The following is a 57671-nucleotide window of genomic DNA, read 5'->3' on the forward strand; positions in this document are numbered from 1 at the left end:
CGGTATCCTCGCGGTATTCGGTTATTCGATCAACACTTTGACATTGTTCGGGTTGGTGCTCTCGATCGGCCTGCTGGTCGACGATGCGATCGTGGTGGTCGAAAATGTCGAGCGCGTGATGGAGGAGGAACCGGGCATCAGTCCGCACGATGCCACCGTCAAATCGATGTCCGAAATCCAGACCGCGCTCATCGCGATCGCGCTGGTGCTGTCGGCGGTGTTCCTGCCGATGGCGTTCTTCGGCGGCTCGACCGGCGTGATCTACCGGCAATTCTCGATCACGATCGTCTCCTCGATGATCCTGTCCGTGGTGGTGGCACTGGTGCTGACCCCCGCCCTGACCGCCAGTCTGCTGAAGCCGCCCGTGCACGACCATGATGGTGCACCGCCGCGCAACCGCGTTGCCGCCTGGTTCGCGCGGGGCAGTGACTGGTTCAACGATCGCTTCGAACGCGGCCAGCGTCGCTACGTGTCCGGCGTGCGCCACGTCCTCGGACGGGCGGTGCCCTGGCTGATCGGTTACGCCGTGATCGTCGCGGTGCTGGCGCTCGTCTTCTTCCGGCTTCCGACCAGCTTCTTGCCGACCGAGGATCAGGGGATTGCGCAGATCCAGTACACGCTTCCCCCCGGCGCAACCCAGGCGCGAACGATCGCGGCCGCCAAGCAGATCGAGAATTACTTTCTCGGCCCGCAAAGCGGGAACGTCGCCGCGGTCTATACGGTGTCGGGTCAGAGCCAGGGCGGATCCGGCCAAAATGCCGGTCAGGGCTTTATCGCGCTCGCGCCTTGGGATCAGCGCAAGGGCGTGGAGAATAACTCCACCTCGATCACGCAGAACGCCACCCGCGCCCTCAGCACGTTGCGCGACGTCCAGTTCTTCGCGCTCAATCCGCCCACGGTGCGCGGGCTTGGCCAGTCGAACGGTTTCACCCTGGAACTGCTCAACAGCGGCGGCTTGTCGCGGCAAGAGTTCAAGGCGCGCCGGGATCAGTTGCTCGCCGCTGCGCAGTCTGACACGTCGCTGTCCGCCGTCCGCCTGAACGGGCTGGAGGACACGCCGACGCTCACAGTCAATGTCGATCAGGAAAAGGTCGGCGCTCTCGGCATCAGCCAGGCCAGCGTCGATGCCACGCTGTCCGCGGCGTGGGGCGGAAATTATGTCAACGATTTCGTTGATCGGGGCCGCGTCAAGCGCGTCTATGTGCAGGGCGACGCCCCGTACCGCTCGCGGCCGGAGGATCTGGACAGCTGGTTCGTCCGCACGGACAGCGGACAGATGGCGCCCTTCTCCGCCTTCGCGACCACTGCCTGGGGTCAGGCGCCGGCCACGCTCACGCGTTTCAGCGGCCTCCCTTCCTATGAGATCCAGGGCCAGGCCGCACCCGGCAACAGTTCGGGCGATGCCATGAACCGGATGATGGAACTTGCCTCCAAACTGCCGGGCACGTCGGTCGCTTGGAGCGGACTGTCGTTCCAGGAACAGCTGTCCGGCGGGCAGGCGCCGTTGCTGTACGGCCTGTCGCTGCTCGTCGTCTTCCTGTGCCTTGCGGCATTGTACGAAAGCTGGTCGATCCCGTTTTCGGTCATGCTCGTCATTCCGCTGGGCCTCATCGGCGCGGTGCTGGCGGTGGCGCTGCGCGGGCTCTCGAACGACGTCTATCTCCAGGTCGGACTGCTCACCACCATGGGCCTGTCCGCCAAGAACGCGATCCTGATCGTCGAGTTTGCGGAACAGGCCGAACGAGGTGGCAAATCGCCCTATGACGCGGTGATCGAAGCCGCCCGACTCCGCCTCCGCCCGATCCTGATGACCAGTTTGGCGTTCATCTTCGGCGTGCTGCCGCTCGCCATTTCCACCGGCGCCGGTGCGCAGAGCCGGATCGCGATCGGCACCGCCGTGATCGGCGGCATGCTGACCGCCACCGTGCTCGCCATCTTCTTCGTACCGCTGTTCTTCGTGCTGGTCCGCCGCCTGTTCCGGCGCGGTCATCTTGCCGACCACCGCCCCGATCCGCAGCCGGAGGGCGCACCCGCATGATCCGTATCGTCTCCGCCGTCTCGCTCGCTGCGCTGCTTCTGGCCGGATGCAGCCTTGAACCCCGCTATGAACGCACGCCGGCACCGGTCACCGTCGGCTGGCCGGTCGGCGATGCCTATCTGCGCCGGAGCGAAGCGACGCTGCCGACGCTCTCCTACCGCGACATCTTCCGTGATCCGCGGCTGCAGACCATCATCGGCCAGGCGCTGGCCAACAACCGCGATCTGCGGATTGCCGCGGCAAATGTCGCGTCGGCGCGCGCACTCTACCGCGTGGAACGATCATCGCTCCTGCCCCAGATCGCCGCGACCGGACGGGCGCAGCTTGGCGACAACGGCACCAGCGGCATCAGCAATAATCTTGGCAATGGCACGGTCGGAAACGGAAACGGCGGCGTGGGAACCGGGACCGGCGTTGGAACCGGGACTGGCGTGGTCACCACCGGCAGCAATGGCGGCTTCACCGATCAATATTCCATCAACGCCGGCATCAGCGCGTTTGAAATCGACCTGTTCGGCCGGATCCGCTCGCTCAGCCGTGCCGCGCTCGCCACCTATTTCGGTACGGAGGCCGGCGCCCGCGCCAGCCGCCTGACCTTGGTTGGCGAGGTCGCCAGCGCCTATCTCACCTACGCTTCGGACCGCAGCCTGCTCGCGATCGCGCAGGCAACCGAAGCGAGCGCGGCGCGCTCCGTGGCGCTCACCCGTGCCCGGCTGCAGGGCGGCATCGCCCCGCGCACCGATCTCCGCCAGGCGGAAACCGTGCTGTTCACCGCGCGCGCCGATACCGCATCGATCACCACGGCTCTGGCGCAGGATGTCAACGCGTTGACGCTGCTGGTCGGTGCGCCGGTCGATCCCGCCCTGCTGCCTGCTTCGATCGAACGTGTCGACGGACTGTTGGGCGAAGTTCCCGCCGGTCTCAATTCCGACATCCTGCTTCGTCGCCCGGACGTGGTGCAGTCCGAATTCACGTTGCGGTCCGCGAACGCCCGAATCGGCGCGGCGCGCGCGGCCTTCTTCCCGACCATCAGCCTGACCAGCCTTGCCGGGTTGGCCAGCGGAGCGCTGTCCTCGCTCTTCTCCGGCGGCGCCTTCAACTGGAGCGTGTCACCGACCGTGTCGCTCCCGATCTTCGACGGCGGCGCCAATCGCGGTAATCTCGCTTATGCCCGCGCCCAACAGCAACTGGCGCTGGCCACCTACGAACAGACGATCCAGACCGCGTTTCAGGAGGTGTCGGACGCGCTTGCCCGCCGCGGCACGATCGATCGCGAACTCGCCGCGCGGCGGGATCTTACCAATGCGGCGCAGGACAATTATTTTCTCGCGGAGCGCGCCTATCGGGGCGGAATCGGGGCTTTTCTCGATACGCTGGATGCACAGCGCACGCTGTACAGCGCGCAACAGCAGCTGGTGACCACCCGCCTCACGCGCGCGACCAACCTGGTGACCCTCTACCGTGTGCTTGGCGGGGATGCGCTGATCGCGGGTGACCCCGCCGCGGCGCCGTCGCTGCGCTCGCCGGAGGATGCCGCAGCCGCGACACGCTGATCCGCCGCCCACTGCCACCAGCGCCGTTCCTGGCGCTCCAGCAATTCGTGCCGGATCTTGATGCTCTTCATCGACAGATGCACCTCGAACAGGAACATCGTGAGACCGCCGATCAGCATCATCATGGCGATGGCGAAGATGATCGCCATCGTCCGTGAAAACCCGATCCCGATCAGCCGCGCCAGGAACAGTCCGGCCACGACGCCGCAGATCAGGGCGGCACTGGCGGTACAGAGCGAAATTGCGATGCTCACCACCCGCATCCGACGATCGAGCAGGCGCAGCTCCCAGACTTGCCGTGCATGATCGGCGTGCCCCGGCGGCGTGAACCGCATCTCCAGCGCGCGGGCGCGATCGACGACCCGCGCCAGCCGCCCCACCATCACGTTCAGGAAAGCACCGATCCCGGTCAACAGGAACACAGGCGCCGTCGCCATCTGGATGGTATGCGCAAGCTCCGCGGCGGCGTTGGGTTCGATCATGAATAGTCGATGACGGCAGCGACGATGCGGCGTCAAGGGAAATGGCGGCATCAGCAGACCGCCATCGCCGTCATCCCGGCAAATCAGGCGAGCAGGACAACCGCGGTGATCAGCGACGTCCACAGCGCGAGCGATAATCCGGTTACCGTCACCAGCCCAAGCAAAAGGCTGTCGTGGTTGCTTGGCCGATCGGAATCGGAGTCGTCGCGGGAAAAAGTGATCTTGTTCATGACATCCTCAAGGAAGCCCTCTCTGTGGCTTCTCTTGATAACCATAAATCATGGATGTTCGCTAAGATCAATGGGCGCCAAGGAGAATCTTTGATCGTGGCGGGCGCGAACGGGTACCGGAAAATCCGACCCGGCATTCTCCTGAATGCCGGGTCGCAGGGTCATGCTAGGGAGCATGATCCAAGCTAACTCTTCTTGCAGGGTAGACAAGATAGAGTCGCTTGTCGGTGCGATAGGATGTGTCGCGGCTGCGGCGTGATTGCGGGCGATCCGCCGCTCGGCTAACGCCGCGGATCGGACCGGGATCAAGGGTGCCTGCATGCCAAATCTTCTGCGTGGGATGGCCACGGTTCTGATGTGCGCGGCGGTTCCGCTCGGTGCACAGACACCGGGCCCTGTCGCCGTCAACCCGGCCGGCGATACCGCCTGGCTCTACCGTGGCAGCGACATTCCTCAGGACCCGGCATGGCGGTTCGGCACGCTTTCCAACGGCTTGCGCTATGCACTGCGCCGCAATGCGCTGCCGGCCGGAACCTTGTCGATCCGTGTGCGGATCGGTGCCGGCGGGCTGGAGGAACGGCCCGACGAACAGGGCTATGCGCATTTTCTCGAACATATGCTGTTCCGCGGTACGGCGGCTGTTCCCGATGGCGAGGCGATCCGCGTATGGCAACGGCTTGGCGCCAGCTTCGGCGCGGACACCAACGCGTTCACCTCGCTGACCGCCACCACCTATGTCCTCGATCTGCCGCGCACCGACACGGCATCGGTCGATACCGCGCTGTCGGTGCTGTCGGGCATGATGCGCCAGGCAACGCTGGGCGGACCGGCGGTGGACATCGAACGCAAGGTGGTCATCGCAGAACGCGACCTCCGGCTCCCACCCCTTGCCCGCCGGCTGCAGGATCTCACCAAACCCCTGTTGTTCAGCGGCACGCGCGCCGCCACCAGTGAGGTGACCGGCACCGAACAGACCCTGTCCGCCGCTACGCCCGATCGCCTGCGTGCCTTCTACGATCGCTGGTATCGCCCGGACAATGCTGTGCTGACCATCGTCGGCGATATCGATGTCGCGCAGATGGAGGTACTGGCCCGTCGCCATTTCGGCGGCTGGACGGGTCGCGGGCCGGCGCCCCGGCCGATCGCCTATGGCACGCCGGTGGTACCCGCGATCACCAGCGCGGTGCTGTCCGATCCTCAGGCGTCGAACGGGCTCGCGCTGTTTTGGGTGCGTGCGCATGACGATCGCCCCTGGACGAAAGACCGCCAGGCCGTCGCCTATGTCCGTGAACTCGCGTTGCGGATCATCAACCGCCGCCTGACGCGGAAAGCGCGCGCCGGCGCCGGCTTCGTCGCGGCCGGCGCCAGCCAGTCGGAAGGACGTCACGGCGTCGACCTGGTCCAGATCGGCGCCACCACCCGAACCGGACAGGCGCAGCAGGCGCTGAACGATCTGTACGGCGTGCTCGCCGATATCGATGCCACACCGCCGACCGCGGCAGAGATCGCCCGCGAAGCCGCCGACATAGACGAACTGTTCCGCGCGCGTGTCGCGGGGGAAACGACCGCGACGTCGCCCGCCCTCGCCAATCTCCTGATCCAGTCGGTGGACGAAGGCGACGTCGTCGCAACGGCAACCACCTATGCGACGATCTTCGCCGCGTCGAAGGCGATGCTGGCTCCGGACAAGGTCGGTGCGGTCATGCGCAGCCTGATCAGCGGCCCGCCCCGGGCGCTGCTGACATCGCCGGCGCCGGTTCCCGGCGGTCAGCCGGGTTTCGCCAGGACGCTGGTCGCCGCCCGCGCGATCAAGGCGGCGGCACGATCGACCGACCGCGACGTCAGCTTCGCCGATCTGGCGCCGCCGGCCGCACCGGGTCGCATCGTGTCGCGCACGCAGATCGCCGACTATGACGCGACCCGGATACGTTTCGCCAACGGCGTCGATCTTGTCGTCAAACGCACGCCGTTCGACAAGGATCGGGTTGCCGTCGTCACGCTGGTCGGCAACGGGATGGCCGCGCTCGATCCCGCCCGCCCCGCGCCCTTATGGTCGCTCGGCGCCGTCGCCGAAGGCGGCATCGGCCCGTTCGACGCCGATGCGCTGGAACGGCTGATGGCCGGCCGGCGCCTCGGCATCGCGCTGTCGCTGGGCGAACGCGAAATCCGGTATAGCGGCTTCACCAATCAACGGGATCTGGCCGACGAACTCCGCCTGCTCGGCGCGGCGGTCGCCGAACCGCGGTTCGATCCGAGCAGCCTGGGCCGGCTCAAGGACGCGGCCGTCCAGAATTACGACACCAGCCTCGCCACGCCCGGCGGTGCTGCCGGCACCATGATTACGGAGATCCTGCACGGCGGGGACAAGCGCTATGCCTACCCCGCGCGCGACGCCATTGCCGCGCTGACCCTTGATGCGTTTCGCGGCTTCTGGACGCCGCTGCTGGCGCCGGGCATTCGCCGGGTCGTGATCCTGGGTGACGTCGATGTCGAAGCCGCGATCCGCGCCGCCGCCGCGACTGTCGGTGCCACCCCCGCCCGTCCGCAACAGGCCGTCGCACCCGACCGACTGGACTCCCACCCGTTCACGCCCGCCGCGACGCCCGTCATCATCCGCCACCGCGGCGATCCGGCGCAGGCCATCGCGGTCGTGGCCTGGCCCACGACCGGTGGGCTGGCCGATCTGGATCAAACCCGCGCGCTCAGGGTGGCCGCCGATATCGTCCAGGCGCGGCTGTTCGACCGATTCCGCGAAGCCGAAGGCGGCGGCTACGCCCCCAATGTCGCCAGCGCGGCATCGCTGACGCAACCCTCGTTCGGCCTCTTCTCCGCCAGCAGCCAGCTGCGTCGCGACCGCATTCCCGATTTCGAACGCGCCGTCCGGGAAATCCAGGCCGATCTCGCCACCAACGGTCCCACCGCCGACGAAGTCGCGCGGGTGGTCACCCCGATCGTCAGCGGCAACGAACGCGCGCTGCGTACCAATGGCTATTGGCAGGGCGTGTTGATCGGCGACCTGGACGATCCCCGTCTGCACCGCGTCCATGCGACCATCGTGGCGGGCTACCGCGGCGTCACGCCGGCGGCGGTCAAGGCCGCGATGATGACATGGATCGCCGGCAAACCGTCACTCCGCATCCAGGTGCTCGGCCCGGGGAAACCCTGACCGCCGGGCTGCGTCAGTCGCGGTAGCTCGGGTCGCGCCGGTCCAGCTTGCGCAGCAGCGCCGGCCACGCCATCAGGTCGGCCAGCATCTTCATGCCGGGTCCGCTCGACTGCCCCTGCACCTTTTCCGGCGTGCCCTGCGGCGGTGCGCTCAGCGCGTTGCGCCCGGCCGACAACATGTGCACCTGCGCCTCGCACGCGCGTTCCAGGAAATACATCCGCAGAAACGCCTGCCCCACCGTCTCGCCCACGGTCAGCGTACCGTGGTTGCGCAGCAGCATCGCATTCTTCGATCCCAGATCGGCAACCAGCCGGTCGCGCTCCTCCAGTTCGGTCGCGATCCCTTCATAGTCGTGATAGGCGACGTCATGCCGTGCAATCATCGCGGTCTGGGTATGCGGCAACAGCCCTTCGTCCATCGCAGACACCGCCTGTCCATAAGAGGTATGCAGGTGCAGCACCGCCATCGCATCGTCCCGCCCCATGTGGATGGCACTGTGGATCACGAACCCCGCTGCATTGACCATATAGGGCGTCTCCATGACCGGCCGCCCGTTCGTGTCGATCTTCACCAGCGATGACGCGGTGATTTCCTCGAACATCATCTGATACGGGTTGATCAGGAAATGATGTTCCGGACCCGGCACCCGCGCGGACAGATGCGTGAAGATCAGGTCGTCCCAACCATAGAGCGCCACCAGCCGATAGGCCGCGGCCAGATCGACCCGCGCCTGCCATTCCTCGGGTGAAACCTGGTCTCGCACATTGCTGCTGTTCAGGGCCACACTCGCCATCACGCACATCCTCTTCGACTATTTTGCGGCAAGCCTAAACCGCCCAACGTCCCCGCGCCAGTCGCTGAAAATGACCCGCAGGCCCCCGACGGACACGGGCGCCTGCGGACGTAGCGGCAATCTTCGAGATATTTTTACGGCCATCATCATGGCCCATCGCGGCATGCCGATCACCGCTGCGTGCGTGCCCGGTTCAGGCGGGTGCGACTCCGTCGACGTCGACCAGTCCCTCCGCCACCATCAGGCCCTGCACCCGCACGCGTTTCTCGATCCGGTCGACCGGTACACGGTGCAGATCCAGCCGCCAGACTCCGCCGGCGTCGCGGCGCAGCGCGAACCCGCCGCCATCGCGGATCAACGTGCCCGTCTCGTCGACCGGACTCCCGATCGCGACCATCCTGGCTCAGCGCTCCCGCTTCACCACGAACGGCCCCGCACCCTGCACCACCGGCATCAACTCGATCCGGTTGACGTTCACATGCCGCGGCAGGCCAACGATCCAGAGCACCGCTTCCGCGACATCCTCCGCCGTCATCGGCGTGGTGTCGGCATAGGGCGCCGCTGCCTTGTCCGCATCGCCGCCAAACCGGATTATGCTGAATTCCGTCCCGCCGACCAGTCCGGGTTGCACGTCACTCACCCGCACGCCGGTGCCCGCCACATCGGTCTTCAAGCCCAGTGTGAACTGCTGCACGAACGCTTTGGTCGCGCCATAGACGTTGCCACCCGGATAGGGATAGTTGGCGGCCACACTGCCCAGATTAACGATATCACCCCGCTCGCGCGCGACCATGCCGGGCAGGATCGCGTGCGTCATCCGCATCAGGCCCAACACGTTGGTGGCGACCATCTGCTCCCATTGGCCCAGGTCGCTGTCCTGCGCGGGTGTCGTGCCCAGCGCGAGCCCGGCGTTGTTGACCAGGATGTCGATCGCCCGCCATGCCTCGGGCAGCACGCGCGGCAAGCCCGCCACCGCCGCGGCATCCGTCACGTCCAGCGTCCAGGGCAGCACGGATTCCGATCCCAAATCGTGCTGCAACGCCTCCAACCGTTCGGTCCGTCGCCCGGTGGCGATCACCCGATAGCCGGCCGCAACCAGCCGCCGCGCAATCTCGCGCCCGAACCCGGCGGTCGCCCCCGTCACCAACGCCGTCCTGCCCATCGCCCCGCGTCCTTCCATTCGCCGATCCAACCCGCCTAGCGCGCCAACGCGGTCAGCGTTCCCGGGGTCAGCACCTGCGGCAGCACGCGCAGCGCTCCCCCGCTTTTGCCGGAAAACAGGTAGAGCGGTACCCCCGACCGGCCATGTTCGCCCAGGAAGCGGGAAATCTCCGCATCGCCGTTGGTCCAGTCGCCTACCATCGTCACGATACCCGCCTTCGCAAACGCGTCGCGGACTTCCGCCCGCTCGATCGCGCCCTTTTCATTGACCTTGCACGTCAGGCACCAGTCGGCGGTGAAATACAGGAACACCGGCGTTCCCGCGGCCTGATATGCGGCCAATTTGACGCGGTCGAACGGCACGCCCGTTGACGCGGTGCTGGTGGCGGTGGCACCCACGGCATCCACGGAGCGCGGCACGATCACGACCAGCGCCAGCGCTGCTGCCGTCGCCGGCACCAGCGGCCACCAGGCGCGCGTTTGCCCGCCCGCCTGCCGCACCCCGACCCACCACAGCCCGATCGTCAGCAGCATCGCCGCGAACAGCCCCAGTGTCATCCCGTCGACCCCCGCCTGCCGTCCCAGGATCCACGCCAGCCCCAGTGCAGTCGCGAACATCGGCAGCGCCAGCACGCGGCGCAGCACATCCATCCATGCGCCCGGTCGCGGCAACACCGCCCGCAACCGTGGAATATAGCCCAGCAGCAGGAACGGCACCGCCATCCCCAGTCCCAGTCCGGCGAACACCGCCAGCGCCGCCAGCGTGGGCAGGACCAGCGCCGCGCCCAACGCCGCACCCATGAACGGACCGGTACAGGGCGTCGCAATGAACGCCGCCAGCGCACCGGTCCAGAATGCGCCGCCCACGCCGCGCTTCGCCGCCAGCGCACCGCCGCCGGAAATCGCCGGCAACTCGAACAGCCCCGCCAGGTTGAACCCGATCGCCGCCGTCAGCAGCATCAGCAACAGGATGATGCGCGGGTCCTGCAACTGGAACGCCCAGCCTGCCGCGCTGCCGCCCGCCCGCAAGGTCAGCAACACGGCACCCAATGCGACGCAGACCAGGATCACACCCGCGGCATAGGCCAGCGCCTCGTGCCGCACGGTGCGCTCATCGTGACCGCCCCGCGCCAGGCTCAGCGCCTTCAGGCTCAAAATCGGGAAGACGCACGGCATCACGTTCAGCAGCAATCCGCCCAGCATCGCGCCGCCCAGCGCCGCCAGCACGGTGCCAAGCCCCGCGCTTCCCGCCTGATCCGTCGCATCGTCTGCGGCGCCGATTGCCACGCCTGCGGCAGGCACCGACCCGGGCACGGCGGTCAGCGTCAGCCCGACGCCTCGCGCGATCCGCAATACGCCGGTCACCACGGCCGGCGCCGCGCCCTTGGCCACAGTCTCGACGATCAGCGCATCACCCTGCCGCGACACGCGCTGCGGGGCGGCATAGTCGATCACGCGGTCGGTCAGCGGGAAGAAATAGGGATCGGCGACCCGCACCGAAGCCGGCATCGGCACCGCCATCCGATAGCGTCCGCCCGACACCGCAAACCGCGCCCGCCCGCCAAGCGGCTTCGGCAGGGCCGCGCGATATCCGTCGAACACCCGTCGCGCCGCTGGGGTCACGGCACCGTCGCCCACCGTCAGCACGGTCGACAGGTCCGCGCGTTCCGGGACGCAGATTTCGCGGGTGCACGCCAGATAATCGATCCGCACCCGGATCGGCAGCGTCGTGCCCTTCGCCAATCCTGCCGGGATGGTCAGTGTCAGCGGCTGTGCATACCGGCCTTCATAGACGAAGTTCATCAGTCCCGCGACGATCAGCGTCTGCGGCACCGGATAGCCGATCGGTCCCGCCGTCACGCCACGCGGCAATGTCCACGTCGCCCGCGTCTCGACGCCCGCATCGCCCGGATTCTTCCAATAGCCGTGCCAGCCCGCGTCCGGCGTCATGACGAACGCCAGCGTGGTCGTCGCTCCGCTTCTGGGTACCGCGCTCTCCGCGACCAGTTGCGCACGGATGTGCGGCACGCCGCGCCCGCCCGGTTGCGCGGTGGCGGGCGCCGCAATCACATGCATCAGCAGGCCGATGGCCAACAGTGTCACGATACGGAAACAGGACGCGATCATCGACACTCCCAACATGCTGGTGATGGGCTATAGCATGGCCGACCGCGCTGTGGAGAATGTCCTTGTCCCGATCGTTCCGTGCCCTTGCCGCCGTCGTCCTGCTCGCCACCCCGCTGACCGCCATCGCGCAGCCGACGCCCCCAAAGCTGCTCGTTACCATCTCGATCGATCAGTTCTCCGCCGATCTGTTCGCGGAATATCGCCCGCTCTACACCGCCGGTCTGAAGCGTCTGGAACAGGGCGCGGTCTTCCCGTCGGGCTACCAAAGCCACGCCGCAACCGAAACGTGCCCCGGGCACAGCACGATCCTGACCGGCGCGCACCCGTCGCGAACCGGGATCATTGCCAACAACTGGTATGATCTGTCGCTGCCGCGCGCGGACAAGAAAGTCTATTGCACCGAAGACCCCACCGTCCCCGGCAGCAGCTCCGACAGCTACACCGTCTCCCCGCAATTTCTGAAGGTGCCGACGCTGGGCGACAGGATGAAGGCCGCCAATCCGCAAAGCCGCGTCGTCTCGGTCGCCGGCAAGGACCGTGCCGCGGTGATGATGGGCGGCCATGCCATCGACCAGGCCTGGTATTGGGGCGGCAAGAGCTTCGTCACCCTGCCCGGCCGCACGGCGCCGGCTCCGGCAGCCGTCGCCCGCGTCAATGCCGATGTCGCGGCGGTTCTCGCGCGTCCCGGCCGCGCCGTGCTGCCGGCCGCCTGCACTACACGGGCGGCCGCCGTGCATGTCGGCACGCGCGACGTCGGCACGCTGATCGCGCGCAAGGCGGCTGACGTCGGCGGCTTCCGCACCGCACTCGATTTCGATCGGGAGGTGACCGATCTGGCGGTGGCGCTCATCAAGGATCTGAAACTGGGTCAGGGCGATGCCCCCGACGCGCTGTCGATCGGCCTGTCCGCCACCGATGCCGTCGGTCATGCTTATGGTACCGAAGGCGCGGAGATGTGCGCGCAGGTGCTGGGCGTGGATGCCAATGTCGGCCGCATCCTCGCCGCGCTGGATGCCAGCAAGGTGCCTTACGCCGTCGTCCTGACCGCCGATCACGGCGGCCATGACCTGCCCGAACGCAACGCCGCCCGCGGCATCGCCGATGCGCAGCGCGTCGATCCCGCGCTGTCTCCCGCAGCCGTGGGTCAGGCGCTTGCGGCCGAATTCAAGCTGACCGGCCCGGTCCTCTACGGAGATGGTCCGTTCGGCGACATCTATCTGTCGCGCGATATTCCCGCCGATATCCGCCCCCGCGTGCTGGAAGCGGCGCGTGCCCGCTATCTCGCCCATCCACAGGTCGCCGGCGTGTTCACGGCAGCCGAACTGCGGCGGATGCCCAGCCCGCGCCCGCCGGTGGAGGAATGGTCGCTTGCCGAACGCTTCCGCGCCAGCTTCGACCCGGAACGCTCGGGCGATCTGCTCGTCGCGCTCAAGCCGCACGTCACGCCGATCGCCGATCCGAAGGGCAGCGTCGCGACCCATGGCTCACCCTGGATCTACGATCGCCGTGTGCCAATGCTGTTCTACCGCCCCGGCACCACGGGGTTCGAACAGCCGCTTTCGGTGGAAACTGTCGACATTCTGCCGACCCTGGCCGCCCTCATCGCGCTTCCGGTGCCCGCCGCCGAAATCGACGGCCGCTGTCTGGATCTCGATCCCGGCCCCGTGGATACCTGCGCGGCGCGATGATCGCGAGTTGGCGCCCCGGCGGAGGCCGTGGCCCGGGCGCTTCCGCCAATCCGGCGTTTCAGGCATGGCACCTGCGTTCCTGGATTCCGGATTACGTCCGGGATGCCATGTTCGGGAATGTCAGTTCCGCGAATCCATCGCCGTTATCCTGGGTCCAAGCTGGTTGCGCCCGATCTTCAACGGCTCATGCGCGAAATCCGCGACGAAAGTCGACGACCACGTCACCCCCGGCGCCAGCGATGCGCGGTTGCCGTCGATCACCAGCCCAGTCGAGGGGTTGGCGCGTGCCTCGGGCGCAACCGTGATGAAAGCGCTGTGGTTTTCCTTGTCCTTGCCCTGGACGAATTCATTGCCCGTGATCCGCCCGGTGGCGCCGTTGGACAGGTCGATCATGTAATTGGTGCCACGCCCCTGCGTGTCGTCGAAACTGCTGTCGACGATCGCTACGCGCCGCGCCCGGGTCTTGACATAATGGCCGCCACGTCCGCGTTCGAACCGGCTGTTCGCCACGTCCAGCATGCCGGAACTGCCGATATACAGCCCATGCGCACAGCCTCCGGCTCCCTCGCATGTCCCCAGTCCGGAAAAGGTCGACCGGCGGATCGTCACCACCTGCGCCGGATCGTCGACGGTCAGGATACCCTGCTCGCTGTCCCGGAACGCGCTGTTCGTGACGGTCAGGTTCCCTTTCTCCAGCCGGATGCCGGCGCCGTTGCGGTCGGGCACGCCGATGTTGCGAAACACCAGCCCGTCGACGGCCGCATCACGCCCGCGCAGCACCAGCGTCGCCTTGCCCTCGCACGTCCCGCCGTCGAAGATCGCGGTTCCCGATATCGCCGCCGCAAACGCCACCCGGCCGCCACTGACCACCGCGCAATCCTTGAACGTGCCGGCCGCGATCCGGATCGTCCCGTCGCCTGCCCCGATCGCGTCGACCGCATCCTGCAACCGGTAGAAACTCTGCCCGTTTCCCGTCACGGTGAAGGGGCCAGCCCCCTGTGCGACAGCAGTGGCGGACAATAGGGCGGCAGCAAGGATCAGCTTTTTCATGGCGCGGACAATGCCCGCGTACGCACAGAAGTCGAGCGCGATCCTCCGCCATTGCTGCTCCATAACGGAACAGCCGGCCTTCGTCAGTCCAGGTTCGGCCGTAACCAGCGTTCCGCCGTATCCAGGTCGACGCCGCGCCGCGCCGCATAGTCGACCAGTTGGTCGCGACCGACCCGCGCCACCCCGAAATAGGCGCTGTCCGGATGCCCGAAATAGAAACCGGACACCGCCGCAGTCGGCAGCATCGCAAAGCTTTCGGTCAGCGTGATTCCGGTTGCCTGTGAAGCCTGCAGCAGGTCGAACAGGATCGGTTTCAGGCTATGGTCCGGACAGGCGGGGTAACCGGGCGCCGGGCGGATGCCACGATACTGCTCCTTCACCAGCGCCTCGTTGGTCAACTGCTCGCCCGCGGCATAGCCCCACAGGTCGGCGCGGACATACAGATGTAGCCGCTCGGCAAACGCCTCCGCCAACCGGTCGGCCAGCGCTTTCAGCAGGATATCCTGATAATCGTCGTGGTTCGCCTTGAACCCGGCCAGATGCTCCTCGATCCCGTGCCCCGCCGTCACCGCAAAGCCGCCGATCCAATCGCCCGCCGGATCGATGAAATCGGCCAGACACATGTTGGCGCGACCCTCGCGCTTGCGGATCTGCTGGCGCAGCATCGGCAGCGCAATCTCGCCATCGTCGGTCCGCACCAGGATATCGTCGCCCTCGCGCCGGCATGGCCACAGCGCGGCGACACCCCGTGCCGTCAGCCACTTCTCGCCGATGACCCGGTCCAGCATCGCCTGCGCATCCTCCCACAGGCCGCGCGCGCTTTCCCCCACGATCGGGTCGGACAGGATCGCCGGATAATTGCCGGCAAGCTCCCACGCACGGAAGAAGGGCGTCCAGTCGATATAGTCCCGCAGATCCTCCAGCGGCCATTCCGGAAAGACATGCGTGCCCGGCCTGTTCGGCGCGGCCGGCTTCTGCGCGAAATCGGCCGCGAAGCCATTGTCCCGCGCCTCGTCCAGCGGCGCCAGGTCGCTTTGCCCCTTGTTGGCACGCGCCACCCGCACCGCTTCATATTCGGCGGCCGTCCGCGCCACGAACCCGTCGCGCTGGGTATCGGACATCAGGGTCGACGCGACGCCCACCGCGCGCGATGCATCCAGCACATGCACCACCGGCCCTGCATATTTCGGCGCGATCCGGAGGGCGGTATGCACCTTCGACGTGGTCGCCCCACCGATCAGCAGCGGCATCGTCATGTTGCTGCGCGCCATCTCGGCGGCAACCGTCACCATCTCGTCCAACGATGGCGTGATCAGGCCGGACAGCCCGATCATGTCGGCATCATTGTCGGCCGCCGCCTTCAGGATCTCCGTCCACGGCACCATCACGCCCATGTCGATCACTTCATAGCCGTTGCATTGCAACACCACGCCGACGATGTTCTTGCCGATGTCATGCACGTCGCCCTTGACGGTCGCCATGATGATCCGGCCCTTGGCGCGCGTGCCCGGCTCCTTCTGCGCCTCGATGAACGGCAGCAGATGGGCGACCGCCTTTTTCATCACCCGCGCGGATTTCACGACCTGCGGCAGGAACATCTTGCCCGATCCGAACAGGTCGCCGACGACGTTCATCCCGTCCATCAACGGCCCTTCGATCACCTCGATCGGCCGCGGATAAAGCTGTCGCGCTTCCTCGGTATCCTCCACGACATGCGCGTCGATCCCCTTGACCAGCGCATGTTCCAGCCGTTTCACCACATCCCAGCCGCGCCATTCCGCCGCCGCCTTTTCCGCCACCGCGTCGGTCCCGCGATATTTCTCGGCCAGCGTGATCATCCGCTCGGTCGCATCCTCGCGCCGGTCCCAGATGACGTCCTCGCACGCCTCGCGCAGCTCGGGATCGATCGCGTCGTACACGTCAAGCTGCCCGGCATTGACGATGCCCATGTCCATGCCCGCCTGGATCGCATGGTACAGGAACACCGAATGCATCGCCCGCCGCACCGGTTCGTTGCCGCGGAACGAGAAGCTCAGATTGGAGACACCACCGGAAATGTGAGCATGCGGGCACCGCACCCGGATGTCGCGGCACGCCTCGATGAAATCGATCGCATAGCGGCGATGCTCGTCAATGCCGGTCGCAATCGCAAAGATGTTCGGATCGAAGATGATGTCCTGCGGATCGAACCCGATCCCCACCAGCAGGTCATAGGCGCGTCCGCAAATCTCGACCTTGCGCGCGCGGGTGTCCGCCTGTCCGACCTCGTCGAACGCCATGACGACGACGGCCGCACCATAAGCCATCACCTTCCGCGCATATTTCAGGAACTCGGCCTCGCCCTCCTTCATGCTGATCGAATTGACGATCGGCTTGCCGGACACGCATTTCAGCCCGGCCTCGATCACGGTCCATTTGGAACTGTCGACCATCACGGGCACGCGCGCGATATCGGGCTCGGCCGCGATCAGCTTCAGAAAGGTGGTCATCGCCACCTCCGCGTCCAGCAGGCCCTCGTCCATGTTGACGTCTACGACCTGCGCGCCCGCCTCCACCTGCTGCCGCGCCACCTCGACCGCGGCGGGATAGTCGCCCGCCATGATCAGCTTCTTGAACTTCGCCGACCCCGTCACATTGGTCCGCTCGCCGATATTGACGAAGTTGGCGGTCGACACCGCCGGGGTCTCGTCATCGGGAAGCAGGGAAGCGGTCGCCACGTTCATTCTACCTTCAATCCAGTACCGGCCGCGCAGGCGGGGTCCAATTCCAACCGTCGATCTGGCCCCCCGCCTGCGCGGGAGAGCGGACTTATGCCGCCAATACCATCGGATCCAGGCCCGCCAGCGTCGTCTTCACCGCCAGCACCGGCACCGGCCGCGGCCTGTGTCCTTGCACCGCCTTCGCCATCGCCGCGATATGCCCCGGCGTCGAACCGCAACATCCGCCGACGACATTGACCAGCTGCCCCTCCGCCCATTCGCGGATGAAACCGCCCGTCGTCTCCGGCTGCTCGTCATATTCGCCGAGATCATTGGGCAGCCCGGCATTGGGATAGACCATCACCAGCGCATCGGCGATCCCCGACAGCACCTGTACATGCGGCCGCAGCAGGTCCGCCCCGAATGCGCAGTTGAGCCCGATCGTCAGCGGCCGAGCATGCCGCACCGTATACCAGAATGCCTCGACCGAATGGCCCGACAGGTTGCGCCCCGACATGTCGGTGATCGTCATCGAGATCATCACCGGCACCTCAGTCTCCCGCGCCTCCGCCACCTCGATCACCGCCATGATCGCCGCCTTCGCGTTCAGCGTGTCGAAGATCGTCTCGATCAGGATGAAATCGCAGCCGCCATCCAGCAGCGCCGCCGCCTGATCGGCATAGACCGCCTTCATCGTGTCGAAATCGACCGCACGGAAACCCGGATCGTTGACGTCCGGCGACAGCGACAATGTCTTGTTGGTCGGCCCGATCGCCCCGGCCACGAACCGCGGCCGCCCGTCACGCGCCTGATACTCATCCGCCGCCACCCGCGCGATCCGTGCCGCCGCCAGGTTCATGTCCCGGACCAAGTGGACCGCGCCATAATCCTCCTGGCTGATCAGGTTGGCATTGAACGTGTTGGTCGACACGATGTCCGATCCCGCATCCAGATAGGCGCGCGTGATCGCATCGATCACATCGGCGCGCGTCAGCACCAGCAGGTCGTTATTTCCCTTCTGGTCGAGCGCGAGATCATACCCCCCGCGATAATCCGTTTCCTGCAACCCATAGCCCTGGATCATCGTCCCGAACGCGCCATCGGTGATCAGCACGCGGTCGGCGGCCTGTTCGCGGAACCGGGCGGCGGCGGCAGAGGGCTTCATAGTCGTTTCCAATGGTAAAGGGCTGACATCCCGGCCTGTCCCCCGGCGGGAGGATCAGGCCGCCTGCTCCAGCGCCACAGTTCCTGTTCCCGGCCGCTTGCCGAGCAGATGGCAGATCGCATAGGCCAGTTCGGCCCGGTTGAGCGTGTAGAAGTGAAATTCCCGCACCCCGCCCGCATACAGCTTGCGGCACATCTCGGCCGCCACCGTCGCCGCCACCAGCTGCCGCGTCGCGGGATGATCGTCCAGCCCGTCGAACAGCCGGTCCATCCACGCCGGGATCTCCGCGCCGCACATCGCGGCGAACTTGCGCGTCTGCGCCACGTTCGACACCGGCAGGATGCCCGGCACGATATCCGCGCTGATCCCCGCCGCCGCCGCGCGGTCGCGAAACCGGAAATAGGCTTCGGGGGAGAAGAAGAATTGCGTGATCGCGCGGGTCGCGCCGGAATCGATCTTGCGCTTCAGGTTCAGGATGTCGGTATCGGCGCACGTCGCCTCCGGATGCATCTCAGGATAGGCCGCGACCGAAATCTCGAACGGTGCGATCCCGCGCAACCCCTCCACCAGTTCGGCCGCCGATCGGTAGCCGTCGGCATGCGGCGCGAACCGTTCGCCCTCCCGCGGCGGATCGCCGCGCAGTGCCACGATATGGCGCACGCCCGCCGCCCAATAGGCCCGCGCCACCTCGGCAATTTCGTCGCGCGATGCGTCGACGCAGGTCAGGTGCGCGGCCGCCGGCACGTCGGTTTCCGCGGCGATCCGCGCCACCGTCGCGTGCGTGCGCTCGCGCGTCGACCCGCCGGCGCCGTACGTGACCGACACGAATTCCGGTTTCAACGGCGCCAGCGTCTGGATCGCCTGCCACATCGTCTGTTCCATCTTCTCGCTTTTGGGCGGAAAGAATTCGAACGACACCTTCGCATCGCCCGCGACATCCGCGAACAGCGGCGCGTCCAGCGCGCGCCGCGCTTCTTCCAGTTCGGCGACCGACATCGTCATGCGGCGATCCTCTTCGATAGGGGCCCGGCACCCTTGCGCCCCAGCCACAATTTCACCGTCAGCGCACCACCGGCCAATTCCTGCACTTCGTCCAGGATCAACCCGGCGTCGCCGAACCATGCCTGCACCTGCGCATCGTCAAACCCCAGCCGGACATGCGCCGCCCGCTGCCGCAATTCCTCGCGCTCGTGCCGCGCGAAATCGACGATCAGCAAGCGTCCGCCACGCACCAGCAGCCGTGCCGCCTCCGCAATTGCCGCCGCCGGCTGCTGCGCATAATGCAGGACCTGATGCAGCACCGCGGTATCCGCCGATCCGGGTGGCAGCGGCAGCGCATACATGTCACCCTGGCGCAGTTCGACCGACGCCAGCCCGGCGTCCGACAATTTCGACCGCGCCATGCGCAGCATCTCCGGGCTTCGGTCGACACCCAAAGCCTGGTTCGCCAACGGCGCAAGCAATTCGATCATCCGCCCGGTCCCGGTGCCGATATCCACCAGCCGCCCGACCATGCCCGCGGACAGCATCGCGACCGTCGCCGCCTCGACCTCGCTCTCCGCCACATGCAGCGACCGGATCGCATCCCATTCCGCCGCGTGATCCGCGAACCATGCTTCCGCCGCCGCCGCGCGATCGGCCCGCACCGCGGTCAACCGATCACGATCGGCACGCGCCTCATGGTCCTCCGGCCGCCGCCAGCCATCGGCCGCTGCCAGCAACGGTTCGACCCGCACGCGGTCACCCAGCCCCACGAAAACCCAGGCGCCTTCCTTGCGTCGATCCGCCAGCCCGACGTCGGTCAGGATCTTCACATGACGCGACACCCGCGGCTGGCTTTGCCCCAGCACCTGCGCCAGTTCTCCGACCGAAAGTTCCATCGCGCGCAACAACGCCATGATCCGCAACCGCGTCGGGTCCGCCAGCGCGCGGAAGATGTCGATCAACGGTGCCATGTCGATATAAGGACATAAAGATGTCTTTATATGAATGCAAGCGACTTGTGTGGGTTGGGGTGCTGTGGCACGCGCCGGTCTTGCCCGCGGGCACTGTGCAATACGGGATATGAAGATGCGGATAATGGCAACGGTCTGTGTGGCCGCGCTGCTCGGCGGCAATGGTGCGGCACAGGCACAGACGCCGGCATCTCCCCCCGTCTCGGCGCCCACGCCGGCACAGCCCGGACCGACGTCCCCGGCACCGACCGCCGCCGCCGCGGAGCCCGGCTTCTTGACCGACGGGCTTGGCGATCCCGCGCCCGAACCGCGCGACCGGTATGAAAAACTCAATCGCGGTATCTGGGACTTCAACCAGGTGGTCGATCGCATCCTGCTGAAACCCGTATCGTCGGGCTATCGCAAGATCGTGCCGCGCATCCTGCGCAGCGGCATCAGCCATGTCTTCAACAATCTCGGCGAACCCTGGTCGTTCGTCAACAACCTGCTTCAGGGCAAGCCGAAACGCGCGCTCAACAATCTGGGCCGCTTCGTGGTCAACACCACCATCGGCGTCGGCGGGCTGGTCGATCACGCCAGCAAGATCGGCATCGCGCCACGGCCGGAGGATTTCGGCCAGACGCTGGCAGTCTGGGGCGTGAAGAGCAGCGCCTACGTCGTCCTGCCGGTGCTCGGCCCCTCGACGGTGCGCGACGGCGTCGGCACGGGCGTATCGTTCGTAGCCGACCCGTACCAGATCGCGCTCAACCAGAGCGACCTGTCGGTCTGGACGAAACGCGGGATCGCCGCCCTGTCGGTCGTCAGCATCCGCGCCGATCTGACCGAAAGCGGCGCCGACGAGTTCCTCGCCTCCAGTCTTGATCCCTATGCCAGCGCGCGCTCCGCATTCCTGCAACGGCGTGCCGCCGCGATCGCCAATCAGGAGGATGATGCGCTGGACGACGCTGGACCTGGCATGGGCGCCGACACCGGCGGAACCGATCCGGCCATTGCCGATCCGTCTACCTCGACCACAGCGCCCGAAACGCCCGCAGCCGCGCCAGCGTCGGAACCGCAAGCCCCGCCGACGCCGACACCCAGCGCCATCGCAAACCCGCCGGCGGCATCGCCGCGGCTCGCCTATCTGCTCGATTGACCAACCCGAAGGAAGGATTCTCATGAAGAAGCTCACGACCGTCTCACTGGCCCTGATCGTGGCTGCCGGCCTGTCCGCATGCAGCGCAAAGACGCAGAACGAGGCCAGCCAGGCCACCGACGCCGCATCCGCCGATATCAACGCCACCGCATCCGAAGCCGTCGCGGACACGTCGAATGCGCTTGATGCCGCCGGCAGCAGCATCGAGAATGGCGCCGCCGCGCTTGGCAGCGCGACCGAAAACACGCTGGATGCCGCGGGCCGGGAAGCCGACAAGACCGGCGCGGCACTGGAAAATGGCGCCAAGGCCGTCGACAACAGCATGTAATCAGGCGCCGACCGCGTCGCGCTTGCGACGCGGTCGGCCGGCATCACCGCACGGCGATCCGCTGCCGCCCATCCACAAGCTCGGGTCGCCAGTCGATCAGCGTATCGATGCCGACATAATCCAGCTTCGGTGCGCTGGCGGCCGCTTTTGCGGTGCCGCTGTCCTGGCCGCTCTCCCAGGCCGCCAGTTCGCGGCGATACTGATCGTAACCCCGATAGACATCCAGGAACGGCGCCTCCAGCCGCGCCAGCGCCGCACCGGCAAAGGGCAGGAACCCGGCCGGATCAATCGTCCGCGCCTCTGCCAGGATGCTGGTCGCAACCGCGCAGAAGCCGGGCTTTGCCGGCGGCAGTGCAAAGAAATTATAGACCCGCGTCGCCGCGATATCCTGTGCCGTCTGCCAGTCCGATCCGCCCGCCACCCGGAACCTTGCCTGCACCGCGTCATACGCCTTGGCGAGCACCGCCTTCTGCCGGCGCAGCATCGCATTATAGTCGGCGGCCAGCACCGCCTCATCCGGTCCACGGCATGCCAGTACCGCGACGTTCAATGCCGACCGGACATGCCACCCCGCCTGCTCCGGCGTCAGCGCGCTGTTGATCGTGCGATAATGCCCGTCCGCATCGATCGGCGGGACGGACAGCCGTTCCGGTATGCCCGCCGGCAATTCCGGACGCGAAGCCTTCGCCTCTGGCGGCGCGGTGACGTGCAGCGATGGCACTGGCGTCCGCGTGGCACAGCCGCCGAGCGCCATCAGCGCGCCGATGACGGTCCCGGCCAGCCGGACCGATCTCTTGCCTGTCGCCGTCACTGCCGCTCGCCCCTTTGATCGCCGGTCACGGAGGGAACAGTCCGGAACCGCAAAAGACCAACCATTTCCGGTGAATACCGTCCGGCTGTGTCGCCGCGGCGACAGGTTCCGCAGCGGCCAGTCACCCATATGCAAGAAGGGCCGGGGTTCGCACCCCGGCCCTTCCTGTCGTTCGGTCTGTTCGGCTGACTTAGAAGTCCATGCCGCCCATGCCGCCCATTCCACCCATGCCGCCGCCCATGCCGCCGCCAGCAGAGGCCTGCTTGTCTTCCGGCGCATCGGACACGGCCGCTTCGGTCGTGATCAGCAGGCCGGCGACCGAGGCCGCATCCTGAAGCGCGGTCCGGACGACCTTGGTCGGGTCGATGACACCGGCCTGGACCAGGTTTTCATACACGTCGGTCGACGCGTTGAAGCCCATGGTCTCGTCATTCTCGCGCAGCAGGTTGCCGGCGACGACGGCGCCGTCGAAGCCCGCATTCTGCGCGATCTGACGCAGCGGTGCCTGCAGCGCGCGACGGATGATGTCGATGCCGCGGGTCTGGTCGTCGTTGATGCCCTTGACGCCTTCCAGCACCTTGGTCGCATACAGCAGCGCGGTGCCGCCACCGGGGACGATGCCCTCTTCGACGGCTGCGCGGGTCGCGTGCAGCGCGTCATCGACGCGATCCTTGCGCTCCTTCACCTCGACCTCGGTCGAACCACCAACCTTGATCACGGCTACGCCGCCGGCGAGCTTGGCGAGACGCTCCTGGAGCTTCTCCTTGTCATAGTCGCTGGTGGTGTTCTCGATCTGGCGACGGATCGCATCGACGCGGCCCTTGATCGACTCATGGTCGCCCGCACCATCGACGATGGTGGTGTTGTCCTTGTCGATCGTGACGCGCTTGGCGGTGCCGAGCATGTCGATCGTGACATTCTCCAGCTTGATGCCGAGATCCTCGGAAATCATCTCGCCCTTCGTCAGGATCGCGATGTCTTCCAGCATCGCCTTGCGACGATCGCCGAAGCCCGGAGCCTTGACCGCTGCGACCTTCAGGCCGCCGCGCAGCTTGTTGACCACCAGCGTGGCGAGCGCTTCGCCCTCGATATCCTCGGCGATGATCAGCAGCGGACGACCGGACTGGACGACGGCTTCCAGGATCGGGAGCATCGCCTGCAGGTTCGACAGCTTCTTCTCGTGGATCAGGATGAAGGGATCCTGAAGCTCGGCCACCATCTTCTCGGGATTGGTGATGAAGTAGGGCGACAGATAGCCGCGATCGAACTGCATGCCTTCGACGACGTCCAGCTCGAATTCGAGACCCTTGGCCTCTTCGACCGTGATGACGCCTTCCTTGCCGACCTTGTCCATCGCTTCGGCGATCTTCTGGCCGACGACGGTGTCGCCATTGGCGGAGATGATGCCGACCTGGGCGACTTCATGGCTGCCAGCGACCGGCTTCGAACGCGCCTTCAGGTCCTCGACGACCTTGCCGACCGCCAGGTCGATCCCGCGCTTCAGGTCCATCGGGTTCATGCCCGCGGCGACCGACTTCATGCCTTCGCGCACGATGGCCTGGGCCAGCACGGTCGCGGTGGTGGTGCCGTCGCCGGCGATATCGTTGGTCTTGGACGCGACTTCGCGCAGCATCTGCGCGCCCATATTCTCGAACTTGTCCTTCAGTTCGATTTCCTTGGCGACGGTGACGCCGTCCTTGGTGATGCGCGGCGCGCCGAACGACTTGTCGATGACGACGTTGCGGCCCTTCGGCCCCAGCGTGACCTTGACCGCGTCGGCCAGGATGTCGACGCCGCGCAGGATGCGCTCACGGGCGTCGCGGGAAAATTTGACGTCTTTGGCTGCCATGATGGCTACCCTTTCCTAGGAAGTTGACGAAGTTGTCTTGTGAAACGACCGCGAAAATCGTGGCTCAGCCAACGATCCCGAGAATGTCGCTTTCCTTCATGATCAGCAGGTCCTGGCCGTCGACCTTGACCTCGGTGCCCGACCATTTGCCGAACAGGATCCGGTCACCGGCCTTGACGTCCAGCGGCGTGATCTTGCCCTCATCGGACCGCAGCCCGGTGCCGGCGGCGACGACTTCGCCTTCCTGCGGCTTTTCCTTGGCGCTGTCCGGGATGATGATCCCGCCGGCGGTCTTTTCCTCGGCTTCAATGCGCTTGACGAGCACGCGGTCGTGCAACGGACGGAAAGTCATGGCTCTGCCTCCTGTTCGAGTGCCGCGGCGACCGGATCGTAAGTCCGGCCTGCCCCCGCACCACATAGGGTGAATTATGTTGGCACTCACCAATGTCGAGTGCCAGCAACAGCCATATGGTCCGATCCGCCGCCCGGTCAAGCACGTACCCGCGATCTTTTTCGATCGCGTGACAGAGCGGTGGCGCAGTGGGTCAGACAGGGGCGGACCTCGATTGCTTCCGGTCGACGACCACATTTCGACAAACGGACTAGCCACGCCGGGCCGGACCCGATAGCCGCGAAGGGAAGGCCCTCTCGAAAGTCCGACCATGCGCATTCTCCGCGGCTTCTGGAAACTGCTCGTCGCGATCAAGGACGGGCTCGTCCTGCTGCTGATGCTGCTGTTCTTCGGTGCGCTGTTCGCCGGGCTTTCGACCGGGTCCAACCCGCGCGTGCCCAGCAACGGGGTCATGACCGTTACGCTCGACGGTCCGCTGGTGGAACAGCCTTCGGACGTGGATGCCTTTGCCGCGGTCGCCGGCACCGGCCAGATTCGCCGCGAATACCGCCTGCGGGACGTCACCCGTGCGATCGCGGGGGCGGCCGGCGATGCCAACGTCAAGGGGCTGGTCCTCGATCTCGATCGCTTTGCCGGCGGTGGCCAGGCCGCGCTCGCCACCATCGGCGAGGCGATGGACCGCGTCCGCCGCGCCGGCAAGCCGGTGCTGGTCTATGCCAACGGCTATTCCGACGACAGCTACCAGCTGGCGGCGCACGCCTCCGAAATCTGGCTGGACCCGATGGGCGCGGTCATGCTGACCGGGCCAGGCGGGTCGCGGCTCTATTACAAGGGCCTGCTCGACAAGATCGGCGTGACGCCGAAGGTCTACCGCGTCGGCGAATTCAAATCGGCGGTCGAACCCTATATCCGCACCGATCAGTCACCGGCCGCGCGCGCCGCGAACCAGGCACTGGCCGACGCGCTGTGGGGCAGCTGGACGCAGGAGGTCGGTCAGGCCCGGCCGAAAGCGCAGCTGGCCACGTACATCGCCCGTCCGGAACAGGCGGCGGAGGCCGCGGGCGGCGACATGGCCAAGGCCGCGCTGGATGCCGGCATGGTCGACCGGATCGGGGATCGCGTCGCCTTCGGCCGCCGCGTGGCGCAGGCCGCCGGCGTCGGTATCGGCGACGACAAGCTGCCCGGTTCCTATCAGGAAATTCCGTTCACGGGCTGGATCGCCGGCCATCCCGAAAAATCGACCGGAACCGCAATCGGCGTGGTCACCATCGCAGGTGAGATTGTCGACGGCAAGGCCGGCCCCGGCACCGCCGCCGGGACGACCATCTCCGAACTGATCCTGAAGGAACTCGCCAAGGGCAGGATCAAGGCGCTGGTCGTCCGCGTCGATAGCCCCGGCGGCTCCGTCTCCGCATCGGAGCAGATCCGTCAGGCGATCGTCGAGGCGCGGCGGCAGAAGCTGCCGATCGTCGTGTCGATGGGGAATGTCGCCGCGTCGGGCGGCTATTGGGTGTCGACGCCCGCCACCCGGATCTTTGCCGAACCCTCCACCATCACGGGATCGATCGGTGTGTTCGGTATCATCCCGACCTTCCAGGATGCGCTGGCCAAGGTCGGCCTGTCGGCGGACGGCGTCGCCACCACCCCGTTGTCGGGCCAGCCCGACGTGCTGCGCGGGACCAGCCCGCAGTTCGACCGGCTGGTGCAGTTGGGGATCGAAAATATCTATCGTCGCTTCACCGGCCTGGTCGCGGTGTCGCGCAAGCTGCCGCAGGCGCGCGTCGATCAGATCGGACAGGGCCGGGTGTGGGCCGGCGGCGTCGCACGCCAGATCGGGCTGGTGGACCAGTTTGGCGGGCTGGACGACGCGGTTGCCTATGCCGCCCGTTCCGCCGGGCTCGATCCCGCCAAGACCTATCCGCTGTTCATCGAACGCGAACCGAGCCCGTTCAAGAAGCTGTTGGCCGACACCTTCCGCAAGGAAAATGAGGGCGATCAGGCCAGCATCGATCCGTGGACCCGGCTGGCGACCAGCCCCGAACGCCTGCTGGGTCAGGCGATCGGCGATGCCCGCCGCATCGCCGCCGGACCCGCCATCCAGGTCCGCTGCCTGGAATGCCCCGCCGACCCCGCCACCCTGCCGCCGCAGGACGCCACGCTGGCCAAGCTGATCCTGGCGAAGCTTGGCCTGTAAACCCGTCCGTCACACTGGCCGTGCCGCCAGCGATGTAACGGCGCCCGCGCACGAAAAACACCGCTCTGTCGCGGCGGCGGCCGGATCAGCGTTGCCGGCATTTCAGCACAGCGTCAGATGCGGGATCTCGTGAAGGCCGGCGCCATGTCCCGCGACACACGACGGATATGGACGGCATGAGCACCCGCCGAAATGCTACCGTACCCAGACGGCACCACCCAACATGGCCCTTTCGTCGGGCATCGCCAGCAAATAGATCGCGATCGCTGCCCAGAAAACAACATTGAGCAACAACAATCGATAGAATCCGGCCTTGCGCATCGTCCGGCTCCTCACTGCCTTGGGCGTTGGGGTAACGGGCGTGCTGTGATGTGTTGCCATGGCCTTGCTCATAATCTGCCGAACGCAAATTGATACCGCAAGTTCCTGATTTCAATCGCATACATGGATCAACACCCCTGGCTGTCGGCGGGCCGCAGTCACGTCCGGAGCAGCGCGTACGCCTTCCGTGATCCGGCCGGCACATCAAGCCGTCGCCCCTCGCGACCGTCGGCAGGATCGGAACACCACGCCGTCATTCGCGGTGTTCAGCAACCAGATCCTTACGGCCCCCGGTCCGCTTCCCCCAATCGCGGCGGCGCGTTATCTCCGGTATCCCGGCAGCGCCAGCCCCCGTGCGATCGCCGCCGCGCGCAGGACGAAACCCGCCCCCGCCGCCAGCACGGCCGCCACCCAGAACGGCACGCCCGACAGGGTGAGCAGGACAAACAGCACCGATGCCAGCGCCGCCGCGGTCACGTAGATTTCCGGCCGCAGGATGATCGACGGCTCACCCGCCAATATGTCGCGGATCACCCCGCCCATGCACGCGGTCACGATCCCCATCACGGCGGCGGGCAACGGCGGCACCCCGTGGTTCAGCGCCTTTGCCGCGCCATAGACGGCATAGGCCGCCAGACCGACTGCATCGAACCAGTCGAGGGCCTTCGGACTCCAGATCCGCTGCGGCGTGAACCACACCAGCACCGCCACGCCGAGGCACACGCCGATCGCGCGCGCATCCTGCATCCAGAACACCGGCGCGCCGATCAACAGGTCGCGCACCGTTCCCCCGCCCGTCCCCGTGACCGCCGCGAAGAAGGCAAAGGTCACCAGCGTCTGCCGCCGCGCCGCCGCCGCCAGCGCACCCGACGCCGCGAACACCGCCAGCCCCGCCAGATCGAGCGCGGTGAAGGCGGAGGTCGGAAGGATCGGCGTCATGCCCGCCCGATACCGTGCATCCCTGGCGACGCCTACCACCAAAGGGATACATCGCAACCGCAGCCGGCAATGCGCTGGCGGCGCGATTCGGCGCAGCGACTTCGACCCGCGCGCCGCGGTTCAACCGGCGCATCCGGTCAGCGGCGGCGTCAGAATGCGAACGAGGCCAGGATCACGACGCCGGTCTGCGGCTCCTCCTTGTACCGGATCTCGGTTTCGCCGGTCGGCAGCGGGCCGTTGGCCTTGAGTCCGTCGCCCAGGATCCGGGTGTTCGGATCCACGATCATGCCGATGCCGATGTTGAAGCTTTCGCTGCCGGTTCCTTTGCGGAAGCCGATCATCGCACCCAGCGCGACCGCCTCGATGATCTCGTCCGTGCCGGGCTGCAACGCCATGAACGGACCAAACCCGACATCCCCGACCGGCAGACCCAGGACGGGTTGCTGGTTCTTGAAGAAATAATGCGACTCCAGCATCAGCCGCGCCCGGCTGTTATCGGAATCCTTGACGCGGACGATCCCGTTGACCAGTTCGGCCTCCGACACCCGGTCGTTGCTGCCGATATCGATGGTCAGCGAGATGCCGACACCGAATTCCAGCCCGCCGAACTTCTGACGTCCATTATCCTCGGCCGCGGCCGCAATATCCTTGGCCAGCACCTTTTCATCAATGGGTGCGGGTGCGGGTGCGGGTGCGGGTGCGGGTGCTGCTGCGGCCGGCGGTTGGGGCGCGGTCTGTGCGGCCACGCCGGTGGCTCCCAGTCCGGTGCTCGCCAGTCCGATGCCGGCCGCACAGCCCAGTGTCAGCCACCGTCCAACCGCCTGTCCCATGTCTTCCCCCGCCTGCTTCCGGAGGACAGCGTGCCGGCGAGTGCAGATCGTGGGAAGGAAGACCTGATCCGTTTCGGGCAGGACAGTCGGCTATCCCGTCCGAACCGGACCGACCGGGTGCTTACATGTGGATCGGCTTGCCCGTCACCGCCATCGCCGCTTCCTTCAGCGCCTCCGAATGCGTCGGGTGCGCGTGGCAGGTGTACGCGATGTCCTCGCTGGTCGCGCCGAACTCCATCGCCTGCGCCGCCTGCCCGATCAGCACGCCGGCCAGCGAGGACACGATGTGCACGCCCAGCACGCGGTCGGTCTTGGCGTCCGCGATCACCTTAACGAAGCCGTCAGTGTCGCGGTTCGTCTTGGCACGGCTGTTGGCCAGGAACGGGAACTTGCCGATCCTGATCTCGGTCCCGCCCTCGCGCAGCGCTTCCTCGGTCTGGCCGACGCTCGCATATTCGGGATGGGTGTAGACCACGCTCGGGATCACCGCATGGTTCACGATCCCGGTCTGGCCCGCGATGTTCTCGGCGACCGCGATCCCCTCATCTTCCGCCTTGTGCGCCAGCATCGGCCCCGGCGTCACATCGCCAATCGCCCAGATACCCGGCACCGACGTGCGGAAATCATGGTCGACTTCGATCTGGCCGCGGCCATTCTGCTGCAACCCGGCCTGATCGAGCGCCAGGCCCTCGACATTCGGCTTGCGCCCGATCGCAAGCAACACGACGTCCGCCTCGATCGTTTCGCTGGCCCCGCCCGTGGCCGGTTCGACGATGATCGTGGCCCCGGCCTCGCCCACGGCAACCTCCGTCACCTTGGTCGACGTGCGCAGGGTAAAGCCCTGCTTCTTGAACAGCTTGTTCGCTTCCTTGCGGACGTCGCCGTCCATGCCGGGCAGGATCTGGTCGAGATATTCGACCACCGTCACCTCGGCACCCAGCCGCTTCCACACGGAACCCAGTTCCAGGCCGATCACGCCGCCGCCGATCACCACCAGATGTTTCGGCACCTTCGCCAGCGCCAGCGCGCCGGTCGAGTCGACCACAACCGTCTGATCGACCGTGACGCCCGGCAACGGCGTCACCGACGATCCGGTCGCGATCACGATGTTCTTCGCACGGACCGTGCGCCCGCCGACCGCAACGCTGTCGGCCCCCGTAAATGCCGCGCGGCCCTTCAGCCATTCGACCTTGTTCTTGCGGAACAGCCCCTCGATCCCGCCGGTCAGCTCCTTGACCGCCTTCGCCTTCTCGGCGTGCATCTGATCCAGGTTCAGCGAGGCGCCCGCAATGTCGATGCCGAACTTCGCCAGCGCGCCCGAGGACGCCTCCTGGAACAGTTCCGACGCGTGCAGCATCGCCTTCGACGGGATGCAGCCGACATTCAGGCAGGTGCCGCCCAGCGTCTCCCGGCTCTCTGCGCACGCGGTCTTCAGCCCCAGCTGCGCCGCACGGATCGCGGCGACGTAGCCGCCCGGACCGGCACCGATGACGAGGACGTCGAAATCATAATCAGCCATGATGCTTCTCACTGGTAATTGCGCGGCGGCCGGTCGGCGACTTGGCGATCGCCTACAGGTCGATCAGCAGCCGGGTGGGATCCTCGATCGCATTCTTGATCGCGACCAGGAAGGTGACGGCTTCGCGCCCATCGATCAGCCGGTGATCGTAGCTAAGCGCCAGATACATCATCGGCCGTGCCACGATCTGCCCGTTCAGGACCACCGGGCGCTCCTCGATCCGGTGCAGGCCCAACACCGCCGACTGCGGGGGGTTGATGATCGGGGTGGACATCAGCGATCCGAACACGCCGCCGTTTGAGATGGTGAAGGTGCCGCCCTTCATCTCGTCCATCTTGAGCGACCCGTCCTTGGCGCGCTTGCCGAAATCCCCGATCGTCTTCTCGATACCCGCGACCGACAGTTGCTGCGCATCGCGGATTACCGGAACGACCAACCCGTTCGGAGCGGACACCGCGACCGACACGTCGACATAGTCGCGGTACACGATCTCGTCACCCTCGATCGAGGCGTTGACCGACGGCACGTCGCGCAGCGCCTGCACCGCCGCCTTCACGAAGAAGCCCATGAAGCCCAGCCGGACATCATGCTTCTTCTCGAACAGATCCTTGTACTTCGCGCGCGCGGCCATGACATTCGTCATGTCGACGTCGTTGAACGTCGTCAGCATCGCGGCGGTGTTCTGCGCTTCCTTCAGGCGCCGTGCCACGGTCTGGCGCAGGCGGGTCATGCGGACCCGTTCTTCCTTGCGGCCGCCCGCATGCGACACCGCGGGCGCGGCCGGCGCGGACACTGCCGGCGCGGATACCGTCGGGGCCGGCTTGGCGGCGGCGGCCTGAACATCCTGCTTGGTCACGCGACCGTCGCGGCCGGACCCGGCCACCGTCGACGGGTCGATACCGGTTTCCTGCACCGCGCGGCGGGCGGACGGCGACAGCGCATCATTCTGTGCCGCAGGGGCGGCGGCAGGTGCGGCCGCCGGCTCGGGCGGGGCGGCCCGCTCCGCTTGTGCCACCGCCGTCTTGTTTTCCGGCGCCGGCGTGGCCGACGTCGATGCCGAACCGGACTCGATCAGCGCGATCACCGCCCCGACCAGCACCGTATCGCCCTCGGCCACCGCCTGCTCACCCATGACGCCCTCAACCGGTGACGGCACGTCGACCGCGACCTTGTCGGTTTCCAGGCTGGCGATCGGTTCGTCGGCCTTCACCGCCTCGCCCGGCTTCTTCAGCCACTGGCCCAGTGTCGCCTCGGTGATCGATTCACCCAGCGTGGGCACGGTTACTTCGGTCGCCATCTCAGTTCACCTTCGTTTCATGGCCGAGCGCGTCGGCAACGAGCGCCGCCTGCTGGGCGGCATGATTACGGGCCAGGCCCGTCGCGGTCGCGGCCGATGCCTTGCGGCCGGCATAGACCGGACGCAGCGTCTTGCCGGCGTCCTTCAACGCGTCCTCGATCAGGCTCTCCACGAAGAACCATGATCCGTTGTTGCGCGGTTCCTCCTGCGCCCAGACCACCGTTTCCAGGTTGGTCAGGCCGTGCAGCCGCTTGACCAGCGCGTCCGACGGGAACGGATAGACCTGCTCGATCCGGACGATCGTGGTCGTCTTGTCACCGGCTGCGTCGCGCGCCTCGGCCAGATCATAGAACACCTTGCCCGAACACAGCACCAGCCGCTTCACGTCCTGATCGGCGGGGGCGTTCGGATCGGACAGGATCCGGCGGAAATGACTGTCGCCGGTGAAGTCGGCCACGCTCGACACCGCCGATTTGTGCCGCAGCAACGACTTGGGGGTCATGATGATCAACGGCTTGCGGAAATTGCGCAGCATCTGCCGCCGCAGGATGTGGAAATAATTGGCCGGCGTGGTGCAGTTGGCGACCTGGATATTATCCTCGGCACAGAGCTGCAGATAGCGCTCCATCCGCGCGGAACTATGCTCCGGCCCCTGCCCTTCATAGCCATGCGGCAACAGCATCACCAAACCGTTGGCGCGCAGCCACTTGGCCTCGCCCGCGGCGATGAACTGATCGATGATGACCTGCGCGCCATTGGCAAAATCGCCGAACTGCGCTTCCCACAGCACCAGCGTGTTCGGCGCCTGTCCCGCATAGCCATATTCGAAACCCAGCACGCCGAATTCCGACAGCGGACTGTCGAGCACCTGGAACTTGCGGTTCATCGCCGCCAGCGGAATGAACTTGTGCCCGTCCTTCTGATCGACCCAGACGGCATGCCGCTGGCTGAACGTACCGCGGCCGACATCCTGGCCCGACAGCCGCACGCCATAATCGTCCTGCAACAACGATCCGAACGCCAGCGCCTCCGCCGTCGCCCAGTCGATGCCCTCGCCCGATGCGAACATCTGCTTCTTCGCATCCAGGATGCGCGCCAGCGTCTTGTGGATCGTCAGGTCGGCGGGCGGACTGGTCAGCACCGTTGCCAATGCGTCGACCCGGTCCTTGGGAATGCCGGTGGCCGCCGCGCGGCGTTCGGTGATCTTCTCGCGCGGCGCGGCGAATCCGCTCCACACACCTTCGAACCAGTCGGCCTTGTTGACCTTGTAACCCTTGGCAGCGTCGAAATCGGCTTCCAGTGTCTGAACGAAGGTGGACACCGTCTCGTCGACCCACGCATCGTCGACCACGCCCTCCGCCTTCAACCGCGCGGCGTAGACCGACGATACCGGGGGATGCGATCGGATCGCGTCATACATCAGCGGCTGCGTGAAGCCCGGCTCGTCGCCCTCATTATGGCCGAAGCGGCGATAGCACCACATATCGACCACCACGTCGCGCTTGAACGCGTGGCGGAACTCGGTCGCCAGCCGCGTCGCGAACGCCACCGCTTCCGGATCGTCGCCGTTCACATGCAGGATCGGCGCCTGCACCATCTTGGCAATGTCCGACGGATAGGGCGAGGAGCGCGCAAATTGCGGGCTGGTGGTGAACCCGACCTGATTGTTGATGACGAAATGGATGGTGCCGCCGGTCGAATAGCCGACCAGCCCGGAAAAGCCGAAGCATTCCATGATGATGCCCTGCCCCGCAAAGGCGGCATCGCCGTGCAGCAGCACCGGCAGCACCTTGCTGCGCTCCAGATCGTCCATCGCATTCTGCTTGGCGCGCGCCTTGCCGAGCACGACGGGATCGACCGCCTCCAGATGCGACGGATTGGGCGCCAGCGACAGGTGGACCCGGTTGCCGTCGAATTCACGGTCGGTCGACGTGCCGAGATGATATTTGACGTCGCCCGACCCGCCGACATCCTCCGGATTGGCGGATCCGCCGGCAAATTCCGAGAAGATCGCCCGGTACGGCTTCTGCATGACGTTGGCGAGGACGTTCAGCCGGCCGCGATGCGCCATGCCGATCACGATCTCGCTGACGCCCACCGCGCCGCCATATTTGATGACATTTTCCAGCGCGGGAATCATCGATTCGCCGCCGTCCAGGCCGAAGCGCTTGGTGCCGACATATTTGCGGCCCAGGAACTTCTCCCACTGCTCGGCCTCGATGACCTTCGACAGGATCGCCTTCTTGCCCGCGGGGCTGAAGCTGATCGCCTTGTCGCGCCCTTCCATGCGCTCCTGCAGGAAACGGCGCTCCTCGATGTCGCCGATATGCATATATTCCAGGCCGACATGCCCGCAATAATTGCGGCGCAGGATGTCGACGATTTCCCGCACCGTCGCCCGCTCCAGCCCCAGCGTCCCGCCCAGGTGGACGGTACGATCGAGATCTGCGGCGGCGAAGCCGTGATATTCCGGGCTGAGGTCGGCCGGCAGATCGCGGCGCGCGAGGCCCAGCGGATCCAGCTCGGCCGCCAGATGCCCGCGCACGCGGTAGGTGCGGATCAGGATCATCGCGCGGATGGAGTCGCCCACCGCCTGCTTCAGGTCGGCATCGGACACCCCGCCGGATGGCGCCGGCGCAGCGACCGCGGCGGGCTTGCCGCCCTTGGCCGGCTTCGGCGCGGGCTGCATCTGCGTCGGATCCAGCCCGGCCGTCAGCGCATCGGTTTCGGTCGGCGGCCAGTTGCGCCGTGCCCAGCTCGGACCGGAAACCGTCGTTTCCAGCCCCGCGAAATAGGTGCGCCAACCGGCGTCGACCGCATCCGGCGACTCCTGATAACGGCGGTAGAGCGCCTCCACGAAAGACGGGCTCACGCCCTCCACTTCGGCTACATCCACGGCATCATATCCCACTTGGGTCTTCCCATCTTCCGCCTGCCGACGCCGGCGGTGCGGTGCATATAGGCGCCGCGCCGCTGCGTTTCAGCCCGTCATTCAGCCCTTCAGCAACGCTGCCAGGGTGGTGCCCAGTTCCGACGGGCTCGCGGCCACCCGGATCCCGGCCGCTTCCATCGCCGCGATCTTGTCCTCGGCGCCGCCCTTGCCACCCGACACGATCGCACCGGCATGGCCCATGCGGCGGCCGGGAGGCGCGCTGCGGCCCGCGATGAAGCCGGCCATCGGCTTCTTGCGGCCGCGCTTGGCCTCATCGATCAGGAACTGCGCGGCTTCTTCCTCGGCCGACCCGCCGATCTCGCCGATCATGATGATCGACTGGGTCTCGTCGTCCGCCAGGAACAGTTCCAGCACGTCGATGAAGTTGGTGCCGTTGACCGGATCGCCGCCGATGCCGACCGCGGTCGTCTGGCCCAGCCCCTCGTTGGTGGTCTGGAACACCGCCTCATAGGTGAGCGTACCCGACCGCGACACCACGCCGACCGACCCCTTGGAGAAGATCGAACCCGGCATGATGCCGATCTTGCATTCGTTCGGGGTCAGCACGCCGGGGCAGTTCGGCCCGATCAGCCGCGACGACGATCCCTGCAACGCCCGCTTCACGCGCACCATGTCCAGCACCGGAATGCCCTCGGTGATGCACACGATCAACGGCACCTTGGCGTCGATCGCCTCCAGAATGGAGTCCGCGGCGAAGGGCGGCGGAACATAGACCACGGTCGCATCCGCCTGCGTCTTCTGCACGGCTTCGGCGACCGAATCGAAGATCGGCAGGCCGATATGCGTGGTCCCGCCCTTCCCCGGCGTCACTCCGCCCACCATCTGCGTACCGTACGCCAGCGCCTGTTCCGTGTGGAACGTGCCGGTATTGCCGGTCATGCCCTGGGTGATCACCCGGGTATTCTTATTGACGAGGATGCTCATTGGTCCTGCCGTCCTTCTCTGCCGCCCCCGGTAACGGAGGCAAAATTCCCATCAACGCGGGGAAGAGGTCTTCCCAATCCGGATGCTCGGCCTCGATCAGACCGAGCTTCCAGCCGCGTTGCCATTCTTCGATCCGTTTTTCCCGATCGCATCATCAACCCGATCGTGAATTTTCGGACCAGACCAAATTCCTGCAGTCATAGCGACTGGTGAAGCCTTCGATCGCACCGGTTCGATGCTGAAACAGACGCTTCACCAAGTCGCTTGTCACACCTGTCTAGAGCGTCCCGTTCCGGCCACTCGCCATGATGTAGACATAACCGCGTTTTTCCATGCCCCACTTCCGTCTTCCCGGCATGCGCCGGGATGACGGAAAAGAACCCTCAAGCCAGCGTCGCGTCGATCCCCCGGCACGCCACCAGCAATTCCCTCACGGCGTCGACCGACACCGCCAGGTTGGCCTTCGCCTCCTCGTCCAGCGTGATCTCCACGATCTTCTCGACGCCGCCCGCGCCGATCATCACCGGCACGCCGACATACAGGTCGTTCACGCCATATTGGCCGTCGACATAGGCGGCCGCCGGCAGGACCCGCTTCTGGTCGTACAGATAGGCCTCCGCCATCGCGATGCCGCTGGTCGCCGGCGCGTAATAGGCCGAACCCGTCTTCAACAGCGCGACGATCTCGCCGCCGCCGCCGCGAGTACGCTTGACGATCGCGTCGATCTTCTCCTGCGTCGACAGACCCATCGCGATCAGATCGGGGATCGGGATGCCGGAGATGGTGGAATAGCTGATCACCGGCACCATCGTGTCGCCGTGCCCGCCCAGCACGAAGCTGGTGACGTCCTTGACCGAAACCTTGAACTCGTCGGCCAGGAAATGGCTGAACCGCGAGGAGTCGAGCACGCCCGCCATCCCGACCACCATATGATGCGGCAGGCCGGAAAACTCGCGCAGCGCCCACACCATCGCATCCAGCGGGTTGGTGATGCAGATCACGAACGCCTCCGGTGCGTTGGCCTTGATGCCCTCGCCCACCGCCTTCATGACCTTCAGGTTGATGCCGAGCAGGTCGTCACGGCTCATGCCGGGCTTGCGCGCCACACCCGCGGTCACGATGATCACGTCGGCGCCGGCAATGTCGGCATAATCGTTCGATCCGATGATCGTCGCGTCAAAGCCTTCGACCGGGCCGCACTGCGACAGGTCGAGCGCCTTGCCCTGCGGCACACCTTCGGCGACGTCGAACAGCACGATATCGCCCAACCCCTTGAGCGCCGCGAGATGCGCGAGCGTGCCACCGATATTGCCAGCGCCGATCAGCGCGATCTTCTTCCGAGCCATGTGGACAGCTTCCTCGACCGTTCAAAAATCCGATTGGGGGAGTAGCAGCTGCAAGCGCCACGCGCACCCGTCGTTGCGGGGTCGCTTACCCGCCCAGGCCAAGGGGGGCAACCATCCACCGCCAGAAAAGCGTGCCCGGATATACACTGTCACATCGGCCGCCGCCGCTGTGCAATATCGGAGCCGTTGGCTATTCCGCGCCGTGCCCGGCGGCGAGATACGCCGCGGACTGCATCTCCATCAGCCGCGAAACGGTGCGCTCGAACTCGAACGCGCCGTCGCCGCTGGGGTACAGCGCGGCCGGGTCGGCGTCGGCCGCCGCCAGCAGCTTGACATGATGTTCATAGAGCGCGTCGACCAACAGCTTGAACCGCGCCGCCTCGTTGCGCTTTTCCGGCCCCAGCACCGGGATGCCGACCAGGATGACGGTGTGAAAACGGCGCGCGATCGCCAGATAGTCCGCGACGCCGCGGGCGTCCCCGCACAGCTTGGAAAAGGAGAACACGCCGACGCCCTTGATCGATTTCGGCACGCGCAACGTCCGCCCGCCCGGCACCGCCAGCTGCTCCGACGGCACATGCGCCCGGTCCTCGACCGGAAAGTCGGTCAGGCGAAAGAAGGCGCGGCTGAGCGCCTCGGTCGCCGCCGGGCCATTGGGCACATACCAGGTCGGAAAACCGCCCAGCCGTTCCAGCCGGTAATCGGTCGCGCCGTTCAACGGCAGCACGTCCAGCCGCGCCTCGATCAGCGCGATGAACGGCAGGAACAGCTGGCGATTGAGCCCGTCCTTGTAGAGATCGGACGGCGGCCGGTTCGACGTGGTGACCACCGTCACGCCGCGTTCGATCAACCCGGTGAACAGGCGCGACAGGATCGCCGCGTCCGCCATGTTGTTGACGACCATCTCGTCGAAACATAGCAGCCGCGCGCCCGCCGCGATGTCGTCCACCACCGGGGCGATGGGATCGCCCTTCTCGGCCGCGCGCTCGATCCGTAATCGGTCGTGCACCTCCAGCATGAACTCGTGGAAATGGACGCGCCGTTTCGGTGTCACCGCGACACACCCGCAGAACAGGTCCATCAGCATCGATTTGCCGCGACCGACGCCACCCCACATGTAGATGCCCCGCGGCGCCGGTGCCGGCTTGGCCCCGAACAACCGCCCCAGCAGACCCGGCGCCGCGGGAACCGCGGCCTCCAGCGCCGTTGCCAGGGCATCCAGCCGCGCCACCGTTCCGGCCTGATCGGGATCGGGCTTCAACTCGCCACCCGACAGCAGTTCGCGGTACCGCACCGCGACGCGGCTCACGCGGGTACGACCTTCACCTTGCGCAGCGTGCCGTCGAACGACGTCACGGTCACGCCGTCCTGCTCGATCATCCCGCGCAGGAACAGCATGCGTCCGGTTTCCCCGACCACCTCCACCAGCGCATCGACCGGCGATCCCGCGCGCGCCGGCCCGATGAAGGTGACGCCGGCCTGCAACGTCACGGCGCCGCCGCGTGGCAGGCGATCGACCGCCAGCAGCGCGCAGAACATCACCTGATCGACGAACGCCATCAGGAAACCGCCATGCACATTGTCGGAAATGTTCGACTGCGGCCGGCCGGTGGCGACCCGGCACCGCACCCGGTCACCTTCGACGCGAACCCGGATCGCACCGAAACTGTCCAGGAATCGACCCTGCGCCGCAGGGCGGAACAGCCGAAACCCCTCGTCATCGACGGCAGCATCCAGCACCAGCAGTTCATCCCCGCCCATGACGGGGCCGTCGCCGGCCTGCCCCTCGCGCACCGATCAGACCTGGCGTTCGACGACCATCTTCTTGACCTCGGCGATCGCCTTGGCCGGGTTCAACCCCTTCGGGCAGACATTGGCGCAGTTCATGATGGTGTGGCAGCGATAAAGCCGGAACGGATCTTCCAGTTCGTCCAGCCGCTCGCCGGTCATCTCGTCGCGGCTGTCGGCCAGCCAGCGATAGGCCTGCAACAGGATCGCCGGCCCCAGAAATTTGTCGCTGTTCCACCAGTAGGACGGGCAGGACGAGGAGCAGCAGGCGCACAGGATGCACTCGTACAACCCGTCGAGCTTGGCACGGTCCTCCGGCGTCTGCAACCGCTCCTTGCCCGACGGCGGCGGTGTCACCGTCTGCAGCCATGGCTTTATGGAGCTATATTGCGCGTAGAAATGCGTGAAATCGGGAACCAGATCCTTGATCACGTCCATGTGCGGCAACGGCGTGATCCGCACCTCGCCCTTCACATCCTCGATCGCGGTGGTGCAGGCCAGGCCGTTGCGCCCGTCGATGTTCATCGAACAGGATCCGCAGATCCCTTCGCGGCACGACCGACGGAACGTCAGGGTCGGGTCCTGCTCGCTCTTCATCTTGATCAGCGCGTCCAGCACCATCGGCCCGCACGTCGCGGTATCGACCTCGAAGATGTCATAACGCGGATTTTCACCCGATTCGGGATCGTAGCGATACACCTTGAACGGTTTGACCGCCGTGGCGTCGGGCGCGGCTTTGTGCACCTTGCCCTTCGGCTTGATCTTGCTGTTCTTGGGAAGCGCGAATTCGGCCATCGGGCGATCGTCCTTGTTTCTCTGGATCAGATAACGACCGAAGCCGCCTTTTTAAAGGCGAAATGCCGCACTGCGACAATCCGCCCTATCGGGCAGGGCGGATCTCGTCCTCCTGCCTGGCCCGCCCCGAAAACTCCGTGCGGCAAATGCGGGACGATCAGGCCAGCATTCCCATCGGCTTCTCCACCAGCCGCTTGAACGCGGCCATCAGTTGCGCGCCGACCGCGCCGTCGATCGCACGGTGATCGAAACTGCCGGTCGCGGTCATCACGGTCGCCACGGTCAGGTCCTTGCCCACCACATAGGGGCGGGGTTCGCCGGCGCCGACCGCCAGGATCATCGCCTGCGGCGGATTGATGACCGCGTCGAACTGCTTGATCCCGAACATGCCCAGGTTGGAAATGGAGGCGGTGCCGCCCTGATATTCCTCCGGCGCCAGCTTGCCGTCGCGCGCGCGGGCGGCCAGGTCCTTCGCCTCGGTCGCGATCCGTGACAGCGGCTTGTTCACGACGTCGGTGATCACCGGGGTGATCAGCCCGCCCGGAATCGCGACCGCCATCGAAATATCGGACCGGCCGAATTTGATCAGCGTATCGCCGGCAAACTGCACATTGGCATCCGGCACCTCGGCCAGCGCGGCGCCCAGCGCCTTGATCAGCAGATCATTGACCGACAGCTTGATCCCGCGCCCCTCCAGCCCGGCGTTCAGTTCGCCGCGCAGTTTCAGCAACGCATCCAGGTTGCAATCCACGGTCAGGTAGAAATGCGGTACGGTCTGCTTCGACTCGGCAAGCCGGCGCGCGATCGTCTTGCGCATGTTCGACAGCTTGATGGTTTCGGACGGCACGCCCGCGGGGGCCGCGGCCGGCGCCGGTGCGGGCTTCGCCTCCGCACCCTTCGCGGTCGGCGCGGGTGCGGCCTCCACCTTGACCGCGGCGGGCTTCGCCTGCGGCCCGGCCTCGACATCGGCCTTCACGATCCGGCCGTTCGGCCCCGACCCCTGGACCGCCGACAGGTCGACACCCTTCTGTTCGGCCAGCCGACGTGCCAACGGGCTCGCCTTGACCCGATCCCCCGCGGCCGCCCCGCCGGCCGGTGCGGCCGCTGCTACCGGCGTCGCGGATTTCGTCTCCTCCGCGGTCAAGGTCGGCGTATCGGTCGCGGGGCTCGCGCCATAGCCCTTTTCCGACACCGCAGGCGACTCGGCGGACGGTGCCGCCATCGGGGTGGCGGCGACCTCCGGCTTCGCTGCCGGCGCGGCGGACGCGTCCTCACCCTCTTCCGCGATGATCGCGATGACCGTGCCGACCTTCACGCCGTCCGCGCCCTCGGGCACCAGCAGCTGCACGATCACGCCTTCGTCGACCGCTTCGAACTCCATCGTCGCCTTGTCGGTCTCGATCTCGGCCAGCAGATCGCCCGACGTTACGGTATCGCCTTCCTTCACCAGCCATTTGGCCAGCGTGCCCTCTTCCATCGTGGGGGACAAAGCAGGCATTTTGAGCTCGATCGGCATCGGGAAACCTCTTGGGCAGACTATGCGCCCCCTTCTGCCATCGGGGGGGCTTGGGTCAAGGCCCGAGCCCTTGCGGACGCCGCGCCGATCGCGCACCAACGGCATCCGAACGAGGGGCAAGATGATGCGGACCTATCTGGTGGTGATCGACGAGAGCGTGGAGGCGCGGGTGGCGTTGCGCTTCGCTGCGCGCCGCGCCGCAAAGACCGGCGGCGGGATCGAGATCATGGCGCCGATCGCACCGCCCGAATTCGTGCAATGGGGTGCGGTGCAATCCGCGATGGAGGAGGAGGCGCGGATCCGGGTCGACGCCCTGATCGCGCAGGTCGCAGGCGAACTGATCGAGGAAACCGGGCTGCGGCCGTCGGTGACGGTGGTACAGGGCGAACCCGTCGCCTGCGTCCGCGATCGGTTGAAGCGGGAACCCACCATCGCCGCGCTGGTGCTGGGCGCCGCGATCGGCCCGGCGCCGGGCGTGCTCGTCACCCATTTCGCGGGGGCGGAGGCGGGCATGCTGCGTTGCCCGGTGATGATCGTTCCCGGATCGCTGGACGACGCCGCGATCGACCTGCTCAGCTGATCGGGATCAGATCGACCGGCGCCCGGCCGGCACTGTCCGCGTTTTGGTGCGAACCGTGCGCTTCGGAGCACGGCCGGGCACATACTCCTCGGTCACCGTCGTGGTGGTCACCGTCCCCGGCGTCGTGGTGGTCACGATCGTGCCGGGGGCATAGCCGCCGCGCCGCCCGCCATCGGTGACGCGGTCGTCCGACCAGTCCCGCCCCGCCGGGCCTGCGTCGCCACGGGCCCAGTCGATCCCGGAACGCACCGCGTCCACGCGCCCGTCCGGGCCGACCAGCACGGCATCCTCATAATAGCGTACCCAGCGACGCCCGATGCCCGGCACGCCCAGGCCCCAGCGCGGATAATCCCGGACGGCGAACGGTGGCGCGGTGAAATAGCTCGGCAATGTCCAGCCGGGATAGGGACGGACATACCGGCCGCGATAGGGCGGCGGCGGCGCGCGATCCTCCCGCACCCGCAGGTCCGATGCACGCGGGCCCGGTCCGCGTACGTCGGCACGGGGATCGGGACGCAGGTCGCGCACGCCGCGGGCTTCCGGCCCGGTCCAGCCCTGCCCGGTCCAGCCGCCACCCGCCGGGTTCAACGGAACATCGGGCACCGCGCCGTACCGGCCCGTCTGCGCGCCGGCCGCCCCGGATAGCAGCATCGCGAACATCGCCGCGCCGGCGCGGCGCCCCCATGTCCTGCTCATCATGTCCAATTCGCGCCCCTGCCGATGCTGCCTGCCCTGCGCGCTCCGCTTATCATGTCCGCCGGGGCGCCGCCACGCCGGCCGCGTCCCGAAACGGGCCAGGGTTCGGGCGGCGATGTTCAGGCGGCGATCCGCGGCGCCAGCATCGCCATCAACGCTTCGCACCCGGTCTGATCGGTCGCGTCGAAGCGGTCGGCGGTCGGGCTGTCCAGATCGAGCACGCCCAGCAGGCGCCCGTCCGCGATGATCGGCACCACCAGTTCCGACGCCGATGCCGCGTCGCAGGCGATATGCCCCGGAAAGGCATGGACGTCGGCGATCCGCTGCGTCGTCCGCGTCGCCGCCGCGGCCCCGCACACCCCCTTGCCGAATGCGATCCGGATGCACGCCGCCTTGCCCTGGAACGGCCCCAGCACCAGTTCGTCGACGCGCGCCGGATCGACCCGGTAAAATCCCGCCCAATTCAGGTCGGGCAGATATTCCCACAGCAAAGCGGCGGCATTCGCCATGTTGGCGATCGCATCGGGCTCGTCGGTCGTCAGCGCGTCCAGCGCCGCGGCCAGATCGCGGTACAGGGCCGCCTTGTCGCCGCCATCGGCCATGTCGAACTGATACATAAGCTGTGCCTGCTCCCGATCCGTCAGTCGTGCGATGGCCGGCCGCGATCGCGCTTGATCGCGCCGCGGATCGCCTTGCCATCCATCCGCTTGGTCTTGGCCGATCGACTTGGGCGCGTCTTGACCCGGCGGACGGGCCGCACCAGCGCCGTGGCGACCAGTTCGGCCAGGCGCGCGCGCGCGTCCGCGCGGTTCGCCTCCCGCGTGCGGTGGGTTCGTGCCATCACCACGATCTCTCCCGCGTCGGTCCAGCGGCTGCCCGCCAGTACCTTCAACCGCGCATAGGCATCGGGGTGCAGCCCCAGCGCATAGACATCCAGCCGCAATTGCACCGCGGTCGCCACCTTGTTCACATTCTGCCCGCCCGGCCCGGTCGCGGCCAGAAAGCGTTCGCTCAGCGCCTCTTCGGGCAGCGGCGGCGGCTCAGGCGGCGGCAAGGCCGTCCAGCCCCGGCGCGGTCCACCCGGCAAAGGCCGGCGGCAATGGCGACACCGCGTCGACCGCGGGCTTTCCCGCCCGCGGCACCGTGATCGTCCAGGCGTGCAACAGCATACCGGGGCCGCCCCGCCCGGCCTGTGCGCCATAGACCGGATCGCCGACGATCGGGATACCGAGGCCGGTCGCGGCATGAACCCGCAATTGATGCGTGCGCCCGGTCGTGGGCGTGAACAGGATCAGCGCGCGCCCATCGCGCACCGCCACCCGCCGCCACTGCGTCGACGCGGCCTTGCCCTTGCCCTTGCGCGCGTCGACCACCATCCGCCAGCCATCCTCACGCGTCGACACCTTGGCCAGCGGCAGCGCGATCTCGCCCGATTCGCCGTCCGGAACACCGTCCAGCACCGCCAGATAGCGTTTGACCACCGTCCCGGCCTCGAACGCGGCCTGAAACTGTTTATGCGCGCGCGGCGTGCGCGCCAGCAGCAGGCAGCCGGAGGTATCGCGATCCAGCCGGTGGACGATGGTCGGCCAGCGCTGGAACGTGAAGCGCAGGCTTTCCAGATGGTTTGCGACCGATATCGCGCCGTCGCGCGGTTCGTCGACCGGCAACCCCGCCGGCTTGTCGACCACGATCGCTTCGGCATCGATGAACAGGACATTATCGGACAGCATGCGCGGCCTATGACGGGGATGGGGACGGCGCGCAACCGCGGCACCATCCCGCGCCGTTCGTCGCATGCCCCGCACCGATCTTAAGAGAAACTACAGGAGTGATGCGCAAAAGGCACGGCGAACAGAGGTTTTTGAACGGCAGCTTAAGGTCGTCTTAACCTTTTGCGTTCATTCCAGCGATAGTTAATACATGGACGAACGCACGGCCGCCACGACCGGCACCGGCGAGCAGACAGGGATTGTCGACATGCGCGTGCTGCTGATCGAAGACGAGCCTACGACCGCCAAGGCGATCGAACTGATGCTGCATAGCGAAGGCTTCAACGTCTACGCGACCGATCTTGGCGAGGAAGGTCTCGATCTCGGCAAGCTGTATGACTACGACATCATCTGTCTCGACCTGAACCTGCCCGACATGCACGGCTACGACGTGCTGAAGAAGCTGCGCGTCGCCAAGGTGCAGACACCGGTGATGATCCTTTCGGGCATCGGTGAAATGGACTCCAAGGTCCGCGCGCTCGGTTTCGGCGCCGATGACTATATTACCAAGCCGTTCCACCGCGAGGAACTGATCGCCCGCATCCACGCGGTCGTCCGCCGGTCCAAGGGGCATAGCCAGTCGGTCATCCGCACCGGCAAGCTGGCGGTGAACCTGGATGCCAAGACGGTCGAGGTCGATGGCGCCCGCGTCCACCTGACCGGCAAGGAATATGCGATGCTGGAGCTGCTGTCGCTCCGCAAGGGCACCACGCTCACCAAGGAAATGTTCCTGAACCACCTCTATGGTGGCATGGACGAACCCGAACTGAAGATCATCGACGTCTTCATCTGCAAGCTGCGCAAGAAGTTGAGCCTGGCGTGCGGCGGGGACAATTATATCGAAACCGTGTGGGGCCGCGGCTATGTCCTGCGCGACCCGGAGGAAATGGGCATCGCGCAGGTCGCCTGACCCTCGCTGCGATGCGGTGACATGGCGCGGATCGGAACCGCGCGTTCAGTGGCGCAGGTCGCCCGGTCCGGCCCCTCCGGTCGCCGGCGCGTCCAGCATGCTCATCGTCACGACGAACAGTAACAAGCCTTTCGAATCCGTCACCTCGACCCGGTATTCGCCATGCGGCCACAGCATGTCCGGCCGGTCGCTCAACGTCGCCGCCAGGTAGCGGACCGCCTCGATCCGCGCGTGGATCAGGTCGGGCAGGTCGACCCCGTCCGGATCGGCATCGATCGATCCGTCGGCCAGGTTGAAATGATAATGGGGCATGGCTGCAATCCTTTCCATGGCCGGTCCGCGATCCGCTTGGTCCCGTCTCTACCGTCAAAACCCCGCTTCCGTTCCCGACCGGCACCGGCCGCCGCGCGAAATAAAGGCGCGCGATTCCCAACCTGAGTTAGGAACTTGCGGCAGGATGTGCGATTGGATGCCTCCGCATGTTCGGAAGGATCGGTCATGGCGCACTGGAACGAACCGCCCCCCCCGCAAACGCCGATCACCATCACGATCACGGACGGCCTGGTCAGCGCGAGCGGCCCGGATCTGGCCGCGGTGCAGATGACGCCCCAGGTCGCCATCGCGACCGGCATCCGCCTGATCGAGGCCGCCGCCCAGGCGCAGGGCCAGAGCGACGTCTCCGCCAGCCGCGGGTTGCGCGATCAGGCCTGATCTGCGGGGGCTGCGCTGCCATCCCCGCCTGCGATCGGTGTGTCGCGGCGCAATCGCACCTCCTGCGGCGGGGTTTCCAGGTGGATGCCGGCCGCGGAGAAGCGGGCGATCATCTCGAACAGGACCGCGCTGCGCGTCGGATAGGCGGCCCGCGGGCCCGCGACATAGGCGAAGCTCTGCATCTTGACCTGCCCGCCGGCCAGATCGTCGATGAACACCACCGGTTCCGGATCCTTCAACACACCGGGGTGATCGGCATAGATTTCCAGCAGGATCGTTCGGGCTGCCGCGACGTCGCTGCCGATCGGCACCGCGAACACGATCTGCATCCGCCCGATCGGATCGGCCAGCGTCATGTTGCGGATCGTCTTGGTGATCAGTTCGGAATTGGGGACGATCAGCGTCGACCGGTCCGCGATCTGGATTTCGGTCGCGCGCACGCTGATCCGCCGGACGTCGCCCTCCTGATCGCCGATGCGGACCAGATCGCCGATCTTGACCGGTCGTTCCGCCAACAGGATCAGGCCGGATACGAAGTTCTGCGTGATCGCCTGCAGACCGAAACCGATGCCGACCGACAGCGCGGACAGCACCAGCGCGATCCGCTCCATCCCGATGCCCAGCGACGCCAGCGACCACACCACCGCCAGGATGATCCCGGCATAGCGCACCATCGTCGCCACCGAATTGCGCGCGCCGGCGTCCAGCGCGGTCGCCGGCAGGTAGCGTGTTTCCAGCCAGCGCCCGACCGCACGCATTGCCGCCAATGCGGCCAGCAATACCGCCAGCGCGCGCAGGATCGCGCCGGGCGCGATCGTCACCTGACCCACCGTGATCCCGTTCGCGGCATCGGTCAGGCGGTCGACCATCGATGTCAGGTCCGACTGGAACCCGACCAGCACGGACGCCAGCGCCAGCATCACCAGAACCAGCCGCAGCAATGCCGACAGCAGCACGCCCATCTGGTCGATCGTAGCGCCGCGCAGGCCGATCCCGGATCGCGCCGCCCGCCCGAACCGGCTGTCGGACGAGAAGATCGTGGTCACGATATCGTCGGTGCCGGCCAGCAACAGCGTCACCGCGCCCGCCACCACCGCGATCCACACCGTTTCCCGCATCAGGAACAGCGCGAACGGGACATAGCCGAACAGGGCCCCCACCACCGCGACCGCCACCGCGGTCCAGGCGGTTAGCAGCACCAGCGTGATCGCGGCGCGGTGCGGCGACTCGGTTTCGGCCCCCGCGCCGCCCGCCTGCTCGGCATCCCGCGCCGCCCGCAACCGCGCGATCGTGACCAGCACCGCGATGATCAGCAGCGCATAGGCAAGCGCGACGGCCCCCTCACCCGCCACCCGGGCCGACGTCGACACGGCCAGAACACGATTGGCCGCCAGCAGCATCGTCGCCACCAGCGTGATCAGCCCGACTGCCCAGCTATGCGGACGCAGCGCGGTCGCGGCATCGTCGCTGATCGGCAACAGCCGCCAGCTCGGCTGCCGCCGCAGCAACAGACTGCCGCCCAGCGAGATCATGAAGGCGGCGATCGTGCTGCCGAACAGGAAATATCCCGCCAACGTGTCCGCACGCGGGCTGAGCGCGCCGGCCCAGCGCAGCCCCTGCACCACCGCAGTCGCCGCCAGCGCGTTGCTGAGCGTTCCGACCAGCAGGAACCACAGGGCCAGGCCGGTGCGCCGCGCCCGGCTGCCGGGTGCGCTGTTGATCGCATAGCGCCGGCCTGCCCGTCGCAGCCAGATCCGGATCGGGAAGGCGAGCAGCACCGCCAGCCCGACACCGACCAGCATCATCCAGGCATTGCCGCCGCGCGCCGCGCGCCAGAATGTCCGCCCCACCTCATCCGCGAACCGCCCGACCCGCCGGCCGTCGCGCGGCAGATCGCGCCAGATGTCGGCCCACAGGGCGGGGCTGAGCGGTGACGCTACCCGCGCCGACACGCGTTCGCCAAATTGTTCGGCACGCGCATCCACGATCTCGTCGGACAGCTGCGTCGCTTCGACCGACAACAGCCGGCCACGTTTGATCGCGCCGTCGATTGCGCCGCGCGCCGTGGCCAGGACCCGCCGTTGCGCCGCGATATCGGGTGCCTCCGCCGCCGCCGGTTTCGGCCCCAGTTCCGCGATACGTGCATCCACCAGCGCCAGTTCGGGCGTCAGCTGCGCGACCGCATCGTCGGCCAGCCCCTTCACGATCACCGCACGGTCGCGCAGGCTGGCCTGGACCTCGTTGGTCGCGGAAGCGTCGAACGCCTGATCGATCCGCCGCAATTCGGCCGCCGCGGTGGTCAGCGTCGCTTCGGCGGCGTCGGTGCGGCTTGTCACCTGTGCGGCGACGGGGGTGGACAGGGTCAGCAGAAGAAGGAGAAGCCAGCGCATGACCGTGCGCTCTAGCCGTTCGGGCCGCGCGGTTGAAGTGTGGGCAGGCGCGTTTAGCGCGCGCCGTCGTTCCACAGCAGCACCCTGACCGTCTGCAACAGGATCAACAGGTCCAGGAACGGGGTGTAATTCTTCGCATAATAAAGATCATATTCCAGCTTGTGACGCGCATCGTCCAGGCTGGCGCCATAGGGATAATTGATCTGCGCCCAGCCGGTAATACCCGGCTTCATCATGTGGCGCTCCGCATAGAAGGGCAGTTTCGACTCCAGGTCGGTCACGAACTGCTGGCGTTCCGGGCGCGGCCCGACGAAGCTCATGTCGCCGGTCAGCACGGTCCACACCTGCGGCAGTTCGTCGACGCGCGCCTTGCGGATGATGCGGCCGACGCGCGTGATCCGCGGATCGTCCTTCTCCGCCCAGATCGCCTGCCCGGCCACCTCGGCATCGACCCGCATCGATCGCAGTTTCAGGATCGAGAATTCGACGCCGTACAGACCGACTCGCTTCTGCCGATAGAAGGCCGGCCCGCGGCTTTCCAGCTTGATGGCGATCGCGAACAGCAGGATCAGGGGTGCGGCGAGGATCAGCAGCGCCAGGCTGACGATCAGGTCGAAGATCCGCTTCGCGAATTTCGACAGCATCTGCCCGGATGAAAATCCGTCCGAGAAGATCAGCCACGACGGATTGACGCTGTCCAGGTCGACCCGCCCCGTCTCGCGCTCGAAAAAGCTCGACAGTTCGTTGACATGCACGCCCGTCGTCTTGATCCGCAACAGATCGGCCAGCGGCAGCGCGTTGCGACGCTCGTCCAGCGCCAGCACGACTTCGCTGGCATTCAGGTTGACGACATGCTCCGCCAGGCTTTCGATCGCATCGCGGTGGATCGACGAGGTGATCCGCGGCGGATCCTGGGTCATGCCGATATAGCCGACGACCAGGAAACTGGCGCCCGGCAGCTTCGACAGTTCGCGAATCCGCTCTGCCCGCCGGCCTGCGCCCAGCACCATGATCCGCCGCTTGAACGCATGCCCGCCGATCATGCCGCCGAACAGCGCGCGAAACAGCATCAGCGCCAGAAACGCGACACCGGTCGCATAGACGGAATTGGACCGCCACAGCACCAGACCGGGCGTCAGAAAGAACAGCAATGCCAGGAAGATCAGCCCCAGCACCATGGCGACCAGCAGCCGCGCCGCCGCAAACCGCATCGATTGCAGCGCGTCGGTGCCATAGGCGCCGACCGCCAGCATCGCCAGTTGCAGCGCGCCCGCCAGGCTGAGCAATTGCGCCATCCGGTTTTGGATCGGTTCTACCCGCGACCCCAGCTGCCAGATCCGCAACACCCAGCCGGCTTCGGCACAGGCAACCAGCAACCCGAATTCCAGAACCGCCAGCAACAGCACCGCATAAGGCACATAATGTTTGAACAGCCTGATCACATGCCTTGTCCGTTCCCGGCCGCTTCGGTATCCGATCGCTCCTGCACCAAGTTTCCGAACATTTCCTGAAGCTGGAACCTCGGCGGCTGGAACGCTGGCAAGCGCCTGGCCGGCAGGTGCGATCTATTGGGGGAAATACCGGATGCCGTCTACGAAGATCGTGCCCGTCATCCTGTCCGGCGGCTCCGGAACCCGGCTGTGGCCGCTGTCGCGGACCGGCCGCCCGAAACAGCTCATCGCGCTCACCCATGACGATACCATGCTGCAACTCACCGCCCGGCGGACGCCGCACGGTGCACGGTTCGACGCGCCGATCGTGGTGGCGGGCGCGGCCCACGCCGACATCATCGAGGAACAGCTGCGCGCGATCGGCGTCCTGCCGGCCGCGCTGATCCTGGAACCGATGGCGCGCAACACCGCCCCGGCCATCGCGCTCGCCGCCGCCGCCGCTGACCCGGCCGCCATCCTGCTGGTCATGCCGTCGGACCATGTCATCGCCGATCCCGACGCCTTCCGCGCCGCGATCGATCGCGCCTTGCCGATGGTGGCGGACGGCGCGCTGGCGACATTCGGGATCGAACCGGAAGGGCCGGAAACCGGCTATGGCTATATCCAGGCGGGCCCGCTGCTGGACGACGGCGTCCACGCCGTCGCGCGGTTCGTGGAGAAACCCGACCGGGCCACCGCGCAATCCTATCTGGATGCCGGTGGCCATTACTGGAACGGCGGCATCTTCCTGTTCCGAGCGGATGCCTACATGGCGGCGCTTGATGCGCATGCCCCCGCGATCGCCGATGCCGCCCGCGCGGCGCTGACCGGATCGGCGCGGGAAGCGGGCCGGATCTTCCCCGATCCCGTCGCCTTCGCGGGCTGCCCCTCCGACTCCATCGACTATGCCGTCATGGAAAAGGCCGATCGCGTGGTGGTGGTGCCGGTGGCCATGGGCTGGTCCGACGTCGGCAGCTGGGACGCGCTGCACCAGCTGGCCGCGCGGGACGGCGACGGCAATGCCATCCACGGCGATGTCGTCGCGATCGATACGCGCGGCTGCCTGATCCGGACGGACGGGCCGCTGGTCGCGATGGTTGGCGTATCCGACCTGATCGTGGTCGCGACCGGCGACGCCATCCTCATCCTGCCGCGAGGCGAAAGCCAGGAGGTGAAGCGCGCGATCGCCGCCCTCAAGGAGCGCGGTCATGTCACGCTGGATCGCCCGTTCGGTTCGGCATGACGCCGGGCCCCATCGGAACGACCGTCATGACTCGCCGTTGAGCATGGCGACGGAACGGCGGTGGAGACGATGATGACGAACACCAGACCACTCGGGCGCAGCGGCCTCTCGATTGCGCCGCTGGTGCTCGGCGGCAATGTGTTCGGCTGGACCGCGGACCCGGCGACCAGCTTTGCGGTTCTCGATGCATTCGTGGACGGCGGCGGCACGATGATCGACACCGCCGATGTCTATTCGGCCTGGGTTCCCGGTCACCGGGGCGGCGAATCGGAAACCGTGCTGGGGGACTGGCTGCGCCGATCCGGCCGGCGCGACGCCGTCCTGATCGCGACGAAGGTCGGCATGCTGTCCGGTCCCGGCGGAACCGGCCTGCACCCCGCCCGGATCGCCGCCGCCATCGATGCCTCGCTCCAGCGGCTCGGTACCGACCAGATCGACCTGTATTTCGCGCATCGCGATGATCCGGATGTGCCCATCGCCGACTATCTCGGCGCGTTCGATGCGCTGATCCGCGCGGGCAAGGTGCGTGCGATCGGCGCGTCCAACTTCACCGCTGCCCGGCTGGAAGAAGCCGCACGCGTCGCCGCGGCGCAGGCGCTGACCCCGTTCACGGTCCTGCAACCGCATTACAATCTGCTCGAACGGAACGACTTTGAAACCGATCTCCTGCCGGTGGTCCTGGACCGCAACATCGGCGTCGTGCCCTATGCGGCCCTCGCCAACGGCTTCCTGACCGGCAAATATCGGCGGACGGAGGACCTGACCGGCGCCCGCGGCGGACGCGTCGGCCAATATCTCGATCCGCGGGGGCGGGCGATCCTGGCTGCGCTCGATGCGGTGGCCGAACGTCATGACGCCAATCCCGCGCGGATCGCACTGGCCTGGCTGATGGCGAAACCGGGCATCACCGCGCCGATCGCCAGCGCCAGCCGGCCGGATCAGGTGACGGACCTGATCGCGGCCATGAACATCGTGCTGACGCCGGACGACATCGCCGCGCTGGACGCCGCCGGGGCCTGATCCTCCGACTCAGTCGCCGGCGAACAGGAACGGCGTCAGTCCGCGTTCGCGTTCGTTGAACAACAGCGTCATTCCGGCCGGCGGTTCCGATCGCTGCGGGCAATCCGGCCGCGTGCAGCGGCGGCACCCCAGCCCGATCGGCGTTGCCGCCATCGTCAGATCCCGGCCGCGCGCCTGCACCAAGGCAGGCGCCAGTTCCGCGGCCACGCCCAGCCCCACCACGAATTCGGCGCGCACGCCGCCGGGTGAGCGCGTCTGCGGCCGCACCGCCCGTGCCAGCGTGAACCAGCGGCTGCCATCCTCCGGCATCACCAGCGCGGTCACGGTTTCGCCGGCGCGGTCGAACGCCTGCGCCAGCGGCCATAGCGGGCAATAGGGGCCAGCCTCCACCAGCGGGGCCGCCGATGCGCCCGCATAGCGCTTGCTCGCCTGTCCGGCGCGATCGATCCGCAGCATGAAGAAGGGCAGACCCCGGGCACCGACGCGGCTGAGCGTCGTCAGGCGGTGCGCCACCATCTCGTACCCCGCACCGAACCGCCGCTGCATCAGTTCGATGTCATAACCGGTCGCCTCGCACGCGCGCAGGAACCGGCCATAGGGCATCATCACCGCCGCCGCGAAATAGGATGTCAGATGCCGGCGGAACAGCCGCTCCCCGGCGCGGTCGGCAAAGCCGGCACCCGTCACCAGCGCGTCGATCTCCGCCTTCGCCTCCAACTGGCCCAGCTGGAACGCCGCCTGGAACGTCCGCGACGCCGGGTCCAGCACCTCGCTCAGCTGCAACTGCCGCGCATGCAGGTCCAGCCGGCGCAATCGGTCCGGCATCACGTCCACCGGCAGGATGCGGAGGCCGAGCTGGTGCCGTACGCGCAGCCGTTCCGCGATCGCGCCGTACAGGTCGCCCGCGCCCAGCCGCAATTCGTCCGCCAGCGTTTCCGCCGCGACATCCAGATCGGCGAAATGGTTGCGCCAGCGTTCGATCTCGCGACGGACCGGCGCCACCGGATCATCGGCTGCGGTCTCGCCCCCGCCGCCCATGCGATCGAACGCGCGTGCAAAGGCCTCCACCCCGGCGGGTGCGGCGGCCAGCCACTCGTCGATCTCGGTCCGGTCGATCTCCAGATCGGCGAACATCGGATCGCTCAGCCGGCGTCGCATCGCTTCGGCGCCGCCACCGGGCGCATCGGCCGCCAGCAGGCGCGGATCGATATCGAACGCATCCGCGAATTTCAGCATCAGCGCCGCCGTCAACGGCCGCTGGTTCCGCTCCAGCAGGTTCAGATAGCTTGCGCTGATCGCCAGCGCCTCCGCCATCGCGGCCTGCGTCAATCCGCGCCCGCGCCGCAAGCGCCGCACCCGCGCGCCCGCGAAAATCTTGCGTTCCGTCATGCCGCCCCTCCCGCAACGATGTCGAAATGCAGACAAGCACACAATCGCACGACACCCAACATGGATTATCCTACAGGGGACGATCGCTGCCCGGCCAACATTGTGGTATTGCTCAGGTATTGCCGTTTGCGGATCGCCGCAGCCCATCCGCGATCGCGCAGGCTTGCCGATGGCACCATCATCGATCGTGGCAGAATTGACACGAAAGACCAATTTGCTGCCACGCAGCATCTCGCTTTCTGCGCAAGCCTCCGTTAGCGGCTCTCCCACGACGCAGCCGTTTGCGGGTGCCCGTACAAAACTGTGCCCCTTCCGCAACAGTTCCGATGTATCCGCCGGATGCTGCAACCAGCGGGCGGTTTGTCGGTTTCGATGGGGGCTGCCGCCGACGGGAACTTTGGTGGCGTTGTAAAGTAGCTTGAACGGAAGGTTATCCGATGAACAAATTCCTCCTCGCCGCGCTCGTGGGCGCCGCCATCACCCCCGCCGCTGCCTTTGCGCAGGACGCTGCCCCGGACGGCACCGCGGCCTTCGCGCTTGAGCCCTATTTCGGTGTTCAGGGCGGCTATCATGATTTCGACAGCGACAATCAGGGTCCGCTGACCTCCAACTGCAACGCCGGTTCGGGTTGCCCCGACGGCGGCCTGGTCGAAGGCTTCGTCGGCGCCAATGTCGCGGTCGGCCCGGGCTTCGTCGGCGTCGAGGGCAATGTCGCGAAGGGCTTCAGCGGCCTGGATTGGGAATATGGCGTCTATGGCCGCGTCGGTGCGCGCGCTGGTGAGAGCGGCCTGATCTACGGCAAGGTCGGCTACCAGTGGGTCGACACCAAGGACAAGGGCAAGGACGACAACTGGGCCTATGGCCTCGGCGTCGAAGTCGGCCCGAAGGACATCGGTCTCGGCGGCCTGACCGGCAATTCGGGCGTCCGCCTGCGCCTGGAAGCGACGACCTACGACATGCACAGCATCCGTCCGATGGCCGGCGTCGTGTTCCACCTCTGATCCCGAACCGGCCTTCGGGCCAGTCGTGACGCAGCGGGCGCGGTCCTCACGGACCGCGCCCGTTTTCGTGTGCGCCCGTTTTCGTGTCCAGGCGGACGGAGCCGGACAACCGCCCCCTCCCTCCGCACCTACCCCTTCGGCATCAGCTCCAGTGCGGACGTCACCATCGCCTCCGTTGCGGTGGCGATGGTGACGCCGGCGTCGGGCGCCCAGAAGGCGCTGTGGATCGACGGCAGCCTGGTGATGTCGCCCTTGGCCGCATCCCACTGCGCCTGCGGCACGCCGCCCACCCAGAACAGCAGGCTCTGCACCCCCTGCTGGTCCAGGCTGAACCGGCTGAAATCCTCGCCCCCCATCTGCGCGCGCTGCTGCACCACGCGCGCGCTGCCGAACCGGCGGCCCAGCGCAGCGGTCACACGGCCGGTCAGGGGTTGGGTGTTGCGCGTCGCGGGGGTGAATTCGTCCTTTACCACCACCACCGGCATCCGATCCTCCGGCATTCCCGCCGCGATCGCCTCGCCGCGCGCGATCCGCCCGATCCCGTCGAGCAGGGTCTTGCGCACCTGCGGCGTATAGCTGCGCACCGTCAGCTGCAGCTTTGCCTCGTCCGGGATGATGTTGTGCTTGGCCCCGGCCAGGAAGCTGCCGACCGTCACCACGCCCGCGTCCTGCGCGTCGATTTCCCGCGCGACCAGCGTCTGCAACGCGGTCACGATCCGCGCCGCCAGCACGATCGGGTCCTTCGCCAGCTGCGGATAGGCGCCGTGCCCACCGACGCCCTTCACCAGCAGGTCGACGGAATCGACGTTCGCCATGGTGTAACCATCGGCATAGCCGATCGTCCCGGCGGGCAGCGCGGCGCTGTCGTGGAACGCGACCGCGAAGGCCGGCTTCGGAAACCGGCGATACAACCCGTCGTCCAGCATCGCCTTCGCACCCAGCCCGATCTCCTCCGCCGGTTGCGCCACCATCACCAGCGTGCCCGACCAGCGATCCTTCATCGCCGCCAGTCGCCGCGCGGTCCCGATCCACGCGGTCATGTGCGTGTCGTGCCCGCAGGCGTGCATCACTCCGGTGGTGGCGCCTTCGCGCGTCCGTGCGGTCACCGTGCTCGCGAACGGCAGGCCGGTCCGCTCGACCAGCGGTAGCGCATCCATGTCGGCGCGCAGCAGCACGACTGGCCCCGGACCGTTCTGCATCACCGCAACCACGCCGGTCCTGCCGACCCCGGTGGTGACCGTGAAGCCCAGCCGCTTCGCCTCCGCCGCCAGGATCGCGGCGCTGCGCACCTCCTCGAAACTCAGTTCCGGATGCGCATGCAGGTCGCGGTAGATCTCCAGCAGCTGCGGCATGTCCGCCTTCACCGCATCCGCCAGCGGATCGGCCAGCGCCGGCGCCGCCATCAGCGCCAGACACGCCGCCGCCGGCCCCATCGTCATCATCCGCATCGTCATTCCCCGTCGGTTCAGCCCGGCACCAGTTCCATCACGTCGAACAGCGATTCCCAGCGCGGGGACGGCAGCAGCAGCCGCCAGCGCCGCGGCCCGATCCGTTCGACAGCACCCGCCATGTCGCGTTCGGGATCGCTGCCATAGGCCAGCGGCCGCCGCTCGTCGCCCAGCACCATCGTGCCCAGAAAGATCATGCGCTCCTCATCCTGCGGGTACAGCGTCCCCACCGGCCGTTGCGATCCATCCAGCTTGGCAAAAGCCAGCCGCCCGTCCGGCCCCGCCGCGGAGATGCGGCACCGGAACGCCGGATAGGCGACATAATCCAGCATTCCCGATGCCCGCGATCCCAGCTTGATGACGCGGCAGCGATAGGCGCCCGCCGGCGGCACCGGACCGGGCAGCGCGCGGTCGGGTTGCAACAGCACGCCTTCGGCCGCGATCCGGGGGCCGGCGCTCTTGCCCGCCTGCGCCAGCGCCGCCACCAGAGCCGTCCGCCAATTGCGCAGCCGCGCGCGATCCTGCACCGTCGCCACCGCGCGCCAGGTGCCGGCCGGCAGGCTAGGGGCCGGGGCCGGAGGGGAAGCCGCCGCGATCTGCGCATCCGGTCGCGGTCCACCCGCCCCGCCGCAGCCGGCGGTCAGCCACAGTAGCGGCAGGATGGACAAGGATCGGCGCATCGGGGCTCCTGCAGACCAACGGAGCATAACCCGATCGGCCCGCGGCGCAACCGGCGCCGTGGCGCGGCTCACGCCGCGGTCCAGCCTCCGTCCATCGACAGGTTCGCGCCGGTGATCGCCTTGGCGGCATCGCCGCACAGATACAGCGCCAGCGCGGCGACCTGCTCCGCGGTCACGAATTCCTTGGTCGGCTGCGCCGCCAGCAGGACGTCGTGCATCACCTGCTCGCGCGTCAGCCCGCGCGCCTTCATCGTATCGGGGATCTGGTTCTCCACCAGCGGCGTCCAGACATAGCCCGGACTGATGCAGTTGGCGGTGATGCCATGCTCCGCCACTTCCAGCGCCACGGTCTTGGTCAGCCCCGCCAGCCCGTGCTTGGCCGCGACATAGGCGGCCTTGTTCGGGCTCGCGACCAGCGAATGCGCGGACGCGGTGTTGATGATCCGGCCCCATGCCTTCGCCTTCATCCCCGGTACCGCGGCACGGATGACATGGAAGGCGGACGTCAGGTTGATCGCGATGATCGCGTCCCACTTTTCCGGCGGGAACGCCTCGATCGGGGCGACATGCTGGATGCCGGCATTGTTGATGACGATATCCGGCCCGCCCAGCGTCGCGGCGCACTCCGCCACCATCGCCGCGATCTGCTCGGGCCTGGTCATGTCGGCCGCGCTATACGCCGCCTTCGCCCCCGACAGCGCCTCCAGCCCCTGCCGCTCCTGCTCGATCGCGGCGGCGTCCCCAAATCCGTTGATCATCACCGCCGCCCCCTCCGCAGCCAGCGCCCTGGCATAGGCCAGGCCGATGCCCGATGTGGAACCGGTGATGAGAGCGGTCTTGCCGTGCAGGAACATGCGGGTCTCCGGGTCGAGGGAACAGACGGACCGCCCCACCCTACCGCGCGCGCGGCGCCCCCCGCAACCATGGCGGCACTCCAACAAAGGTCACACAGGGTCCCGCCTGGACGGCGGACGGGCGGGAGCGTGTGCGATCATTGGTGTGCTCGAAGCGCCGAGCGCGGAGGATAAGCGAGGGGATCGGGGTAGGACAGCGACAGCTTGCCGATCATATCGAAGATGCGCTCTATTTTCAGGCTCTGGAGCAGATTATTGTAGGAGAAGCGTCCGCATTTGGTGGAGGCTGCGTGACAACGCGAAACATCGCCATCGCAGCGCAACATTGATCCAAGGGCGGCACAGCCTTGGCTCCAGAATTGCGCCGTCAAGCGCTCCTTGATTCACATGTTGTTCGTCGCGCCCGCGACGAGACGTTTTCACACAGCCTCGCTGGAAAGCGGACCGCCTGCATTCGGGGAGGCGGGTGGCGTTAGCCGACGTCGCGCGGCTTCCGCCTTTCTCAAAAAGGATCGTTCAGCGGGAATGGCCGGGTTTGGTGGCGGG

General features: G+C 66.9%; 51 protein-coding genes. 13 read left to right on the forward strand and 38 right to left on the reverse strand.

Going from position 1 to position 57671, the window contains the following annotated elements:
- Both VF649_RS14085 and VF649_RS14090 read left to right on the forward strand, forming a co-directional pair.
- On the forward strand, nucleotides 1-2038 hold a 2038-nt coding region (locus tag VF649_RS14085), incomplete at its 5' end, for an efflux RND transporter permease subunit (RefSeq protein WP_331012592.1).
- Nucleotides 2035-3591 carry an efflux transporter outer membrane subunit gene (locus tag VF649_RS14090; protein ID WP_331012593.1) on the forward strand — a complete coding sequence of 519 codons (1557 nt, stop codon included), beginning with the start codon at nucleotides 2035-2037 and terminating at the stop codon, nucleotides 3589-3591. The genes VF649_RS14085 and VF649_RS14090, both read left to right, overlap by 4 nt.
- Here the strand turns inward: VF649_RS14090 and VF649_RS14095 are convergent.
- Both VF649_RS14095 and VF649_RS14100 read right to left on the reverse strand, forming a co-directional pair.
- Nucleotides 3495-4073, reverse strand: coding sequence for a DUF2721 domain-containing protein (locus VF649_RS14095; RefSeq protein ID WP_331012594.1), 579 nt, complete (start codon nucleotides 4071-4073; stop codon nucleotides 3495-3497). The genes VF649_RS14090 and VF649_RS14095 overlap by 97 nt on opposite strands.
- An 83-nt stretch (nucleotides 4074-4156) precedes the next feature.
- Complete coding sequence (locus tag VF649_RS14100) at nucleotides 4157-4303, reverse strand: hypothetical protein (RefSeq protein WP_331012595.1); 147 nt, start codon at nucleotides 4301-4303, stop codon at nucleotides 4157-4159.
- Nucleotides 4304-4622: 319 nt separating this feature from the next.
- Between VF649_RS14100 and VF649_RS14105 the strand changes: the two genes are divergently transcribed.
- A complete protein-coding gene (locus tag VF649_RS14105) occupies nucleotides 4623-7469 on the forward strand; it encodes an insulinase family protein (protein WP_331012596.1) in 2847 nt (948 codons plus the stop codon).
- Nucleotides 7470-7482: 13 nt separating this feature from the next.
- Here VF649_RS14105 and VF649_RS14110 read toward each other — a convergent pair whose 3' ends face one another.
- The 4 genes from VF649_RS14110 to VF649_RS14125 form a co-directional block, all read right to left on the reverse strand.
- Nucleotides 7483-8262, reverse strand: a complete 780-nt coding sequence (locus VF649_RS14110; protein ID WP_331012597.1) for a class II aldolase/adducin family protein — start codon at nucleotides 8260-8262, stop codon at nucleotides 7483-7485.
- Nucleotides 8263-8455: 193 nt separating this feature from the next.
- Entirely contained in the window at nucleotides 8456-8659 is a 204-nt protein-coding gene (locus tag VF649_RS14115) for a DUF5818 domain-containing protein (RefSeq protein WP_331012598.1), read from the reverse strand.
- A gap of 6 nt (nucleotides 8660-8665) precedes the next feature.
- A complete protein-coding gene (locus VF649_RS14120; protein ID WP_331012599.1) occupies nucleotides 8666-9424 on the reverse strand; it encodes an SDR family NAD(P)-dependent oxidoreductase in 759 nt (252 codons plus the stop codon).
- 35 nt (nucleotides 9425-9459) lie between these two features.
- The gene (locus VF649_RS14125; RefSeq protein WP_331012600.1) at nucleotides 9460-11550 is read right to left on the reverse strand and encodes a protein-disulfide reductase DsbD family protein; all 2091 of its coding nucleotides are present in this window, start codon (nucleotides 11548-11550) and stop codon (nucleotides 9460-9462) included.
- Between the two features lie 56 nt (nucleotides 11551-11606).
- Between VF649_RS14125 and VF649_RS14130 the strand changes: the two genes are divergently transcribed.
- Nucleotides 11607-13238 (forward strand): alkaline phosphatase family protein, encoded by a 1632-nt coding sequence (locus VF649_RS14130; protein ID WP_331012601.1) that lies wholly within the window; start codon nucleotides 11607-11609, stop codon nucleotides 13236-13238.
- Between the two features lie 120 nt (nucleotides 13239-13358).
- On the opposite strand, the gene VF649_RS14135 is transcribed toward VF649_RS14130, so the two are convergent.
- The 5 genes from VF649_RS14135 to VF649_RS14155 all read right to left on the reverse strand — a co-directional run bounded on the left by VF649_RS14135 (nucleotide 13359) and on the right by VF649_RS14155 (nucleotide 20107).
- Entirely contained in the window at nucleotides 13359-14288 is a 930-nt protein-coding gene (locus VF649_RS14135; protein WP_331012602.1) for a right-handed parallel beta-helix repeat-containing protein, read from the reverse strand.
- Between the two features lie 83 nt (nucleotides 14289-14371).
- A complete protein-coding gene (gene metH, locus VF649_RS14140) occupies nucleotides 14372-17011 on the reverse strand; it encodes a methionine synthase (RefSeq protein ID WP_414713689.1) in 2640 nt (879 codons plus the stop codon).
- Nucleotides 17012-17096: 85 nt separating this feature from the next.
- The gene (locus tag VF649_RS14145; protein ID WP_331012604.1) at nucleotides 17097-18152 is read right to left on the reverse strand and encodes a homocysteine S-methyltransferase family protein; all 1056 of its coding nucleotides are present in this window, start codon (nucleotides 18150-18152) and stop codon (nucleotides 17097-17099) included.
- Between the two features lie 54 nt (nucleotides 18153-18206).
- Nucleotides 18207-19154, reverse strand: coding sequence for a methylenetetrahydrofolate reductase (gene metF, locus VF649_RS14150; RefSeq protein WP_331012605.1), 948 nt, complete (start codon nucleotides 19152-19154; stop codon nucleotides 18207-18209).
- Nucleotides 19151-20107, reverse strand: coding sequence for a metalloregulator ArsR/SmtB family transcription factor (locus tag VF649_RS14155; protein WP_331012606.1), 957 nt, complete (start codon nucleotides 20105-20107; stop codon nucleotides 19151-19153). The genes metF and VF649_RS14155 overlap by 4 nt, the downstream gene beginning before the upstream one ends.
- A gap of 124 nt (nucleotides 20108-20231) precedes the next feature.
- On the opposite strand from VF649_RS14155, the gene VF649_RS14160 reads away from it, so the two are divergent.
- The gene (locus tag VF649_RS14160) at nucleotides 20232-21242 is read left to right on the forward strand and encodes a VacJ family lipoprotein (RefSeq protein ID WP_331012607.1); all 1011 of its coding nucleotides are present in this window, start codon (nucleotides 20232-20234) and stop codon (nucleotides 21240-21242) included.
- 22 nt (nucleotides 21243-21264) lie between these two features.
- On the forward strand, nucleotides 21265-21570 hold the full coding sequence (locus VF649_RS14165; RefSeq protein WP_331012608.1) for a hypothetical protein: 306 nt from the start codon (nucleotides 21265-21267) through the stop codon (nucleotides 21568-21570).
- Nucleotides 21571-21613: 43 nt separating this feature from the next.
- Here the strand turns inward: VF649_RS14165 and VF649_RS14170 are convergent, their stop codons facing one another.
- The 3 genes from VF649_RS14170 to groES all read right to left on the reverse strand — a co-directional run bounded on the left by VF649_RS14170 (nucleotide 21614) and on the right by groES (nucleotide 24582).
- Entirely contained in the window at nucleotides 21614-22381 is a 768-nt protein-coding gene (locus VF649_RS14170; protein ID WP_331012609.1) for a hypothetical protein, read from the reverse strand.
- A 190-nt stretch (nucleotides 22382-22571) separates the two neighbouring features.
- The gene (groL, locus tag VF649_RS14175) at nucleotides 22572-24230 is read right to left on the reverse strand and encodes a chaperonin GroEL (RefSeq protein WP_331012610.1); all 1659 of its coding nucleotides are present in this window, start codon (nucleotides 24228-24230) and stop codon (nucleotides 22572-22574) included.
- Nucleotides 24231-24294: 64 nt separating this feature from the next.
- Nucleotides 24295-24582: a co-chaperone GroES gene (gene groES / locus VF649_RS14180; RefSeq protein WP_331012611.1), complete on the reverse strand. Its 288-nt coding sequence runs from the start codon at nucleotides 24580-24582 to the stop codon at nucleotides 24295-24297.
- 310 nt (nucleotides 24583-24892) lie between these two features.
- Between groES and sppA the strand changes: the two genes are divergently transcribed.
- A complete protein-coding gene (sppA, locus tag VF649_RS14185) occupies nucleotides 24893-26776 on the forward strand; it encodes a signal peptide peptidase SppA (RefSeq protein WP_331012612.1) in 1884 nt (627 codons plus the stop codon).
- A 195-nt stretch (nucleotides 26777-26971) separates the two neighbouring features.
- Here sppA and VF649_RS14190 read toward each other — a convergent pair whose 3' ends face one another.
- The 12 genes from VF649_RS14190 to VF649_RS14250 form a co-directional block, all read right to left on the reverse strand.
- Nucleotides 26972-27097: a hypothetical protein gene (locus tag VF649_RS14190; RefSeq protein WP_331012613.1), complete on the reverse strand. Its 126-nt coding sequence runs from the start codon at nucleotides 27095-27097 to the stop codon at nucleotides 26972-26974.
- A 321-nt stretch (nucleotides 27098-27418) separates the two neighbouring features.
- Nucleotides 27419-28036, reverse strand: coding sequence for a trimeric intracellular cation channel family protein (locus VF649_RS14195; RefSeq protein ID WP_331012614.1), 618 nt, complete (start codon nucleotides 28034-28036; stop codon nucleotides 27419-27421).
- Nucleotides 28037-28185: 149 nt separating this feature from the next.
- Nucleotides 28186-28866, reverse strand: coding sequence for a hypothetical protein (locus VF649_RS14200; protein WP_331012615.1), 681 nt, complete (start codon nucleotides 28864-28866; stop codon nucleotides 28186-28188).
- A gap of 121 nt (nucleotides 28867-28987) precedes the next feature.
- Complete coding sequence (gene lpdA / locus VF649_RS14205) at nucleotides 28988-30385, reverse strand: dihydrolipoyl dehydrogenase (RefSeq protein ID WP_331012616.1); 1398 nt, start codon at nucleotides 30383-30385, stop codon at nucleotides 28988-28990.
- Nucleotides 30386-30437: 52 nt separating this feature from the next.
- Entirely contained in the window at nucleotides 30438-31682 is a 1245-nt protein-coding gene (odhB, locus tag VF649_RS14210; protein WP_331012617.1) for a 2-oxoglutarate dehydrogenase complex dihydrolipoyllysine-residue succinyltransferase, read from the reverse strand.
- Nucleotide 31683: 1 nt separating this feature from the next.
- Complete coding sequence (locus tag VF649_RS14215) at nucleotides 31684-34593, reverse strand: 2-oxoglutarate dehydrogenase E1 component (RefSeq protein ID WP_331012618.1); 2910 nt, start codon at nucleotides 34591-34593, stop codon at nucleotides 31684-31686.
- 81 nt (nucleotides 34594-34674) lie between these two features.
- Entirely contained in the window at nucleotides 34675-35559 is an 885-nt protein-coding gene (gene sucD / locus VF649_RS14220; RefSeq protein WP_331012619.1) for a succinate--CoA ligase subunit alpha, read from the reverse strand.
- Nucleotides 35560-35942: 383 nt separating this feature from the next.
- Nucleotides 35943-36905 (reverse strand): malate dehydrogenase, encoded by a 963-nt coding sequence (gene mdh, locus VF649_RS14230; RefSeq protein WP_331012620.1) that lies wholly within the window; start codon nucleotides 36903-36905, stop codon nucleotides 35943-35945.
- 190 nt (nucleotides 36906-37095) lie between these two features.
- Nucleotides 37096-38214, reverse strand: a complete 1119-nt coding sequence (zapE, locus tag VF649_RS14235; protein ID WP_331012621.1) for a cell division protein ZapE — start codon at nucleotides 38212-38214, stop codon at nucleotides 37096-37098.
- Entirely contained in the window at nucleotides 38211-38699 is a 489-nt protein-coding gene (locus tag VF649_RS14240) for a PaaI family thioesterase (protein ID WP_331012622.1), read from the reverse strand. Before VF649_RS14240 ends, zapE begins: the two co-directional genes overlap by 4 nt.
- A gap of 3 nt (nucleotides 38700-38702) precedes the next feature.
- Complete coding sequence (locus VF649_RS14245) at nucleotides 38703-39488, reverse strand: succinate dehydrogenase iron-sulfur subunit (RefSeq protein ID WP_331012623.1); 786 nt, start codon at nucleotides 39486-39488, stop codon at nucleotides 38703-38705.
- A 157-nt stretch (nucleotides 39489-39645) separates the two neighbouring features.
- Nucleotides 39646-41004, reverse strand: a complete 1359-nt coding sequence (locus VF649_RS14250; protein WP_331012624.1) for a pyruvate dehydrogenase complex dihydrolipoamide acetyltransferase — start codon at nucleotides 41002-41004, stop codon at nucleotides 39646-39648.
- Nucleotides 41005-41128: 124 nt separating this feature from the next.
- Between VF649_RS14250 and VF649_RS14255 the strand changes: the two genes are divergently transcribed.
- Complete coding sequence (locus VF649_RS14255; protein WP_331012625.1) at nucleotides 41129-41584, forward strand: universal stress protein; 456 nt, start codon at nucleotides 41129-41131, stop codon at nucleotides 41582-41584.
- Nucleotides 41585-41590: 6 nt separating this feature from the next.
- Here the strand turns inward: VF649_RS14255 and VF649_RS14260 are convergent, their stop codons facing one another.
- The 4 genes from VF649_RS14260 to VF649_RS14275 all read right to left on the reverse strand — a co-directional run bounded on the left by VF649_RS14260 (nucleotide 41591) and on the right by VF649_RS14275 (nucleotide 44010).
- Complete coding sequence (locus tag VF649_RS14260; protein WP_331012626.1) at nucleotides 41591-42280, reverse strand: RcnB family protein; 690 nt, start codon at nucleotides 42278-42280, stop codon at nucleotides 41591-41593.
- 119 nt (nucleotides 42281-42399) lie between these two features.
- Complete coding sequence (locus VF649_RS14265; RefSeq protein ID WP_331012627.1) at nucleotides 42400-42897, reverse strand: GAF domain-containing protein; 498 nt, start codon at nucleotides 42895-42897, stop codon at nucleotides 42400-42402.
- A 23-nt stretch (nucleotides 42898-42920) separates the two neighbouring features.
- Nucleotides 42921-43334, reverse strand: a complete 414-nt coding sequence (gene arfB, locus VF649_RS14270) for an alternative ribosome rescue aminoacyl-tRNA hydrolase ArfB (RefSeq protein ID WP_331012628.1) — start codon at nucleotides 43332-43334, stop codon at nucleotides 42921-42923.
- Nucleotides 43321-44010, reverse strand: a complete 690-nt coding sequence (locus VF649_RS14275; RefSeq protein ID WP_331012629.1) for an RluA family pseudouridine synthase — start codon at nucleotides 44008-44010, stop codon at nucleotides 43321-43323. Before VF649_RS14275 ends, arfB begins: the two co-directional genes overlap by 14 nt.
- A gap of 247 nt (nucleotides 44011-44257) precedes the next feature.
- On the opposite strand from VF649_RS14275, the gene ctrA reads away from it, so the two are divergent.
- Nucleotides 44258-44959 (forward strand): response regulator transcription factor CtrA, encoded by a 702-nt coding sequence (gene ctrA / locus VF649_RS14280; protein ID WP_331012658.1) that lies wholly within the window; start codon nucleotides 44258-44260, stop codon nucleotides 44957-44959.
- Nucleotides 44960-45004: 45 nt separating this feature from the next.
- Here ctrA and VF649_RS14285 read toward each other — a convergent pair whose 3' ends face one another.
- Complete coding sequence (locus VF649_RS14285) at nucleotides 45005-45271, reverse strand: DUF6894 family protein (protein WP_331012630.1); 267 nt, start codon at nucleotides 45269-45271, stop codon at nucleotides 45005-45007.
- Nucleotides 45272-45457: 186 nt separating this feature from the next.
- Between VF649_RS14285 and VF649_RS14290 the strand changes: the two genes are divergently transcribed.
- Nucleotides 45458-45670: a hypothetical protein gene (locus VF649_RS14290; RefSeq protein ID WP_331012631.1), complete on the forward strand. Its 213-nt coding sequence runs from the start codon at nucleotides 45458-45460 to the stop codon at nucleotides 45668-45670.
- On the opposite strand, the gene VF649_RS14295 is transcribed toward VF649_RS14290, so the two are convergent.
- Both VF649_RS14295 and VF649_RS14300 read right to left on the reverse strand, forming a co-directional pair.
- A complete protein-coding gene (locus VF649_RS14295) occupies nucleotides 45661-48060 on the reverse strand; it encodes a DUF3772 domain-containing protein (RefSeq protein WP_331012632.1) in 2400 nt (799 codons plus the stop codon). The two genes, VF649_RS14290 and VF649_RS14295, sit on opposite strands and share 10 nt — an antisense overlap.
- A 53-nt stretch (nucleotides 48061-48113) precedes the next feature.
- Nucleotides 48114-49502 carry a TIGR03013 family XrtA/PEP-CTERM system glycosyltransferase gene (locus VF649_RS14300; RefSeq protein WP_331012633.1) on the reverse strand — a complete coding sequence of 463 codons (1389 nt, stop codon included), beginning with the start codon at nucleotides 49500-49502 and terminating at the stop codon, nucleotides 48114-48116.
- A gap of 142 nt (nucleotides 49503-49644) precedes the next feature.
- Here VF649_RS14300 and VF649_RS14305 point away from each other — a divergent pair, with 142 nt between their 5' ends.
- Together VF649_RS14305 and VF649_RS14310 are read left to right on the forward strand one after the other, a co-directional pair.
- On the forward strand, nucleotides 49645-50733 hold the full coding sequence (locus VF649_RS14305; protein ID WP_331012634.1) for a mannose-1-phosphate guanylyltransferase/mannose-6-phosphate isomerase: 1089 nt from the start codon (nucleotides 49645-49647) through the stop codon (nucleotides 50731-50733).
- A 72-nt stretch (nucleotides 50734-50805) separates the two neighbouring features.
- Nucleotides 50806-51753: an aldo/keto reductase gene (locus VF649_RS14310; RefSeq protein ID WP_331012635.1), complete on the forward strand. Its 948-nt coding sequence runs from the start codon at nucleotides 50806-50808 to the stop codon at nucleotides 51751-51753.
- A 9-nt stretch (nucleotides 51754-51762) separates the two neighbouring features.
- Here the strand turns inward: VF649_RS14310 and VF649_RS14315 are convergent, their stop codons facing one another.
- Nucleotides 51763-53142 (reverse strand): helix-turn-helix domain-containing protein, encoded by a 1380-nt coding sequence (locus VF649_RS14315; RefSeq protein ID WP_331012636.1) that lies wholly within the window; start codon nucleotides 53140-53142, stop codon nucleotides 51763-51765.
- A 437-nt stretch (nucleotides 53143-53579) separates the two neighbouring features.
- Here VF649_RS14315 and VF649_RS14320 point away from each other — a divergent pair, with 437 nt between their 5' ends.
- Complete coding sequence (locus tag VF649_RS14320; protein WP_331012637.1) at nucleotides 53580-54143, forward strand: outer membrane beta-barrel protein; 564 nt, start codon at nucleotides 53580-53582, stop codon at nucleotides 54141-54143.
- A gap of 128 nt (nucleotides 54144-54271) precedes the next feature.
- On the opposite strand, the gene VF649_RS14325 is transcribed toward VF649_RS14320, so the two are convergent.
- The 4 genes from VF649_RS14325 to VF649_RS14340 all read right to left on the reverse strand — a co-directional run bounded on the left by VF649_RS14325 (nucleotide 54272) and on the right by VF649_RS14340 (nucleotide 57496).
- Nucleotides 54272-55591, reverse strand: a complete 1320-nt coding sequence (locus VF649_RS14325; protein ID WP_331012638.1) for an amidohydrolase — start codon at nucleotides 55589-55591, stop codon at nucleotides 54272-54274.
- Between the two features lie 17 nt (nucleotides 55592-55608).
- Complete coding sequence (locus VF649_RS14330; RefSeq protein WP_331012639.1) at nucleotides 55609-56271, reverse strand: DUF4893 domain-containing protein; 663 nt, start codon at nucleotides 56269-56271, stop codon at nucleotides 55609-55611.
- Nucleotides 56272-56339: 68 nt separating this feature from the next.
- A complete protein-coding gene (locus VF649_RS14335; RefSeq protein ID WP_331012640.1) occupies nucleotides 56340-57125 on the reverse strand; it encodes a 3-hydroxybutyrate dehydrogenase in 786 nt (261 codons plus the stop codon).
- Between the two features lie 137 nt (nucleotides 57126-57262).
- Nucleotides 57263-57496 carry a hypothetical protein gene (locus VF649_RS14340; RefSeq protein ID WP_331012641.1) on the reverse strand — a complete coding sequence of 78 codons (234 nt, stop codon included), beginning with the start codon at nucleotides 57494-57496 and terminating at the stop codon, nucleotides 57263-57265.
- Nucleotides 57497-57671: the final 175 nt, after the last annotated feature.

The organism is Sphingomonas sp., assembly GCF_036387535.1.
GTDB lineage: Bacteria > Pseudomonadota > Alphaproteobacteria > Sphingomonadales > Sphingomonadaceae > Sphingomonas_R.

Coding starts and splice junctions, on each gene's coding strand:
- VF649_RS14090 (WP_331012593.1), top strand. CDS start 2,035: ATGATCCGTATCGTCTCCGCCGTCTCGCTCGCTGCGCTGCTTCTGGCC.
- VF649_RS14095 (WP_331012594.1), bottom strand. CDS start 4,073: ATGATCGAACCCAACGCCGCCGCGGAGCTTGCGCATACCATCCAGATG.
- VF649_RS14100 (WP_331012595.1), bottom strand. CDS start 4,303: ATGAACAAGATCACTTTTTCCCGCGACGACTCCGATTCCGATCGGCCA.
- VF649_RS14105 (WP_331012596.1), top strand. CDS start 4,623: ATGCCAAATCTTCTGCGTGGGATGGCCACGGTTCTGATGTGCGCGGCG.
- VF649_RS14110 (WP_331012597.1), bottom strand. CDS start 8,262: ATGGCGAGTGTGGCCCTGAACAGCAGCAATGTGCGAGACCAGGTTTCA.
- VF649_RS14115 (WP_331012598.1), bottom strand. CDS start 8,659: ATGGTCGCGATCGGGAGTCCGGTCGACGAGACGGGCACGTTGATCCGC.
- VF649_RS14120 (WP_331012599.1), bottom strand. CDS start 9,424: ATGGGCAGGACGGCGTTGGTGACGGGGGCGACCGCCGGGTTCGGGCGC.
- VF649_RS14125 (WP_331012600.1), bottom strand. CDS start 11,550: ATGATCGCGTCCTGTTTCCGTATCGTGACACTGTTGGCCATCGGCCTG.
- VF649_RS14130 (WP_331012601.1), top strand. CDS start 11,607: ATGTCCTTGTCCCGATCGTTCCGTGCCCTTGCCGCCGTCGTCCTGCTC.
- VF649_RS14135 (WP_331012602.1), bottom strand. CDS start 14,288: ATGAAAAAGCTGATCCTTGCTGCCGCCCTATTGTCCGCCACTGCTGTC.
- metH (WP_414713689.1), bottom strand. CDS start 17,011: ATGAACGTGGCGACCGCTTCCCTGCTTCCCGATGACGAGACCCCGGCG.
- VF649_RS14145 (WP_331012604.1), bottom strand. CDS start 18,152: ATGAAGCCCTCTGCCGCCGCCGCCCGGTTCCGCGAACAGGCCGCCGAC.
- metF (WP_331012605.1), bottom strand. CDS start 19,154: ATGACGATGTCGGTCGCCGAACTGGAAGAAGCGCGGCGCGCGCTGGAC.
- VF649_RS14155 (WP_331012606.1), bottom strand. CDS start 20,107: ATGGCACCGTTGATCGACATCTTCCGCGCGCTGGCGGACCCGACGCGG.
- VF649_RS14160 (WP_331012607.1), top strand. CDS start 20,232: ATGGCAACGGTCTGTGTGGCCGCGCTGCTCGGCGGCAATGGTGCGGCA.
- VF649_RS14165 (WP_331012608.1), top strand. CDS start 21,265: ATGAAGAAGCTCACGACCGTCTCACTGGCCCTGATCGTGGCTGCCGGC.
- groL (WP_331012610.1), bottom strand. CDS start 24,230: ATGGCAGCCAAAGACGTCAAATTTTCCCGCGACGCCCGTGAGCGCATC.
- groES (WP_331012611.1), bottom strand. CDS start 24,582: ATGACTTTCCGTCCGTTGCACGACCGCGTGCTCGTCAAGCGCATTGAA.
- sppA (WP_331012612.1), top strand. CDS start 24,893: ATGCGCATTCTCCGCGGCTTCTGGAAACTGCTCGTCGCGATCAAGGAC.
- VF649_RS14190 (WP_331012613.1), bottom strand. CDS start 27,097: ATGCGCAAGGCCGGATTCTATCGATTGTTGTTGCTCAATGTTGTTTTC.
- VF649_RS14195 (WP_331012614.1), bottom strand. CDS start 28,036: ATGACGCCGATCCTTCCGACCTCCGCCTTCACCGCGCTCGATCTGGCG.
- VF649_RS14200 (WP_331012615.1), bottom strand. CDS start 28,866: ATGGGACAGGCGGTTGGACGGTGGCTGACACTGGGCTGTGCGGCCGGC.
- lpdA (WP_331012616.1), bottom strand. CDS start 30,385: ATGGCTGATTATGATTTCGACGTCCTCGTCATCGGTGCCGGTCCGGGC.
- odhB (WP_331012617.1), bottom strand. CDS start 31,682: ATGGCGACCGAAGTAACCGTGCCCACGCTGGGTGAATCGATCACCGAG.
- sucD (WP_331012619.1), bottom strand. CDS start 35,559: ATGAGCATCCTCGTCAATAAGAATACCCGGGTGATCACCCAGGGCATG.
- mdh (WP_331012620.1), bottom strand. CDS start 36,905: ATGGCTCGGAAGAAGATCGCGCTGATCGGCGCTGGCAATATCGGTGGC.
- VF649_RS14245 (WP_331012623.1), bottom strand. CDS start 39,488: ATGGCCGAATTCGCGCTTCCCAAGAACAGCAAGATCAAGCCGAAGGGC.
- VF649_RS14250 (WP_331012624.1), bottom strand. CDS start 41,004: ATGCCGATCGAGCTCAAAATGCCTGCTTTGTCCCCCACGATGGAAGAG.
- VF649_RS14255 (WP_331012625.1), top strand. CDS start 41,129: ATGCGGACCTATCTGGTGGTGATCGACGAGAGCGTGGAGGCGCGGGTG.
- VF649_RS14260 (WP_331012626.1), bottom strand. CDS start 42,280: ATGAGCAGGACATGGGGGCGCCGCGCCGGCGCGGCGATGTTCGCGATG.
- VF649_RS14265 (WP_331012627.1), bottom strand. CDS start 42,897: ATGTATCAGTTCGACATGGCCGATGGCGGCGACAAGGCGGCCCTGTAC.
- VF649_RS14275 (WP_331012629.1), bottom strand. CDS start 44,010: ATGCTGTCCGATAATGTCCTGTTCATCGATGCCGAAGCGATCGTGGTC.
- ctrA (WP_331012658.1), top strand. CDS start 44,258: ATGCGCGTGCTGCTGATCGAAGACGAGCCTACGACCGCCAAGGCGATC.
- VF649_RS14285 (WP_331012630.1), bottom strand. CDS start 45,271: ATGCCCCATTATCATTTCAACCTGGCCGACGGATCGATCGATGCCGAT.
- VF649_RS14290 (WP_331012631.1), top strand. CDS start 45,458: ATGGCGCACTGGAACGAACCGCCCCCCCCGCAAACGCCGATCACCATC.
- VF649_RS14295 (WP_331012632.1), bottom strand. CDS start 48,060: ATGCGCTGGCTTCTCCTTCTTCTGCTGACCCTGTCCACCCCCGTCGCC.
- VF649_RS14305 (WP_331012634.1), top strand. CDS start 49,645: ATGCCGTCTACGAAGATCGTGCCCGTCATCCTGTCCGGCGGCTCCGGA.
- VF649_RS14310 (WP_331012635.1), top strand. CDS start 50,806: ATGACGAACACCAGACCACTCGGGCGCAGCGGCCTCTCGATTGCGCCG.
- VF649_RS14315 (WP_331012636.1), bottom strand. CDS start 53,142: ATGACGGAACGCAAGATTTTCGCGGGCGCGCGGGTGCGGCGCTTGCGG.
- VF649_RS14320 (WP_331012637.1), top strand. CDS start 53,580: ATGAACAAATTCCTCCTCGCCGCGCTCGTGGGCGCCGCCATCACCCCC.
- VF649_RS14325 (WP_331012638.1), bottom strand. CDS start 55,591: ATGCGGATGATGACGATGGGGCCGGCGGCGGCGTGTCTGGCGCTGATG.
- VF649_RS14330 (WP_331012639.1), bottom strand. CDS start 56,271: ATGCGCCGATCCTTGTCCATCCTGCCGCTACTGTGGCTGACCGCCGGC.
- VF649_RS14335 (WP_331012640.1), bottom strand. CDS start 57,125: ATGTTCCTGCACGGCAAGACCGCTCTCATCACCGGTTCCACATCGGGC.